General features: G+C 72.8%; 54 protein-coding genes and 1 tRNA gene (2 of these 55 running past the window's edge). 30 read left to right on the forward strand and 25 right to left on the reverse strand.

Going from position 1 to position 56,147, the window contains the following annotated elements:
• Positions 1-896, reverse strand: partial view of a phytoene/squalene synthase family protein gene (locus tag SGUI_RS09140; protein ID WP_066639087.1) — the 5' portion only. Its footprint begins 28 nt before the window's first position; 896 of the gene's 924 nt are visible here — the first part of the coding sequence; it begins with the start codon at positions 894-896; its stop codon lies off the left edge, out of view.
• Positions 897-941: 45 nt separating this feature from the next.
• Here SGUI_RS09140 and SGUI_RS09145 point away from each other — a divergent pair, with 45 nt between their 5' ends.
• Positions 942-2,081 (forward strand): lycopene cyclase family protein, encoded by a 1,140-nt coding sequence (locus tag SGUI_RS09145; protein WP_066639088.1) that lies wholly within the window; start codon positions 942-944, stop codon positions 2,079-2,081.
• Between the two features lie 28 nt (positions 2,082-2,109).
• On the opposite strand, the gene crtI is transcribed toward SGUI_RS09145, so the two are convergent.
• Positions 2,110-3,588, reverse strand: coding sequence for a phytoene desaturase family protein (gene crtI, locus SGUI_RS09150; protein WP_066639089.1), 1,479 nt, complete (start codon positions 3,586-3,588; stop codon positions 2,110-2,112).
• Positions 3,585-5,237, reverse strand: a complete 1,653-nt coding sequence (gene idi, locus SGUI_RS09155; RefSeq protein WP_066639090.1) for an isopentenyl-diphosphate Delta-isomerase — start codon at positions 5,235-5,237, stop codon at positions 3,585-3,587. The genes crtI and idi overlap by 4 nt, the downstream gene beginning before the upstream one ends.
• Before the next feature lie 157 nt (positions 5,238-5,394).
• Here idi and SGUI_RS09160 point away from each other — a divergent pair, with 157 nt between their 5' ends.
• The gene (locus SGUI_RS09160) at positions 5,395-6,390 is read left to right on the forward strand and encodes an intradiol ring-cleavage dioxygenase (RefSeq protein ID WP_066643131.1); all 996 of its coding nucleotides are present in this window, start codon (positions 5,395-5,397) and stop codon (positions 6,388-6,390) included.
• 3 nt (positions 6,391-6,393) lie between these two features.
• Here the strand turns inward: SGUI_RS09160 and SGUI_RS09165 are convergent, their stop codons facing one another.
• The 4 genes from SGUI_RS09165 to SGUI_RS09180 all read right to left on the reverse strand — a co-directional run bounded on the left by SGUI_RS09165 (position 6,394) and on the right by SGUI_RS09180 (position 11,427).
• On the reverse strand, positions 6,394-7,755 hold the full coding sequence (locus tag SGUI_RS09165; RefSeq protein ID WP_237141314.1) for an extracellular catalytic domain type 1 short-chain-length polyhydroxyalkanoate depolymerase: 1,362 nt from the start codon (positions 7,753-7,755) through the stop codon (positions 6,394-6,396).
• 119 nt (positions 7,756-7,874) lie between these two features.
• A complete protein-coding gene (locus tag SGUI_RS09170) occupies positions 7,875-8,990 on the reverse strand; it encodes a bifunctional 2-methylcitrate synthase/citrate synthase (RefSeq protein ID WP_066639093.1) in 1,116 nt (371 codons plus the stop codon).
• A gap of 14 nt (positions 8,991-9,004) precedes the next feature.
• Complete coding sequence (gene prpB / locus SGUI_RS09175) at positions 9,005-9,925, reverse strand: methylisocitrate lyase (protein WP_066639095.1); 921 nt, start codon at positions 9,923-9,925, stop codon at positions 9,005-9,007.
• Entirely contained in the window at positions 9,922-11,427 is a 1,506-nt protein-coding gene (locus SGUI_RS09180; protein WP_066639097.1) for an MmgE/PrpD family protein, read from the reverse strand. Before SGUI_RS09180 ends, prpB begins: the two co-directional genes overlap by 4 nt.
• Before the next feature lie 248 nt (positions 11,428-11,675).
• On the opposite strand from SGUI_RS09180, the gene SGUI_RS09185 reads away from it, so the two are divergent.
• Both SGUI_RS09185 and SGUI_RS09190 read left to right on the forward strand, forming a co-directional pair.
• Positions 11,676-13,526 carry a Na+/H+ antiporter gene (locus tag SGUI_RS09185; protein WP_066639098.1) on the forward strand — a complete coding sequence of 617 codons (1,851 nt, stop codon included), beginning with the start codon at positions 11,676-11,678 and terminating at the stop codon, positions 13,524-13,526.
• Positions 13,527-13,541: 15 nt separating this feature from the next.
• The gene (locus SGUI_RS09190; protein ID WP_066639102.1) at positions 13,542-15,209 is read left to right on the forward strand and encodes an NAD(P)/FAD-dependent oxidoreductase; all 1,668 of its coding nucleotides are present in this window, start codon (positions 13,542-13,544) and stop codon (positions 15,207-15,209) included.
• Positions 15,210-15,236: 27 nt separating this feature from the next.
• Here the strand turns inward: SGUI_RS09190 and SGUI_RS09195 are convergent, their stop codons facing one another.
• Positions 15,237-16,157 carry an exodeoxyribonuclease III gene (locus SGUI_RS09195; protein ID WP_066639105.1) on the reverse strand — a complete coding sequence of 307 codons (921 nt, stop codon included), beginning with the start codon at positions 16,155-16,157 and terminating at the stop codon, positions 15,237-15,239.
• A 130-nt stretch (positions 16,158-16,287) separates the two neighbouring features.
• Between SGUI_RS09195 and SGUI_RS09200 the strand changes: the two genes are divergently transcribed.
• A complete protein-coding gene (locus SGUI_RS09200; RefSeq protein WP_066639112.1) occupies positions 16,288-16,725 on the forward strand; it encodes a hypothetical protein in 438 nt (145 codons plus the stop codon).
• Between the two features lie 95 nt (positions 16,726-16,820).
• On the opposite strand, the gene SGUI_RS09205 is transcribed toward SGUI_RS09200, so the two are convergent.
• Both SGUI_RS09205 and SGUI_RS09210 read right to left on the reverse strand, forming a co-directional pair.
• Positions 16,821-18,107 carry a serine hydrolase domain-containing protein gene (locus SGUI_RS09205; protein WP_066639115.1) on the reverse strand — a complete coding sequence of 429 codons (1,287 nt, stop codon included), beginning with the start codon at positions 18,105-18,107 and terminating at the stop codon, positions 16,821-16,823.
• A 111-nt stretch (positions 18,108-18,218) separates the two neighbouring features.
• Positions 18,219-20,576, reverse strand: coding sequence for an excinuclease ABC subunit UvrA (locus tag SGUI_RS09210; RefSeq protein ID WP_066639118.1), 2,358 nt, complete (start codon positions 20,574-20,576; stop codon positions 18,219-18,221).
• Positions 20,577-20,666: 90 nt separating this feature from the next.
• Here SGUI_RS09210 and SGUI_RS09215 point away from each other — a divergent pair, with 90 nt between their 5' ends.
• Both SGUI_RS09215 and SGUI_RS09220 read left to right on the forward strand, forming a co-directional pair.
• A complete protein-coding gene (locus tag SGUI_RS09215; protein ID WP_066639119.1) occupies positions 20,667-21,692 on the forward strand; it encodes an endonuclease/exonuclease/phosphatase family protein in 1,026 nt (341 codons plus the stop codon).
• A 52-nt stretch (positions 21,693-21,744) separates the two neighbouring features.
• Positions 21,745-22,542: a hypothetical protein gene (locus SGUI_RS09220; protein WP_066639120.1), complete on the forward strand. Its 798-nt coding sequence runs from the start codon at positions 21,745-21,747 to the stop codon at positions 22,540-22,542.
• On the opposite strand, the gene SGUI_RS09225 is transcribed toward SGUI_RS09220, so the two are convergent.
• Positions 22,527-22,808 (reverse strand): DUF1540 domain-containing protein, encoded by a 282-nt coding sequence (locus tag SGUI_RS09225; RefSeq protein WP_066639122.1) that lies wholly within the window; start codon positions 22,806-22,808, stop codon positions 22,527-22,529. The genes SGUI_RS09220 and SGUI_RS09225 overlap by 16 nt on opposite strands.
• Before the next feature lie 243 nt (positions 22,809-23,051).
• On the opposite strand from SGUI_RS09225, the gene SGUI_RS09230 reads away from it, so the two are divergent.
• On the forward strand, positions 23,052-23,777 hold the full coding sequence (locus tag SGUI_RS09230) for a hypothetical protein (protein WP_066639130.1): 726 nt from the start codon (positions 23,052-23,054) through the stop codon (positions 23,775-23,777).
• On the opposite strand, the gene SGUI_RS09235 is transcribed toward SGUI_RS09230, so the two are convergent.
• The 7 genes from SGUI_RS09235 to SGUI_RS09265 all read right to left on the reverse strand — a co-directional run bounded on the left by SGUI_RS09235 (position 23,763) and on the right by SGUI_RS09265 (position 28,443).
• Entirely contained in the window at positions 23,763-24,146 is a 384-nt protein-coding gene (locus tag SGUI_RS09235) for a DUF2237 family protein (protein WP_066639132.1), read from the reverse strand. The genes SGUI_RS09230 and SGUI_RS09235 overlap by 15 nt on opposite strands.
• Before the next feature lie 25 nt (positions 24,147-24,171).
• Positions 24,172-25,206, reverse strand: coding sequence for an SGNH/GDSL hydrolase family protein (locus tag SGUI_RS09240; RefSeq protein WP_066639134.1), 1,035 nt, complete (start codon positions 25,204-25,206; stop codon positions 24,172-24,174).
• A 27-nt stretch (positions 25,207-25,233) separates the two neighbouring features.
• A complete protein-coding gene (locus SGUI_RS09245) occupies positions 25,234-25,800 on the reverse strand; it encodes a protein-L-isoaspartate O-methyltransferase family protein (protein WP_083190595.1) in 567 nt (188 codons plus the stop codon).
• Positions 25,797-26,153 (reverse strand): hypothetical protein, encoded by a 357-nt coding sequence (locus SGUI_RS09250; RefSeq protein ID WP_066639136.1) that lies wholly within the window; start codon positions 26,151-26,153, stop codon positions 25,797-25,799. Before SGUI_RS09250 ends, SGUI_RS09245 begins: the two co-directional genes overlap by 4 nt.
• A gap of 114 nt (positions 26,154-26,267) precedes the next feature.
• Positions 26,268-26,891 carry a calcium-binding protein gene (locus tag SGUI_RS09255; protein ID WP_066639138.1) on the reverse strand — a complete coding sequence of 208 codons (624 nt, stop codon included), beginning with the start codon at positions 26,889-26,891 and terminating at the stop codon, positions 26,268-26,270.
• Positions 26,888-28,207, reverse strand: coding sequence for a glycosyltransferase family 2 protein (locus SGUI_RS09260; protein WP_157621793.1), 1,320 nt, complete (start codon positions 28,205-28,207; stop codon positions 26,888-26,890). Before SGUI_RS09260 ends, SGUI_RS09255 begins: the two co-directional genes overlap by 4 nt.
• Positions 28,201-28,443, reverse strand: coding sequence for a hypothetical protein (locus SGUI_RS09265; RefSeq protein WP_066639139.1), 243 nt, complete (start codon positions 28,441-28,443; stop codon positions 28,201-28,203). Before SGUI_RS09265 ends, SGUI_RS09260 begins: the two co-directional genes overlap by 7 nt.
• Before the next feature lie 191 nt (positions 28,444-28,634).
• On the opposite strand from SGUI_RS09265, the gene SGUI_RS09270 reads away from it, so the two are divergent.
• Positions 28,635-28,961: an ArsR/SmtB family transcription factor gene (locus SGUI_RS09270; protein ID WP_066639142.1), complete on the forward strand. Its 327-nt coding sequence runs from the start codon at positions 28,635-28,637 to the stop codon at positions 28,959-28,961.
• 1 nt (position 28,962) lies between these two features.
• On the forward strand, positions 28,963-29,451 hold the full coding sequence (locus SGUI_RS09275; RefSeq protein WP_066639144.1) for an SRPBCC family protein: 489 nt from the start codon (positions 28,963-28,965) through the stop codon (positions 29,449-29,451).
• Positions 29,452-29,473: 22 nt separating this feature from the next.
• On the opposite strand, the gene SGUI_RS09280 is transcribed toward SGUI_RS09275, so the two are convergent.
• The 3 genes from SGUI_RS09280 to SGUI_RS09290 all read right to left on the reverse strand — a co-directional run bounded on the left by SGUI_RS09280 (position 29,474) and on the right by SGUI_RS09290 (position 32,603).
• Positions 29,474-30,199, reverse strand: coding sequence for an HAD-IA family hydrolase (locus SGUI_RS09280; protein WP_202816569.1), 726 nt, complete (start codon positions 30,197-30,199; stop codon positions 29,474-29,476).
• A complete protein-coding gene (locus SGUI_RS09285; protein ID WP_066639146.1) occupies positions 30,196-31,620 on the reverse strand; it encodes a sodium:solute symporter family protein in 1,425 nt (474 codons plus the stop codon). The genes SGUI_RS09280 and SGUI_RS09285 overlap by 4 nt, the downstream gene beginning before the upstream one ends.
• Before the next feature lie 101 nt (positions 31,621-31,721).
• A complete protein-coding gene (locus SGUI_RS09290) occupies positions 31,722-32,603 on the reverse strand; it encodes a MurR/RpiR family transcriptional regulator (RefSeq protein ID WP_066639149.1) in 882 nt (293 codons plus the stop codon).
• 77 nt (positions 32,604-32,680) lie between these two features.
• On the opposite strand from SGUI_RS09290, the gene SGUI_RS09295 reads away from it, so the two are divergent.
• The 7 genes from SGUI_RS09295 to SGUI_RS09325 are packed head-to-tail and all read left to right on the forward strand — an operon-like array spanning position 32,681 to position 38,706.
• Positions 32,681-33,907 (forward strand): metal-dependent hydrolase family protein, encoded by a 1,227-nt coding sequence (locus SGUI_RS09295; protein WP_066643143.1) that lies wholly within the window; start codon positions 32,681-32,683, stop codon positions 33,905-33,907.
• A 49-nt stretch (positions 33,908-33,956) separates the two neighbouring features.
• Positions 33,957-34,256 (forward strand): GNAT family N-acetyltransferase, encoded by a 300-nt coding sequence (locus tag SGUI_RS09300; RefSeq protein WP_066639151.1) that lies wholly within the window; start codon positions 33,957-33,959, stop codon positions 34,254-34,256.
• A 50-nt stretch (positions 34,257-34,306) separates the two neighbouring features.
• Positions 34,307-34,621 (forward strand): hypothetical protein, encoded by a 315-nt coding sequence (locus SGUI_RS09305; RefSeq protein WP_066639154.1) that lies wholly within the window; start codon positions 34,307-34,309, stop codon positions 34,619-34,621.
• Between the two features lie 7 nt (positions 34,622-34,628).
• Positions 34,629-36,596 (forward strand): hypothetical protein, encoded by a 1,968-nt coding sequence (locus SGUI_RS09310; protein ID WP_066639157.1) that lies wholly within the window; start codon positions 34,629-34,631, stop codon positions 36,594-36,596.
• A 13-nt stretch (positions 36,597-36,609) separates the two neighbouring features.
• Complete coding sequence (locus SGUI_RS09315) at positions 36,610-37,128, forward strand: hypothetical protein (RefSeq protein ID WP_066639164.1); 519 nt, start codon at positions 36,610-36,612, stop codon at positions 37,126-37,128.
• Between the two features lie 10 nt (positions 37,129-37,138).
• On the forward strand, positions 37,139-37,675 hold the full coding sequence (locus tag SGUI_RS09320; RefSeq protein WP_066639167.1) for a hypothetical protein: 537 nt from the start codon (positions 37,139-37,141) through the stop codon (positions 37,673-37,675).
• Positions 37,676-37,713: 38 nt separating this feature from the next.
• A complete protein-coding gene (locus SGUI_RS09325; RefSeq protein ID WP_066639170.1) occupies positions 37,714-38,706 on the forward strand; it encodes an aldo/keto reductase in 993 nt (330 codons plus the stop codon).
• Between the two features lie 255 nt (positions 38,707-38,961).
• On the opposite strand, the gene SGUI_RS09330 is transcribed toward SGUI_RS09325, so the two are convergent.
• Positions 38,962-39,045 (reverse strand) — tRNA-Leu (locus tag SGUI_RS09330).
• 162 nt (positions 39,046-39,207) lie between these two features.
• Here SGUI_RS09330 and SGUI_RS09335 point away from each other — a divergent pair.
• Genes SGUI_RS09335 through pknB form a run of 6 tightly spaced genes read left to right on the forward strand, consistent with a single transcriptional unit; the run spans position 39,208 to position 46,927 of the window.
• On the forward strand, positions 39,208-40,062 hold the full coding sequence (locus SGUI_RS09335; protein ID WP_066639174.1) for an FhaA domain-containing protein: 855 nt from the start codon (positions 39,208-39,210) through the stop codon (positions 40,060-40,062).
• Positions 40,062-40,529, forward strand: a complete 468-nt coding sequence (locus tag SGUI_RS09340) for an FHA domain-containing protein FhaB/FipA (RefSeq protein WP_066639176.1) — start codon at positions 40,062-40,064, stop codon at positions 40,527-40,529. Before SGUI_RS09335 ends, SGUI_RS09340 begins: the two co-directional genes overlap by 1 nt.
• Positions 40,530-40,531: 2 nt before the next feature.
• Complete coding sequence (locus SGUI_RS09345; RefSeq protein WP_066639179.1) at positions 40,532-42,016, forward strand: PP2C family protein-serine/threonine phosphatase; 1,485 nt, start codon at positions 40,532-40,534, stop codon at positions 42,014-42,016.
• On the forward strand, positions 42,007-43,404 hold the full coding sequence (locus tag SGUI_RS09350; RefSeq protein ID WP_066643146.1) for an FtsW/RodA/SpoVE family cell cycle protein: 1,398 nt from the start codon (positions 42,007-42,009) through the stop codon (positions 43,402-43,404). The genes SGUI_RS09345 and SGUI_RS09350 overlap by 10 nt, the downstream gene beginning before the upstream one ends.
• Positions 43,401-44,858: a peptidoglycan D,D-transpeptidase FtsI family protein gene (locus SGUI_RS09355; protein ID WP_066639187.1), complete on the forward strand. Its 1,458-nt coding sequence runs from the start codon at positions 43,401-43,403 to the stop codon at positions 44,856-44,858. The genes SGUI_RS09350 and SGUI_RS09355 overlap by 4 nt, the downstream gene beginning before the upstream one ends.
• Entirely contained in the window at positions 44,855-46,927 is a 2,073-nt protein-coding gene (pknB, locus tag SGUI_RS09360; protein WP_083190597.1) for a Stk1 family PASTA domain-containing Ser/Thr kinase, read from the forward strand. The genes SGUI_RS09355 and pknB overlap by 4 nt, the downstream gene beginning before the upstream one ends.
• Positions 46,928-46,963: 36 nt before the next feature.
• Here the strand turns inward: pknB and SGUI_RS09365 are convergent, their stop codons facing one another.
• Complete coding sequence (locus tag SGUI_RS09365) at positions 46,964-47,707, reverse strand: DUF881 domain-containing protein (protein WP_066639190.1); 744 nt, start codon at positions 47,705-47,707, stop codon at positions 46,964-46,966.
• Between the two features lie 57 nt (positions 47,708-47,764).
• Between SGUI_RS09365 and SGUI_RS09370 the strand changes: the two genes are divergently transcribed.
• Positions 47,765-48,028, forward strand: a complete 264-nt coding sequence (locus tag SGUI_RS09370; RefSeq protein ID WP_066639193.1) for a cell division protein CrgA — start codon at positions 47,765-47,767, stop codon at positions 48,026-48,028.
• A 66-nt stretch (positions 48,029-48,094) separates the two neighbouring features.
• On the opposite strand, the gene SGUI_RS09375 is transcribed toward SGUI_RS09370, so the two are convergent.
• Entirely contained in the window at positions 48,095-48,763 is a 669-nt protein-coding gene (locus SGUI_RS09375) for a rhomboid family intramembrane serine protease (protein WP_237141315.1), read from the reverse strand.
• Here SGUI_RS09375 and SGUI_RS18040 point away from each other — a divergent pair.
• Entirely contained in the window at positions 48,756-48,920 is a 165-nt protein-coding gene (locus SGUI_RS18040) for a hypothetical protein (protein ID WP_237141316.1), read from the forward strand. The genes SGUI_RS09375 and SGUI_RS18040 overlap by 8 nt on opposite strands.
• A 111-nt stretch (positions 48,921-49,031) precedes the next feature.
• On the opposite strand, the gene SGUI_RS09380 is transcribed toward SGUI_RS18040, so the two are convergent.
• Positions 49,032-49,550, reverse strand: coding sequence for a peptidylprolyl isomerase (locus SGUI_RS09380; protein WP_066639195.1), 519 nt, complete (start codon positions 49,548-49,550; stop codon positions 49,032-49,034).
• 123 nt (positions 49,551-49,673) lie between these two features.
• Between SGUI_RS09380 and SGUI_RS09385 the strand changes: the two genes are divergently transcribed.
• The 5 genes from SGUI_RS09385 to SGUI_RS09405 all read left to right on the forward strand — a co-directional run.
• Positions 49,674-51,119: a hypothetical protein gene (locus SGUI_RS09385; RefSeq protein ID WP_066639197.1), complete on the forward strand. Its 1,446-nt coding sequence runs from the start codon at positions 49,674-49,676 to the stop codon at positions 51,117-51,119.
• A 170-nt stretch (positions 51,120-51,289) separates the two neighbouring features.
• Entirely contained in the window at positions 51,290-53,542 is a 2,253-nt protein-coding gene (locus SGUI_RS17820) for an acyltransferase family protein (RefSeq protein WP_083190599.1), read from the forward strand.
• A 52-nt stretch (positions 53,543-53,594) separates the two neighbouring features.
• Positions 53,595-54,812, forward strand: coding sequence for an ATP-grasp domain-containing protein (locus tag SGUI_RS09395; RefSeq protein WP_066639201.1), 1,218 nt, complete (start codon positions 53,595-53,597; stop codon positions 54,810-54,812).
• Positions 54,802-55,878, forward strand: a complete 1,077-nt coding sequence (locus SGUI_RS09400; protein WP_066639203.1) for a type 1 glutamine amidotransferase family protein — start codon at positions 54,802-54,804, stop codon at positions 55,876-55,878. The genes SGUI_RS09395 and SGUI_RS09400 overlap by 11 nt, the downstream gene beginning before the upstream one ends.
• Positions 55,875-56,147 carry the start of an alpha/beta hydrolase-fold protein gene (locus SGUI_RS09405; protein WP_066639205.1) on the forward strand. 918 nt of this gene lie beyond the right edge of the window, so the window shows 273 of its 1,191 coding nt (coding positions 1-273); its start codon is at positions 55,875-55,877; its stop codon lies beyond the right edge, outside the window. Before SGUI_RS09400 ends, SGUI_RS09405 begins: the two co-directional genes overlap by 4 nt.

Consider the following 56,147-nt stretch of genomic DNA (forward strand, 5'->3'; position numbering starts at 1 on the left):
CGCAGCGGCCCGCGCGCCAGCACATCCGCCACGATCGCCACCTTGGTATGCCGGCGCACCCGGCGGCGGGCGGTGAAGACGTCGTAGTCGGCCGCCTCGATCCGGTTCAGGATGAGCGAGTACATGCGCAGCGCCGTGGCCACGCACCGGGCGCCGGGCGGTGGCAGCATGGCCACCCCGCGCGAGGCGTCGGCGTAGAGCGCCCGGTTGCGCGCGACCTGCTCGGCCATCATCGCCCGCCACTGCGGGGTCACCCGCCGCTCGTGCGGGTCGGCGCCGTGCCGGTCCAGGTCCTCCTGGGGGAGGTAGACCCGGCCCCGGTCGAGGTCCTCGCCCACGTCGCGCAGGAAGTTGGTGAGCTGGAAGGCCAGCCCGAGGGAGCGCGCAGGGTCCTTCGCCGCCGGTGTGCTCGGCTCGAGGACCGGCAGCATCATCTCGCCGATGACCGCGGCCGAGCCCTCCATGTATCCGCCGCGCAGCTCCTCCCACGTCGCCCACGTCTCCCGGGTCAGGTCGAGCTCCATGGCGCGGAAGAAGCGGTCGAAGCACTCGGGGTCGGTGCCCCGGCGGCGCAGGCTGTCGACCACGGCGGCCATGACCGGGTCCGACGAGCCGCCCTGCTCCAGCGCCCGGGTGAACAGCTCCTCGAACCCGCGCAGCCGCACCCCCGGGTCCGGGTCGGCGGGCACCGGGACCTGCACCGTCTCCGGCTCGTCGACGATGTCGTCGGCCAGGCGGCACAGGGCATACACGGCGTAGACGTCGACCCGCTGCTCCGGCGGCAGCAGACGGGCGCCCCAGTAGTAGGTCGTGCCGTGGCGCCGGGTCAGCGCCTCGCACTCCGCGTAGCCCTGCGCGAGCAGCGGGTCAGCAGCCGTCGTGCCCCGTCGCGCCATGGCGGAAGCCTAGCCTGCGGCTAGGGTCGGGGCGGAGGTGAAGCGGTGCACGACGTGGCGATCGTCGGCCTGGGGCCGGCCGGGCGCGCGCTGGCGTCGCGCTGCGTGGCGACGGGGCTCGACGTGCTCGCCCTGGACCCCCGACCCGAGGCGGTCTGGCGGCCGACCTACGGCGTCTGGGAGGACGAGCTGACCGACCTCCCGCCGGAGGTCGTGCGCCACCGCGTCGCGCAGCCCGAGCTGTGGTCCCGGCACCGGCACCGGCTGCACCGGGCCTACGTCGTCCTGGACAACGCCGCGCTGCAGCGCGCCCTGCCCCTGGACGGGGTGGAGGTCGAGCGCGCGCGGCTCGACGACGGTGAGGTCGCCGCGCTGGGTGCCCGGGCGCGGGTCGTGGTCGACGCCCGCGGGGCCCGTCCCTCCGGCGCCGCCCCGGACGACCCGGCCGCCGCGCAGACCGCCTACGGCATCGTCGTCGACGCCGCGGTGGCCGCGCCCGCGCTCGGCGGGGCCGAGGGACTCCTCATGGACTGGCGCACCGACTGGTCGGCCGACCCAGACCCGACCGGGGCCCCGACCTTCCTCTACGCCATCCCGCTCGGCGAGGGCCGGGTCCTGCTCGAGGAGACCTGCCTGGCCGCCGCCCCCGGTATGCCCGTGGACCAGCTCCGCGACCGGCTGCACCGCCGGCTGCGCGCCCGGGGCGTCGCCGGGTCCGACCTCGACGACGTCGAGGGGCGCGAGGTGGTGCGGATCCCGATGCGCGGCCGGGACGCCCCTGCACCGGAGGGCGCCCTGGCCCTCGGCGTGGCAGGGCGGGGTGGGCACCTGGTCACCGGCTACTCGGTGGCGCACTCCCTGTCCCGGGGCCGCTCGCTGGCCGAGCAGCTCGCACGGGGTGACGTGCCCCTCAAGGTGGACTCGGTCGGTGGGTCCGACCTGGTGCGCGAGCTCGGGCTGCGGGCCCTGCTGCGGCTGGACACGGGTGGGACGCTGGAGCTCTTCGAGGCCTTCGGGCAGCTGGAGCCGCAGCAGCAGCGCGCCTTCATGTCGCGCGACAGCGACGCCCTCGCGCTCGTGGGCGCGATGTGGCAGATGTTCGCCCGGATGCCGGCCCGGGGGCGGGCCGAGCTGGTGCGGGCGACGCTGGGTGCCCCGTGGCAGGGACTGCGGCTCGGGCGCTGACCCGTCCCCGGACCCACCGCCGACGGCGTCAGCCGACGAGCTGGCGCACCCGCTCGGCGGCGAGCCGGCCGGAGGGCAGCACCATCGGCACCCCGACCCCCGGCACCGTGCCGGAGCCGGCGAAGACGAGCCCGGGCACGCGGCGGTCGACGTTGCCCGGGCGGAAGGGCCCGGTCTGGGGGAAGGTGTGGGCCAGCGCGAAGGGCGTGCCGGCGGCCATCCCCTGGGCCTGCCAGTCGTTCGGCGTGACGAGCTGCTCGGTGACGACGTCGGTGGGGTAGCCCGCAGCGTCGAGGAAGGTCAGGAGCCGCTCGCGCATCGGCCCGCGCTGCGCCTCCCAGTCCACCCGCCCCACCTCGAGGTTGGGCACCGGCTCCAGGACGTAGAGCGTGCTGTGCCCCTCGGGCGCGGCCTCCTCGTCGTCCAGCGAGTGGACGGTCACGAGCCGGGAGGGGTCGCCCATGAGGGTGCCCTTCTTCAGCAGGTCCTCGAAGGCCCCGGCCCACTCGTGCCCGAAGTGGATGTTGTGGTGCACCTTGCCCTCCGGGACCCCCTTGACGCCCAGGTGCCAGACGACGCAGGAGGGCGAGTAGCGCCCCCCGAGCAGGCCGCTCACGGCCCGCGGCGGTCGCACGTCGGGCAGCCACCAGCGGTAGGCGGTGGGCAGGTCCACCGTGGCCACGACCGCGTCGGCGGCGACGTGCTCGCCGTCGTCGGTGGCGACACCCCGCACCCGGCCGGAGAAGTCGCGCAGCAGGTCGGTCACCGAGGTGCCGTAGCGGAACTGCGCCCCGGCGTCGGCGGCCGCGCCCGCGAGCGCCTCCGGGACCGCACGCATACCCCCGCGCGGGAAGAAGACCCCCTCGATGGAGTCCATGTAGGTGATGACGGCGTAGATGGCGAGGGCGTCGTCCGGGGCGAGCCCGGCATACATCGCCTGGAAGGAGAAGAGCCGGTGCAGCCGCTCGTCGGTGAAGCGGCGCCGGATCATCGGCCCGAGCCGCCCGAAGCCGCCCATCCCCAGCAGCTGCGCCGCGGCGCGGGGCCGCGCGAGCAGGTCGGTGGGCCGGTCGAAGTTGCGGTCGATGAAGTGCGGCATCTCGGCGAGGTAGAGCCGCCGCAGCCAGCCCACGAACTCGTCGAAGGCGGCGGCGTCCACGCTGCCGCACTCGCGGTGGATCTCCTCGCGCATCGCCGCGTGCCCGTGGCGCACGTCGAGCGTGGAGCCGTCGGCGAAGAAGCCGCGGTATGCCGGGTCCAGCAGCTGCAGGTCGAGCCGCTGCGCGAGGCTGGACCCCGCGGCCCGCAGCGGCCGGTCGATGAGGTCCGGCATCGTCAGCACGGTCGGCCCGGTGTCGAAGGTGAAGCCGTCCTGGGTCAGCCTGCCGGCGCGGCCGCCCGGGACCTGCTCGCGCTCGACGACGGTGACCCGGTGCCCGTCCCCGACGAGGTGGCAGGCCGCGGCGAGGCCGGCGAGGCCGGCGCCCACGACGACGACGTGGCTCATGCGTCCCGCCAGGCGATCGCCCGCGCCTCGTCCCGGAGGCCGGCGATGCCCTCCTCGGTGAGCACCTCGGCCCGCAGCGCCGCCTCGGCGGCGTCGACCTCCTCGCGGATACGGCGCTCGAGGTCCTCCCGGACCCCGGCCGCCTCCAGCGCCTCCTGGAGCACGCCGACGTCCTCCGGGCGGGCCTGCGGCGTGCCGACCCGGGCCATCGCGACGGCGGCCGGGCCGGTCAGCCGCTCGGCGCCGAGCACCCAGATGAGGGTGGTCTTGCCCTCGCGCAGGTCGTCGCCGCTGGGCTTGCCGGTGCGCTCCGGCTCGCCCCAGACCCCGAGGATGTCGTCGCGCCAGGCGAAGGCGCGCCCGAGGTGGGCGCCGTAGCGGGCGAGCGCCTCGCGCTGCTCGCCGTCGGCGATCGCGGCCAGCGAGCCCAGCTGCAGCGGCCGCTCGATCGTGTAGGCCCCCGACTTCAGGGCGGCCACCGCCTCGGCGTGCGCGAGGTCGCGCCGCCCGGCGGCCGAGCCGGTGAGGTCGCCCCGCTGGCCGGCGATGAGCTCGAGGTTGAGCTCGTACCAGTAGTCGCGCATCGTGCTCGGCAGCGGGTTGACCAGGCGGTCGGCGAGCGAGTGCGCCAGGTCACCCAGCAGGATCGCGATGTTCTCGCCGAAGCGCTCGGCGCGTCCCTGGCCGCCGCCCTCCCGGTGCCGGCGGGCCGCGACGACGTGCGCGGCGGGCGCACCCCGACGGGTGGACGACTGGTCCATGACGTCGTCGTGGATGAGCGCGAAGGCGTGCAACATCTCCAGGGCCGCGGCGACGCGCACGAGGTCGTCGTGGCACTGCGAGCCGATCCGTCCCCCGGCGGCGACGAAGCCCCAGTGCCCCATGCGCGGTCGGAGCCGCTTGCCGCCGTTGGTCAGCACCGTCCGCAGCCAGCTGGGCAGGTCGCCCGGCTCGTCGGCGATGAGGTCGACCGGTCCGCTCGGGGCGAGGGTCGACCACATCTGGTCGGTCCACGAGCACTCGGCCCCGATGAGCGACTCGACCCGGTCCAGCGTGGCCCGGGGCTCGGCACCACCCACCGCAGGCTCGGACGAGGGCTCCGGCCGCAGCGGGAGCCGCAGCCGCTCGGACTCCAGCAGCGTGACCTGCTCGACGGCCCAGGGGCTGTAGACACCCGGGACGGAGCGGACACCGGCGACGAGGTCGTCCCAGGGCACCCAGAGGTGCTCGGCCACCTCGGCCGGGTCGGGCGACAGCTCGCCGCTCACCCGACCGGCGAAGACGGGGCACACCTCGTTCTCGACGATCCCGCTCGCGTCGGTCGCGCGGTAGGCGAAGGTGGGCAGCGCCAGCTGCAGGTCGGTGACGTCGACGCCCAGCTCCTCCTGCAGCCGCCGGCGCACCGCGGCGCCGTCCGGCTCGTCCGGTCGGGGGTGGCCGCAGCAGGCGTTGGTCCACACGCCCGGCCAGGTCCGCTTGGACAGCGCCCGCCGGGTGAGCAGCACCCGACCCTGGTCGTCGAAGAGGTAGAGCGAGAAGGCGCGGTGCCGGGGCGTCGAGGTCGTGTGCACATCTGGCCGGGGGGCCGTGCCGACCGGGTGCCCGTCGTCGTCCACGAGCACGACCAGGTCCTGGACCACGTCGGTCATCTGAGCTCCCTTGCGGTCGGTGAATCCCAGAGGACAAGCGTAGGTCGCATGTCACCCGGGCGCGCGTCGCGGGTCCACAGCAGGCTCACAGGTCGAGCATGGGTGGGTGCTACGAGACGTCCCTAGCGTGGACGCCACCCACACCGAGGAGAGCGCCGTGACACCCAGGACCCAGCCACGCACCTACGAGGGGCGCGCCCTGCCGCGCCCCGACGACGACCTCGAGGACCAGGGCCTGGCCTTCGACGTCGGCACGCTGCTCAGCCGCCGCCGCGCGCTGGGCCTGCTCGGGCTCGGTGCGGCCGGCACGCTGGCCGCCTGCGCCCCGGCCAGCAGCGGCTCGACCGCGGCCTCCTCGAGCACGACCTCGGCGGCGGCGACCACCGCGGACGACGCGGCCGCGACCAGCAGCGCCGACCTCACCGAGATCCCCGACGAGACCGCGGGCCCCTACCCCGGCGACGGCTCCAACGGCGCCGACGTGCTGGAGCAGAGCGGGGTGGTCCGCTCGGACCTGACCAGCAGCTTCGGTGACTCCGCCGGGGGCACGGCCACGGGCATACCCATGACGCTGGAGCTGACCCTGCTCGACATCGCGGCCGGCGGTGGACCGATGACCGGTGCCGCGGTCTACGTCTGGCACTGCACCGACAGCGGGCTCTACTCGATGTACTCCTCCGGCGTCGAGGACGAGAACTTCCTGCGCGGTGTCCAGGTCAGCGACGGCGACGGGCTGGTGCGCTTCACGAGCATCGTGCCCGGCTGTTACGCCGGCCGGTGGCCGCACATCCACTTCGAGGTCTACCCGGACGAGGCGAGCATCACCGACTCGACCAACGCCGTCAGCACCTCGCAGGTCGCGCTGCCGCAGGGCATGTCGGAGACGGTCTACGCCACCAGCGGTTACGAAGGGTCCAGCGCCAACCTCGGCCGGCTCACGCTCGCCACCGACAACGTCTTCGGCGACGACGGCGCGGTGCACCAGCTCGCGACCGTCTCGGGCGACACGACCGCGGGGTATGTCGTGCGCCTCACCGTGCCCATCGACACGACCACCGCGCCCCAGTCCGGCGGGGCCGGCGGCGGTGGGCAGGGCGGACCCGGCGGTCAGGGAGTCCCGGGCGGGCAGGGCGGGCCTCCCCCGGGAGGCTGAGGGCTACGGGCAGGCGGTCACCACGTCGTAGACGTCGTCGGAGGTCTCGACCAGGGTGGTCACCGTGGCGTCCCCCTGGCCGAGGTAGTCGTTGCTGCCGACCGCGTAGAAGGGGTTGTAGGGGTCGACGCCGTAGCTCACGGCACGTCCCGCGCTCTCGTGCTCGGCGTTGGTGGCGCTGCCGCACCACGGGCCCTCCGGGTCGGTGGGCTCGGGGTCCGTGGGTTCCGGGTCGGACGGCTCCGGATCGGTCGGCTCCGGGTCCGTGGGCTCCGGGTCCGTGGGCTCGGGGTCGGTCGGTCCGGTCCCGGCCTCGACCCGGCGGTTGTGCTCGAAGAAGAAGTCGGTGAGGTAGGCCGGGTAGTCGATGCTGCTCGTCGAGATGTAGGCGCCGCCCGGCCCCTCGCCCGCCGGCCAGTTGTGCCCCAGCCCGGTGTTCTGGACCACGGAGACCCGGGGCCCGTCGCCGTCGGAGTAGATCGTCGCGCTCCCGGCCGTGCTGCTTCCCGGGACCCCTTCCAGGCTCTGCGTGGACACCGTCGAGGCGCCGTAGATGCCTGCCATGATCTGGCCGTTGAGCGTGTTGTAGCCCGGTGCCACCGTGGCGTCGTTGCTCCCGTAGACCACCGAGGTGAGCTGCGTGCCGAAGGCGTCGGCCCCCGACCCGGCGAAGCCGGTGCAGGTGTTCGTCCCGGCCGCCTTGCTCGTGGCGACGCTCGAGATCTGGCCGGAGGTGGTGCCGACCGTCGGCCCGGCGTTGATGCCGATGCCCGCGAAGACGTCGGGGGCCAGGCAGCCCATGACCATGGTCTCCCCACCGCCCGAGGACAGCCCGGACAGGTAGACCTGGTCCGGGTCCAGCCCGAGCGCCTCGCGGTCGGTGAGCTCGTCGACCAGGCCGAGGAGGTTGTCGTCGTGCCGCGCCGGGTTGGTCCGCGAGTGGTTGCCGTCGTAGTAGTCCCAGCAGCCGAAGATCACCCCGCCGTTCGGGGCGTCGGGCAGCGCGACGACCATGCCGTAGTCGTCCGCGGTCTGCTGCCAGTTGGCGCCGGTGCGCAGCGTGGACGCCGTCTGCGCGCAGCCGTGCAGGCTGACCATGAGCGCCCGGCCGGAGGAGAGCGCCGGCGCGCTCTGCGGCACGTAGAGCTGCACGGACATGCCGGCGATCGTCTCCGTCGACCACCCCTCGGCGTCCGACCCGCCGCCACCGCCGCCCCCGCCCTCGCAGCCGGGCAGGGTGTCGAAGGGCGGGTCGCAGGGCAGCGCCTCCGCCGCGGGCAGGGCGCTCACGACCGGGACCGCGAGGGCGAGGGACAGGACGCCGCCGAGGGCGAGCGCGGGCATACCGGAACGTGGTCTCCGCATGAACGAACCTCCAGGTCGGGTCGACGACGGTGTCGACGCGGGTCTGCTCCGACCCGCCCGTCGACCTTAACCTGAAAGGTGATTCATGTCTCGGCGACGCCCGTGGCCGCCCCGGTGGTTCAGCGCTGCGGCAGCTCCCGCTTCTCCGCGCCGACGTACTCGCTCAGCGGGCGGATGAGGGCGTTGGCACCCTGCTGCTCCCGGATGTGCGCCGTCCACCCGGTGATCCGGGCCATGACGAACAGCGGCGTGAACATCGGGATGTCGAAGCCCATGAGGTGGTAGGTCGGACCGGCCGGGTAGTCGAGGTTGGGGTGGATGTTCTTGCGCTCGAGCATGGCGTCCTTGAGCCGGTCGTAGGTCGCCAGCAGGTCGGCGTGGTCGTCGCCCGCGAAGGTGCGCAGCGCGGCGTCCATCGTCGGCACCCGCGAGTCACCGGTCTTGTAGACCCGGTGGCCGAAGCCCATGATCTTGCGCTTCTCCGCCAGCGCGGTGTCCAGCCACGCCTCGGCGTTGTCGGCGTCGCCGACCTCGCTGAGCATGTGCATGACCGCCTCGTTGGCGCCACCGTGCAGCGGGCCCTTGAGCGCCCCGATCGCCGCGGTGACGGCGCTGTAGACGTCGGAGAGGGTCGAGGTGACCACGCGGGCGGTGAAGGTCGAGGCGTTGAAGGAGTGCTCGGCATACAACGTCATCGACGTCTCGAAGGCCGTGACCGTGGCCTCGTCGGGGGCCTCCCCGAAGGTCATGGCCAGGAAGTTCTCCGAGTAGCCCAGCGCCGGGTCCGGCGCGATCGGCTCCTGGCCGCGGCGGCGGCGCTGCTCGATCGCGACGATCGTCGGGAGCTGGGCGAAGAGCGAGACGGAGACCGCGAGCGTGTCCTCCGGGTCGTCGGACTCCGAGCGCGGGTCGTTGGCCCCGAGCCAGCTCACGGCGGTGCGCACCGAGTCCATGGGGTGGCAGTCCTCGGGCAGCCCGCGCAGGACCTCGACCAGCTCGTCCGGGACGGCGCGCAGCCCGCGCTCGGTCTCGGTGAAGGTGGCGAGCTCGTCCTGCGTCGGCAGCTCACCGTGCCACAGCAGCCAGGCGACCTCCTCGAAGGAGCACTGCGCGGCGAGGTCCTGGACCGGGTAGCCGCGGTAGATGAGGGTGCTGGTCTCGGCGTCGACCTTGGAGACGGAGGTCTCGTCGACGACGACGCCGGCGAGCCCGCGGTGGATGGTGGTGTCGGACATGGTGGATCCCTTCCTCAGTGGTCGCCGGGGACGGCGAAGTCGAAGATGTCGGCGTCGAAGCTGCTGTAGTCGGCATACCGCAGCACCTCGTAGAGACGGGCGCGGGTCTGCATCTGCGGGACGAGCTCGGCCTGCGTGCCCTCCTGCGCGATCGTGGCGAGCGAGGCCTCGATGGCGCCCATCGCCAGGCGCTGCAGGGTGACCGGGTAGATCACCATGGACACGCCGGCGTCCGCGAGCTGGGCGGTCGTGAACAGCTCGCTCTGCCCGAACTCGGTCATGTTGGCGAGGATGGGCACGTCGAGCGCCGTGGCGAAGGCCTCGAACTCGGAGAGGTCCTTGAGCGCCTCGGGGAAGATGACGTCCGCCCCCGCGTCGGCGTAGGCCTTCGCCCGCTCCAGCGCCGCGTCGAAGCCCTCGACGGCGCGGGCGTCGGTGCGGGCGCAGAGGACGAACTCGGGGTCGGTGCGCGCCACGACCGCGGCCCGCACCCGGCGCAGCATCTCCTCGGTGGAGACGACCTGCTTGCCGTCGAGGTGGCCGCAGCGCTTGGGGTTGACCTGGTCCTCCAGGTGGGCCCCGGCCAGCCCGGCGCGCTCCAGGCCGGTGACGGTCCGCGCGACGTTGCTCGGCTCGCCGAAACCGGTGTCCGCGTCGATGAACGCGGGGAGCGAGGTCATACCCGCGATCTCCTGGCCGCGCCCGATGACCTCGCTGGCCGTCGTCAGCCCGATGTCGGGCAGCCCGCGCTCGGCCGCGAGGACCGAGCCGGAGATGTAGACGCCCTCGAAGCCGGCCTGCTCGATGAGGGGCACGGACAGCGGCGTGAACGCACCGACATACCGCTGGATCCGCCCGGACGCGAGCCCGGCGCGGAACGCCTGACGGCGCCGGGTCGGCGCGAGGACGCCGTCGCTCGCCTCGGCCGCGCTCACCGGAAGATCCCCTGCGGGCCGACCTCGAGGGTGAGGGCGTCGGCGACGACGTTGAGCTCGTGCAGCCGTCCGGCCGGGAGGTCGGCCAGGCCGGAGACGACCTCGAGGAAGCGGTCCTGCTCGGCCGGGCTCGCGACGCCCTCGGCGAGGGTGCGGAACTTGGTGACGTACTGCTCCCGCGCGAAGGGCCGGGCCCCGGCCGGGTGCGCGTCCGCGACCGCGAGCTCATCCGCGACCACCGTGCCGTCCTGGAGCGTGATCTCGACCCGGCCGCCGAAGGCCGGCTCGGTCGCGTGGTAGGCCTCGGTCCAGCGTGGGTCCTCCACGGTGCTGATCTTGTGCCACAGCTCGACGGTCGAGGGGCGGCCCGCGCGCTCGGGGGTGTAGGAGTCGACGTGGTGCCAGTCGCCGTCCTCGAGCGCCACCGCGAAGATGTACATGATCGAGTGGTCCAGGGTCTCGCGGGAGGCCTTGGGGTCCATCTTCTGGGGGTCGTTGGCCCCGGTGCCGATGACGTAGTGCGTGTGGTGGCTGGTCTGGATGAGGACCGACTCGACCTGCGACAGGTCCGGCACCTGCTCGCGCAGCCGCACCGCGAGGTCGATGAGCGCCTGGCTCTGGTACTCGGCGGAGTACTCCTTGGTGTAGGTCCGCAGGATCGCCCGCTTGGGCTCGCCCGGGCCGGGCAGCGGCACCTGGTAGTGCGCGTCCTTGCCGTCCAGCATCCAGGCGATGACGCCGTCCTCGCCCTCGTAGATCGGCGCCGGCGCACCCTCACCCCGCACCGCCCGGTCGAAGGCCTCGATCGCGGCCTTGCCGGCGTAGGCCGGGGCATACGCCTTCCAGCTGGAGATCTCGCCCTTGCGCGACTGCCGGGTCGCGGTCGTCGTGTGCAGCGCCTGGCCGATCGCCTGGTAGGTCACCTCGGTCGGCGCCCCGAGCAGGGTCCCGAGCCCGGCCGCGGCGGACGGGCCGAGGTGGGCAACGTGGTCGATCTTGTGCGCGTGCAAGCTGATCGCGCGGACCAGGTCGACCTGGATCTCGTATCCGGTCGCGAGCGCCCGCAGCAGGCTCGCACCGTCGGCGCCGACGTGCTGGGCGACCGCCAGGATCGGCGGGATGTTGTCACCGGGATGGGAGTACTCCGCGGCGAGGAAGGTGTCGTGGTAGTCCAGCTCGCGGACCGCGGTGCCGTTGGCCCAGGCCGCCCACTCCGGGGAGACCCGCGCCTCCGGGTCCCCGAAGATCGCCGCACCCTGCGCGCCGTCGGCAGGGGTGTGCCGGTGGGCGAGCGCCTGGTCGCGCGCCACGACCGCGGGGCGCCGGTTGACCGAGGCGAGCGCGACCGAGGCGTTGTCGATGACCCGGTTGATCACCATGTCGGCGACCTCGGCCTCGACGGCGACCGGGTCGGCGGCGACCTCCGCGATCTTCCAGGCGAGCTGGTCCTCCCGGGCCAGCTCGTCGGCGCTGGGGTGGACGCGCACGTCGTGCGTGATCATCACTTCTCCTCGGTGAGCGGAACGGTCGTGCCGCGCACGCCGGGGGCCGGCGTGGGCTCGCACGGTCGGGGTGAGCTGGCCCCAGGCTAGCCATGCCGCGAAAGTGCCGTAGCGTCAAGCCCGGGGTGAGGGCTCTCCCCGGCCCCCTCTGCCCGAATTCGACCTCTGGTTCCGTCGCCCTGGCGAGCAGACGAGTAGTCGAATTCGGGCGAGGGGGGCCGGATCGGGCGAGGGGGGAGAATGGGCCCGTGGACATCGCCCTCGTGCTGGTGCTGCTCGCCCTCGTCGTCATCGTCGGCGAGTCGATCTCCGAGCGCCTCGGCGCCCCGGCCCCGCTGCTGCTCACCGTCCTGGGCATCGCCCTGTCCTTCGTGCCCGGCGTGCCGGAGATCCACCTGGAGCCGGAGATCGTGCTCATCGGGCTGCTGCCGCCGCTGCTGTGGACCGCGTCGCTGTCGACCTCCCTGGTGGACCTCAAGGCCAACATCCGGCCGATCATGCTGCTCTCGGTCGCCGCCGTGCTCGTCACCGCGCTCGCCGTCGCCGTCGTGGTCCGCGCCCTGCTGCCCGACATCGGTTGGCCGATGGCGCTGGCGATCGGCGCGGTCGTCGCGCCGCCCGACGCCGTGGCGGCGACCGCGGTGGGCCGGCGGATCGGCCTCCCGCGGCGGGTGGTCTCGGTCCTCGAGGGCGAGTCGCTGCTCAACGACGCCACCGCCCTCGTGGCCCTGCGCACCTCGATCTCCGCGCTGGCCGGCGGGGTCAGCGCGCCCGGCGTCGCCGGCGACTTCCTGCTCGCCGCCGGGGGCGGCGTGCTCGTGGGGCTCGTGGTCTACAAGGTCGTGGCGTGGGTGCGGAAGCGGCTGCGGGACCCGCTGCTGGACACGGCGGTCTCCTTCGTCACGCCCTTCGTCGCCTACCTGCTGGCCGAGACGATCTCCGCCTCCGGGGTGATCAGCGTGGTCGTCGCCGGCCTGCTGCTCAGCCACCGCTCCTCCACCCTGCAGACCGCTCAGGGGCGGATCGTGGAGACCACGACCTGGCGCACCATCTCCTTCCTGCTGGAGAACGTCGTCTTCCTGCTCATCGGGCTCCAGGCGCGCTGGATCGTCGAGGACCTGTCCGGCACCGACCTGTCGCTCGCGACCATCGTGGGGGTACCGCTGCTCGTGCTGCTCACGGTCGTCGTGGTGCGCATGGCGTGGGTGCACCTCACCCGGCCGCTGCTCGGGAGCCGGCTCGGCGACCGGCGCCGGCCGGCGGGTGCCGCCGAGACCACCCTCATCGGCTGGGCCGGTATGCGCGGCGTCGTCACCCTCGCGGCGGCGCTCGTCCTCCCCGAGGACGCGCCCTACCGCGACCTGCTGCTCCTCGTCGCCCTCACCGTGGTGGCGGGCACTCTGCTCGTCCAGGGGCTCACGCTCCCGGCCCTGACGCGCGCCCTCCGCGTGAGCCCGCCCGACCCGGCCGACGACGCCCTGGCCCGCGCCACCCTGCTGCAGCAGGCCGCGACCGCAGGGCTGGAACGGCTGGAGGAGCTCGAGACGCCGGACAACGCCGACGCCGCGCGGACGATCCGGCAACGGCTGGACCAGCGGACCTTCGCCGCCTGGGAGCAGCTGTCGACGACCGAGGGACGGCAGTCGCCGTCCGACGCCTACGCCGAGCTGCGCCGCGCGATGATCGTCACCGAGCGGGAGCGCATCCTGCACATCCGCGCCAAGGGCAAGGTCCCCTCGCCCGTGGTCCGGCAGGTGCTCGGCATGCTCGACCTCGAGGAGTCCATGATCGACTCCTCCGCGAGCGCCCGGGAGGACATCAGGGCCACCGGCAGCGACGCCCACCTGCAGTGCCCAGAGCTGCGGGCCTACCCCGTCGGACCGGCGCCGGAGGACCCCCGCTGCGAGATCTGCGAGCAGGAGGGCCGCGAGGTCGTCGCGCTGCGGCAGTGCCTCGAGTGCGGCAACGTGGCCTGCTGCGACAGCTCGACCGGGCAGCACGCCACCGCCCACTTCCACGAGACCGGGCACCCGGTCATCCGGTCGGCGGAGCCGGGCGAGAGCTGGCGCTGGTGCTACGTGCACCACCTCGCCACCTGACTAGGCTGGCGCGCGGTGACCCACACGCCGGCCGTCGTCGTGCTCTCCGGCACGCACCTGGACACCCTGCTGCCGCAGTTCGCGCGCTACAGCGGGGAGTATGCCGTCATCCCCACCAGCACCCCGCTCGCCGCGAAGCAGCTCATCTCCACCATGGTCGCCGACGGCATACCGATCGCGCTGCTCGTCGTCGACCACCCGATCGCGGGGGTGGAGACCGAGCACGTGCTCGCCGCGCTGCGCCAGCTGGTGCCGACCGCGCGCCGGATGGCCGTCTCGCACTGGGACCACTTCCGGCAGGGCGCCGCGGAGATGCGCACGCCCGTCGCCACCGGCGCCATCGACGCCTTCATGCTCATGCCGCGCGGGAAGCGGGACGAGGAGTTCCACGTCGCCGTCGGCGAGCTGCTCAACGACTGGAACGCCACCGTCGCCACCCCGGAGGTGGAGACGATCCAGATCATCACCCCGGAGAAGGACGCGCTCACCCGCGAGCTGCTGGATTACCTCGGCCGGGTCGGCATGCCGACGGGGGTGCACACGCCGGACAGCGAGACCGGCGAGCGGGTGCTGGCGCGGCTGGGCGAGGACGAGCCGCGGTGGCCGGTCGTCGCCACCCACGACGGGCAGGTCGCGGCGGTCCGGTCGGTCCGTGACGTCGCCACCCGGCTCTACGGCCGCCCGGACGAGATCGAGCTCGACCAGGTCGCGGACGTCGCCGTCGTCGGTGCCGGCCCGGCGGGGCTGGCCGCCGCGGTCTACGCCTCGAGCGAGGGACTGCGCACGGTGGTGCTCGAGTCCGAGGCCATCGGGGGCCAGGCCGGGACGAGCTCGATGATCCGCAACTACCTCGGCTTCCCGCGCGGCATCTCGGGTATGCGCCTGGCCCAGCGGGCGCGCCTGCAGGCGATCCGCTTCGGCACGCAGTTCTACACGGGGTGGCCGGCCGTCGAGCTCGTCCCGGGGCGGGACGGCGAGCCGCACCGGGTGGTCACCGAGGGCGGCGACGTGCGGGCGCGCACCGTCGTCATCGCGACCGGCGTGGAGTACCGCCGCCTCGGCATCGAGCCGCTCGAGGAGCTGGTCGGCCGGGGCGTGCACTATGGGGCGGCGATGGCGGCCTCACGGGAGATGGACGGCCGGGACGTCGTCGTCGTGGGCGGGGGCAACTCTGCGGGGCAGGCCGCGGTGCACCTGGCCAGGTTCGCCCGGTCGGTGGCCGTCGTGGTGCGGCGCGACGACCTCTCCTCGACGATGTCGGCATACCTCATCAAGGAGCTGGACGCGAACCCCCGGATCACCGTCTACGGCCGGGCGCAGGTGGTCGACGGCGGGGGCGAGGACCGGCTGGAGTGGCTCGAGTTCGAGCACCGGGACAAGGAGCACCGCACGAGGCTGGAGGTGGGCGGGCTGTTCCTGCTCATCGGCGCCGACCCGCACTGCGACTGGCTGCCGGCGGAGCTGGCGCGGGACGAGCGGGGCTTCGTGCTCACCGGGCGGCAGGTGCCGCAGGAGCGGTGGGACGACGAGCTGCCGCCCGCGCCGCTGGCAACCAGCGTGCCGGGCGTCTTCGCCGCCGGGGACATCCGTGCCGGGAGCATGAAGCGCGTGGCCTCGGCGACCGGAGAGGGCGCGTCCGTGGTGTCCCTCGTGCACGGCTACCTCGACGACCGGCGCCGCTGAAGGACCCGGCTGCGGGCAGGATTGTGCTCAGCCCAGGTCGTAGTCGACGACCACCGGGGCGTGGTCGCTGAGCCGCACCCCGCGGTGGTCCCGGTCCACCTCGGCGCGCACCGCGGAGCGGGCCAGCCGCGGGGTCGCGAGGTGGTGGTCGATCCGCCAGCCCGCGTCGCGGGCATACGCCTGCCCCAGCCAGGACCACCAGGTGTAGGGACCCTCGGTGTCCGGGTGGAGCCGTCGCACGACGTCGACGAGGGTGCGCGGGCAGAGCTGGGCGTCGAACCAGGCGCGCTCCTGCGGCAGGAAGCCCTCGGACTGCTGGTTGCGCCGCCAGGCGGCGACGTCGAGCCGGGTGTGCGCCAGGTTGAGGTCGCCGGTGAGCAGGAACTCCCGGCCGCGGGCGCGCGCGGTCCGCCTGGCGCGGGAGAGCTGCCGGGCGAAGGCGTCGAGGAAGTGCATCTTGCGGGCATACTTCCTGCCGCCGTCCGGGGCCTCGCGCATCCGGTCCGGACGTTGCAGCTCCGCCGGGAGCCCGCCCTTGGGCAGGTACAGGCTGGCCACCGTCAGGGGAGCGTCGGCCAGGTCCACCTCGAGGTAGCGGCCCTCACGGGCATACCGGGAGAGGCCACGGGCGAGGGTGCCGGGGTCGTCGGGGGCGTCGAGGCGGGTATGCCCCTCCCCCGGCGCGCGCAGCAGCACGTCCGCCCCCCAGGTGCGCACCCCGGCGGGGCGCTCGCGGGTGAGGACAGCGACGCCGTTGCGCCCGGCGAGCGAGCCCGGGTCGTAGGCGAGGTGGTAGCCCCCGAAGGCGTCCTCGGGCAGGTCGTCGACGCGGCAGCGGACCTCCTGCAGCGTCACGACGTCGCAGCCCCTCTGCGCCGTCCAGTCGCCGAAGCCGCGACGCAACGCGGCCCGGATCCCGTTGATGTTGACCGAGGCGACGCGCAGCACCCCGCGATGCTACGGACCGGCCGCACGGTCTGCGTCCACCGGCCGCACGGTATGCGCCCACCGGCCGCACGGTATGCGCCCACCGGCCGCACGGTTTGCGCGCGCCGGGCGCGTGGCGCACCGTAGACCCATGAGCGAGCACCCCTACGAGGACGAGAGCGGCATCCGCGACTACAGCCCGGAGCAGGAGGCGGAGGCCGAGGTCAACCTGGACGAGCCGGACGCCACCGCGGACGTCGCCTGGAGCCCGCCGGAGCGGCGGCCGGTGAGCTCGGAGTTCGCCGACGACGACGCTGCCGAGGAGACCATCGACCAGCGGATCTCCCAGGAGGTCCCGGAGGAGGGCACCTCCTACGGGCGCCCGGAGATCGGTGGCGAGGACACCGCCCAGGATCCGGAGACCGAGCTCCTCGGCGGTGACGACCCCGACGCGATCCCGGCCGACGAGGACGTGCTCGGGGCACCTGCCGAGGTCCCGACCACGCGCCCGGAGGACTCTGCGGGTGAACCGGCCGAGGAGGCCGCGCTGCAGGTGCGCGAGGGCGACTGGGACGACGAGCGTCCCTGAGCCCCGCATATCGTGCGGCCGGTCGACGCATACCGCGCGGCCGGTCCCCGCAAACCGCGCGGCCGGTCGACGCAAATCGTGCGGCCGGTCCGTCCTCAGCAGGTGGCGAGGAGCATCGGCACGAGCGCGTCGTTGATGTCGTAGAGCGCGTCCTGGTCCAGCGTCAGGTCGCGACCGGTCACCCCGAGCGCCACCTGGCGTGAGCCGTCGCGCGAGGCAAAGGTCAGGCTGAGGCTGCCGAAGGTCGCGCCGTCGTGACCGTAGAGGTACTCGCCCGGCCGGCACGGGTCGGGCAGGGCGTACATGCCCAGCCCGTAGCCCATCGGGTTCTCCGAGGACGGGGTGATCATCTGCTCCACGCTCGCCGACGAGACCAGGTCACCGCCCAGCAGCGACGTGGTGAGGTCGGAGAGGTCCTCGACCGTCGCGACCGCCGCCCCGCTGTGCGAGAAGACGTCGGGGTCGAAGCCCTCCAGCCCGACCCAGCCGAGCTCGTCGACGAACATCGCCTCGTGCAGCGCGGCACCCTGCAGCCCCGGCTCGTCCGGATAGCGGCTCTGCCCCATCCCCGCCGGGCGCCGGATCCGCTCGGTGACCAACGTCCCCACGTCGGTCCCGGTGGCCTCCTCCAGCAGCATGCCGAGGGCGACGTAGCCGGCGTTGGAGTAGCTGTAGGCCTCGCCCGGCTGGGTCGCCCACGGCACCGCGTTGACGGCGTCGATGTGCTCCTGGTCGGCGTAGTCGCGGCTGATCGCGCTCACGAAGTCGTCCCAGTCCTCCGGGTCCTCGACGTAGGGCGTGATGAGCTCGTAGGTGCCCAGCGGCATACCCGAGGTGTGGCTGAGCAGGTGCCGGACGGTGACGTCCGGGTGGTCCGGGAACAGCCCGGGGATGACGTCGTCGACCGGGGTGTCGAGGGTCCAGGTCCCGGCCTCGACCTCCTGCATCACCAGGGTGGCGATCATCGTCTTGGTGTTGCTGGCGACCCGCAGCGGGCTGCGGTCGAGCGCCGGCGCGGCCCCGTCGAGGCCCCGTTCACCCGCGGACCCGGTCCAGCGCAGCGTCGGGGTCTCCACCCGTGCGGTGACCCCGATGGCGCCGTCGGCGACGAGGGTGTCGATGCCCGACTCGAGCGCGGGCCGCGGGCTCCACGGGACCCGCGCGGTGCCGGGGAGGTCACCGGTCGTCGAGCGCCGCATCTCGGCGGCCTGCGCCTGCGCCGTGGCGGCCGCCTCACGGACGTCCTGCCGCAGCTCCTCGTCACGCTCCGCCGCCGTGGCGAGCTCGTCGACGTCCGCACCCGGGGCGGGTGCGGCGGTGGCCGCGACGGGTATGCCCGCCAGCGCGACGGTGAGGGCGATGGTCGTGGTGCGTCGGTGCATGGTGGACCCCTCCAGGAATCGATGTGTCGAACCGATGCCTGCCACCCTGCCGTCATCCGACGCGGCGCGCCTCCACCCGGAGCAGGACATCGCTCCGCCGGGAGGATGAGATCACGCCCCCGCGCCCACCCACTCGCGCAGGTGCTCCGCGGTGAGCGTGGCGCCGTGCGCGACCATCTCGGCGGGGGTTCCTTCGAAGACGACCTCTCCCCCGTCGTGCCCGGCACCCGGCCCGATGTCGACGACGCGGTCGGCGTTCGCGACGACGGCGAGGTTGTGCTCGATGACGACGAGGCTGTGCCCCTGCTCGACCAGGGTGTGCAGCATGGTCACCAGCCGCTCGGTGTCCGCCAGGTGCAGCCCGGCGGTCGGCTCGTCCAGGACGATCGTCGTGCCCCGGCCGCCGAGCTGGGAGGCGAGCTTGAGCCGCTGCCGCTCCCCGCCGGAGAGCGTGGTGAGGGGCTGCCCGAGCCGTAGGTAGCCCAGCCCGACGTCGACCAGCCGCGCGAGGATGCCCTGCGCCTTCCCGGAGGTGAAGACCTCCGCCGCCTGCGCGACGGAGAGGTCGAAGACCTCGGCGATGTTCAGGCCGTGCAGGGTGTGCTCGAGCACGTCCTCCCGGAAGCGACGTCCCCCGCAGGTCTCGCACCGCGACGGCCCGCCGACGAGCATCCCCTGCTCGGGATAGATGACGCCCTGGCCGTTGCACGAGGGGCAGGCGCCCTCGGAGTTGGGGGAGAAGAGCGCGGCCTTGACGCCGTTCTCCTTCGCGAAGGCCGTCCGGATCGGGTCGAGCAGCCCGGAGTAGGTCGCCGGGTTGGAGCGGCGCGAGCCACGGATCGCGGACTGGTCGACCACCAGCACGTCCTCGCGCCCGCCCAGCGAGCCGTGCACCAGCGAGCTCTTGCCCGACCCCGCGACGCCGGTGACGGCGACGAGCACCCCGGTCGGGAGGTCCACGTCCACGTCCTTGAGGTTGTGCGTCGAGGCACCGCGGATCTGCAGCACCCCGGTGGGCTCACGAAGGTCCTCGCGCACCGGCATACGGTGGTCGAGGTAGTGGCCGGTCGTCGTGCCCGAGGCGCGCAGCCCCGCCACGTCGCCCTCATAGGTCACCGTGCCGCCGTCGTTGCCGGCGCCCGGGCCGATGTCGATGACGTGGTCGGCGGCCTCGATGACCTCCGGCTTGTGCTCCACGACGAGGATCGTGTTGCCCTTGTCGCGCAGCGACTCCAGCAGCGCGATCATGCGGCGGACGTCGTGCGGGTGCAGGCCCACCGTCGGCTCGTCGAAGACGTAGGTCACGTCGGTGAGGGCGCTGCCGAGCTGGCGGATCATCTTGACCCGCTGCGCCTCGCCGCCGGAGAGGGTTCCGGCCTCCCGGTCGAGCGAGAGGTAGCCCAGCCCGATCTCGGTGAACGAGTCGAGCATGGCCGCCAGGTTGCTCACCAGGGGCGCGACCGAGGTGTCCGGTATGCCGCGCACCCACTCGGCCAGGTCGCTCACCTGCATCGCGGTGCACTCGGAGATGGTCGTGCCCGCCACCGTCGCGGTGCGGGCGGCCTCGTTGAGCCGGGTGCCACCGCACTCCCGGCACGGGCCGGTCGTCGCGACCCGCTCCTTGAACTCGATCATGTGCTTCTGCCTCGGCTCCTTGTCGCCGAAGAGGGTGCGCCGGATGCGCACGACCAGGCCCTCGTAGGTGAGGTTGATGCCGGCGAACTTCACCTTGGTCGGCTCCTGGTGCATCAGCCAGTGCCACTCGCGCGCGGAGTAGTCGCCGAGCTTCTTGTCCATGTCCAGCTTGCCGTCGGCGGCGGCGCCCTCGTCGCCGTACATCTTCCAGCCCCAGGTGCCCACGCCGTACCCGGGCACGAGGATCGCCCCCTCGTTGAGCGAGAGGGACCGGTCGACGACGACGTCCTCGTCGATCGCCGCCTGGTGGCCCAGCCCCTCGCAGGCCGGGCACATGCCGCCGATGAACTCGAAGGTCGCGACCTCGCCGTGCGGCGCCTTGCCGTCCTTGTCCACGACCACCCGACCGCTGCCGCTGGCCGAGGCCTGGTTGAAGGAGAAGGCCGAGCTCGGCCCGACGTGCGGCTCGGAGAGCCGGCTGAAGAGGATCCGGAGCAGGGCATACGTGTCGGTGGCGGTGCCCACGGTGGAGCGCGCGTTGGCACCGAGCCGCTCCTGGTCGACGACGATGGCCGCGGACAGCCCGTCCAGCTCCTCGACCTCGGGTCGGCTCGTGACCGGCATGAACGACTGGAGGAAGGCGGAGTAGGTCTCGTTGATGAGCCGCTGGCTCTCGGCCGCGACCGTCCCGAAGACCAGGCTCGACTTGCCCGAGCCGGAGACCCCGGAGAAGACCGTCATCCGCCGCTTGGGGATGTCGACGTCGACGTCCCGGAGGTTGTTGACCCGGGCGCCGCGCACCCGGATGACGTCGTGGCTGTCGGCAGGGTGCATGGGCTGATCGTGCCACGCCCGTATCCAGGCGGCCCCGACATCGCTCTGAGAGGGTAAGCGCAGGCATACCCGAGGAGGCAGGAGAGCCCGATGAACGTCGACGAGCTGTCCGTCGCGACCTTCAACCTCTACAACCTCAACCTGCCGGGTGGCCCGATGTACCAGGACACCGACGGCTGGAGCAGCGAGGAGTATGCCGCCAAGGTCGCCTGGTCGGCGCGCATGCTGCGCGAGTTGGCGCCGGACGTGCTGGGCGTGCAGGAGCTGTGGCACGCCGACGCCCTCGCCGAGGTGGTCACCCAGGCGGGGATGGACGAGGACTACGAGCTGCTGGCCTCACCTGCCACCGGCGACCGGATCGTGTGCGCCGCCCTGGTCCGGCGTGACCTGCTCGTGCCTGGATCGGCGCGCTGGATCGAGGACTTCCCCGAGGACCTGCGCCTGACGTCCTCCGGCGAGGACCCGCAGACCCCGGAGATCGAGGTCGGCATCCGCGGCTTCTCCCGACCGGTGCTGCGCTTCGAGATCGCCCCGCGGGAGGACGAGCCGGTGATCGCCGTCTACGTCTGCCACCTCAAGTCCAAGGCACCCACCCAGATCTGGCGGGAGGGGTGGTACAACGCCGAGCGCGAGCGCTACAAGCCGCACACCACGGCGATCGGGGCCGCGCTGTCGACGATCCGGCGGACCGCCGAGGCGGCCGCGCTCCGGGTCCTGCTCACCGCTGAGACCAAGGGCACGGTCACGCCGGCGATCGTGCTCGGCGACGTCAACGACGGCCAGCACTCCAACACCCTCAACATCCTCACCGAGCAGCCCCGCTACCTCGTCGGTGAGTCACGCGGCGGCGGGGACATCGCGCTCTACACGGCGCAGACGCTGCAGCAGTACCGGGACACCCGGGACGTCTACTACACCCACGTCTACCAGGACCTGCGCGAGTCGCTGGACCACGTCCTCGTCTCCGAGCAGTTCTACGACCACTCCTACCGCCGGCGTTGGCTCTTCGACGGTCTCGTCATCGACAACGACCACCTCAACACCGAGGACCACCGGGCCGACGGGACCGCCGACCACGGCGTCGTCACGGTGCGTTTTCGGCACGATCCCGCCTGAGAGGTATGCGTGCTCTTGCCTGGTGCTAAAGGAGTGAGGTTATCCTTACCTCATGACGAGCACCCCGCCGGTCGTCGGCGCCCAGCCGGACCTCCGCGCCGCCTCGACCCGCTCGACCGCGGCCCGGCTCCTGGACGGCAGCGGCCGCGCCGGACTCGTGGCCTACCGCGAGCACGCCGGACGCTCGCACCAGGTCCTCGCGCACGGCCTCACCCCGGCCGACGTCCTCGCCGTGGCGCTGCCCGCCGGATGCCTGCCGCAGGGCGGCACCTGTCACGAGGTGCGCCTGCGGATCGACCAGCACGGTGCCGACCCCCGGCTGCGGGTCTCGACCGCCAGCGTGCACGCCCTCGCGCACCTGCGCCTCGTGGAGAGCGATGAGCTGGCCGACCTCGTGTCCCTGGACCTGCTGCCCACCGAGGTCCGCTGGGCCGCCGAGGCGGGTGCCCGGGTGGCGCTGCTCGCGCTGGACCGAGTCCTCCTGCACGACCAGGGCGGCGTCACCGCAATCTCCTTCGACGAGCTGGTGGGCTCGACGCGTTTCCCACCGCGGGCAGAGGAGTGGCGCTGCCGCGAGGTGGTGCAGGCCATGGAGTCAGCCCCCCGGCTCGTCACCCAGGTCTGCGAGGGCGGCCGCGACGGCGTCGTCGGCCAGGGTCACCCCACGCCGGAGTCGGTGCGGCCCTTCACCGGGCAGACGGTGCTGGCCGACGTCGACGGCACCGGATGCACCTGGCTGCGCATCGAGACCGAGCGCACGCGCACGGTCTTCGTGCCCTTCGCCGAGCCGGTCGGCAGCCTCGAGGAGCTCGAGGCCGCCGTCGCCGACCTCGGTCAGCTCGCGGTGTAGCTCAGGCAGTTGGCGGTGTCGCCGCCGACCGTGATGGCCTCGGCGGTGCACATGAGGTCCTTGTTGTGCGCGCACTCGAGGCGCTGGCAGGCACCCACGTGCCCCTCGGCGACGGGGAGCCCGCCGCGGACGTCCAGCTCGACGAAGGTGCCGCACGACGCGCCGTTGGAGTCACCGGCGATGGTGACGGCCTCGGCGCTGCACCCGCCCTTGTTGTAGGCGCAGGTGGTGGCGGCACAGGAGGTGATGGCGGTCATCGTGGCCATGATCTTCGGTCCTTTCCTCATCGGTCGCGAAGGTGCTCCGACAGAAGAACGGTAGGCCTGTCCCGACACCCCCCACAAGGACATCGTGCCTGATCAGAGTATGGGCAACGGTCCCTTCCCCGTAATCCGCACACCCGGCGCAGGTGCTGCTTCACGCATTCGGAACAGCCTTCCTGACGCATTGCGCACCGTCGTCGGTGAGGGCCTGCTCAGCCGGTCGTGCCGAGCAGGCAAGATGGAGGCATGAGCTACGACATCACCCTCTGCCCGCGTGACTCCGGGCAGAGCTGGGCCGATGCCCTCGCCGCCGCGGACGCCGAGGACAACGACCGGGAGTCCGACGAGCAGGCCCTGGCCGAGGGGGTGGAGACCTTCCGCCGGATCGAGGCCCGGCTGCGCGAGGTGCTCACCGGCGAGCTGGAGACCTGGGTCGCGGAGGAGACCGGGGGCGACGTCTACGGCGAGCTCACCGCCGCGGAGACCGGCATCCAGGTCGAGCTCTTCGACCGCTCCGCCGCGGTGAGCGTCGGTGAGACGGGTGAGGGTATGCCCGAGGGCGCCGCCCCCGATCGTGCGGCCGTGCTGGAGCAGGCGCGGCGGGCCGTGGGGATCGTCGCCGCCGAGACCGGTTACCAGCCCTTCGACCACCGCACGGACGACGCCTTCGACGGCACCTTCCGTGAGGTCACGACCGGCGAGGAGCCCGCCGACCCCGAGGCCGCGGGCGGGGCCACCGGCACCCGACCCGGGCTCGCGGAGATGACCCGGCGGGACCCGGCCAGCCTGCGCCGGCGCGGTTGGGTCTACGTCGTGCTCGGGGCGGCCATCGTCCTCTTCGCCGGCAACCGGCTCGGCTCGGGCGAGAGCGGCGCCCTGACCATCCTGCTCCTCGTCATCGGGATCCTCGACCTGCTCGGCGGGGTCTTCCTCCTCGCCGTCAGCCGCCGGGAGCGCTCAGACCAGGCCTGAGAGGTCGTCGGGGACGTCGACGGCATACCGCCGGAGCAGCTCCAGGGGCACCAGCTCCAGGACCTGCTCGTGCGTCGCCGCGAGCACCACCGGGGCCGCCCGGCCCTCCTCATGGGCCTGGAGCCAGCGCAGCGCCACCACGCACCAGCGGTCGCCCGGCGTGAGTCCCGGGAAGCCCCAGCTCGGCCGGGGCGTGAGCAGGTCGTTGCCGACGGAGTACTGGTGGGCGAGGAAATCCTCGGTCAGGACTGCACAGATCCCGTGCACGCCGGTGTCCTGGGGGGTCACCTCGCAGCACCCGGACCGGGTGAACCCGGTGACGGGGTCGGTGCCGCACTCGACCAGCTCGGTGCCGAGGACGTTGCGCATGCCCCCAGCATTCCACGCCGGGAGCTCAGTCGTCGGTGACCTTCGCGTCGAGCGCCTGGAGATCGACGAGCCCGGCCCGCACGACCTGCTCGTCGCTGCTGCGCAGCTTCGCCACCGCGCGCCGCACCTCACCGGGCCGCAGGCCCGCCTCCTTCGCCTGCCGCAGGTTGGCCTTGCTGTCCAGCCGCAGGTCGAGCACCGCGTCGGCCTGGGCCCGCAGGTCCGGCACCGGTGAGGCCTGCGTCGTCGCCGTCCTGCTCACCGGCATCGGCGAGCCGACGAGGGAGGGGGCGATCGCCGCGGCATACCCCTGGTTGCCGGCGCGGTTGGGGTGGAAGGACTCGTCGATGGGGAGGGAGAGGTTGTTGACCCAGGGCTGCCGGTCGCAGACGGCGTGCCCGGCGAAGTCGTCGCGCACCTCCACGAAGGTGAAGCCGGAGGCCGCGGACCGGTCCGCGATGAGCTGGTCGAGCTCGGCGGTGCCGTCGTTGAGCCGGGTCATCTCCGCCCGGGAGAAGAAGGTCAGCAGGCTGCAGTCGCGCCCGTTGAAGAGGTAGGGGTAGCCGGCGATCGCGACGGCGGCGTTGGGGGCGCGATCCGCGATCTCGCCGTAGACCTCGTCCAGGCGCCCCGGGAGCTCGGTGCGGAGCACGGCCAGGGAGTCGTCGATCTCCCCGTCGCAGTCGCTCAGCCAGCCCGGGAGCGCGCACGCGGTGATCACGTCGGCGAACCCGACGTCGTTGCCGCCGATGGTCATCGAGACGTGACCGGTCCCGGCGCCGAGCGTCCCGAGCTGGTCGGCGAGGACGTCAGCGGTCTGCGCGCCGGAGCAGGCCTGGTAGTCGAGGTCCAGGCCCTTCGCCCGAGCGATGAGCTCGGGGTAGCCGCGCGGGGAGCGGTAGCAGGAGTCGGTGCGCAAGTAGGTGCCGGTCCCGGCGGAGAAGCTGTCGCCCAGGGCGACGTAGCTGGTGCTGGAGGCGGAGGACGGGGCGATGGCGAGCGTGCCGCCGACAGCGAGGGCGGCGCCGGCGGCCAGGAGGGTGCGTGTCGTCGTTGACATGGCCACATCGTAGGGCGGTGGCGGTCCTCAGCGCAGGGGGACGAAGCGATACCACCCCGGCTCCTGGTCGCGACGGACCTCCTCCCCTGCACGCTCGGCGACCATGAGGCGGCCGCGCCAGGGCAGCACCATCCGACCGGCGTCGGCCAGCTGGTCCTCCAGGGCCGCGGGCCACTGCTGCGCCATCGCCGAGACGAGGATCCGGTCGAAGGGCCCGTCCTCGGCGCGCCCCAGGACCCCCGGTGGCACGGCCAGGACGCTGGCGTGGTCGAGGCCGTCCCGCCGCAGGCGCGCCTCCGCGGCCTCCGCCAGCTCGGTCTCCAGCTCGACCCCGACGACCCGGCCCGCCGGACCCACCACGTGCGCGAGCAGGGCGGTGGTCCAGCCCGAGCCCGCCCCCACGTCGAGCACCCGGTGGCCGGGCCCGGCGTGCAGGGCGCGCAGCATGGTGGCGACGGTGCTGGGCTGGGAGCAGGTCGCGCCGTGACCGATCGAGATCGGCACGTCGTCGGCCGCCCGGCCCCGCGCGCCCTCCGGGAGGTAGTCGGCCCGCGGCGCCGCACGCATCGCTGCGGCGACCGGGTCGGTCCTCACTCGATCCCGGCCCTGCGGTCCAGGTCCTGCAGCAGCTCGTGGGCGGCCAGCTCGACCTGCTTGTGCCGCCACTGCCCGGCACGGAAGACGCAGGCGATGAGCGCCGACCGGTGCACGCGGCGGAAGTCGCCGGCGACGAAGGCATACCTCCCCTTCGTCTCCTCGGTGGCCCCCTCGGTGAGCCCGATGTGCCACCCGGCGTAGTCCTCCCACGAGTGCCGCTCGAGGTAGGCGTTCTCCGCCTCGGCGTCCGGCTGGACCTCGCCCCACTCGCTGTCCAGGACGTACTGCCGGGCCTCGATGAGTCCGCGCACGCGCGCCACGCCGGCTGCGTTGACGGTGTACCTCGCCATGGCTGACAGCGTGCACCCCTCGCGCCCGCGGCGCGAGCGGGAGGTCTCGGCGGCCCGGACCGATCGGGTCGTCTGCCTTTTTCTTGGTCAGGAACTAGAGAACGGTAGAAGCCGTCATCGAGTCGTCTGCAGACCCTCGAAGCGCACCCGGGCGTCCTCGGTGTAGAGGCCGACGGAGCCCTCGGTGTAGGGGCGCTCGGAGTCGGTGACCTCGACCAACGGCTCCCCGTCGACGGAGACGGCCATGACCCCGTCGGTCTGCGCGACCTCGACCCGGTAGTCCGGACCGATGGGGAACCGGGGCTCGGTGCCGCTGGCGAGGAAGCGCTGGTTGCCGCGGTAGGCCGGGTCCTGCTTGCTGACCTCCCAGCCGTTCGGCTTGAGCACGACGGCGTAGAAGTGCTCCGGGTCCTCGTAGTTCCACAGCACCCAGGCCACCTCCCACGGGTTGGGCTCCCCCTGGCGGAGCTGCTCCTCGGTCCGGGCCGTGATCGCGAGATCGGTCCCGGCCGGGTATGCCTGCGTCGTCACCACGAGGCCGCCGTGCGTGACGTCGGCGGAGGCGGCGCTGCGCGGCTCGAGCACCACCGCCCCGTCGTCCGGCCGCACCGATCCGTGCCCGTCGAAGACCACGCGCCAGCCCTCGTGCTCGCTGCCCTCGGCCCAGGTCTGTCCCGCGGCGCAGCCGGCGAGGAGGACGACGGAGGTCGCCGCGAGCAGTCCCCGACGCCTCGTCACCGGGCGGGCAGGCCGAGCGGCTCGGCCGGTGCGGGCTCCTCCTCGACCGTGCGCAGACGCTCGGTCTTGGCCCACCCGGTCCGACCGCGCAGGGTGCGCCCCACGGCCCGCCAGCCCGCGGCATACCAGAGCATGGAGTAGGCGACGTAGACGTGCGCCAGGGCGAAGGCCGTGAGGACGGGCAGGTCCGGCTCGCGCCGACGGTAGAGCAGGGTGAGCACGAGCGTCGGGCCGACGGCGAAGGCGTAGGACGTGACCCACCACCAGCTCGGCTCGAGCTCGCCGGTGTAGACGTCGGTCACGAGGTCGAGGACCCAGGCGGTGAAGGCGACGCTGAAGAGCGAGGCCACCAGCAGCAGGAACGGGCTGGTCAGGTGGTAGTAGAGGTCGATGCGGGCCGAGCCCTTGAGCGAGTCCAGCACGCGCGGCACGAGGCCCCAGGCCTGCAGGTGGCCCTGGAACCACCGGGTCCGCTGCCGCACCCAGCGGCCCAGGTCGACCAGGCCCTGCTGGTGCACGGCGGCGTCGCTGGAGAAGTCGAGGCGCCAGCCCGCGGTCAGCAGCCGGACGCCGAGGTCCAGGTCCTCGGACAACGAGCGGGTCCAGGGTGCGCTGCCCAGGCTCATGAGCGCCGACAGGCGGACGAACTGTCCGTTGCCGCCCAGCCCGACGCTGCCCAGGTGGCGCCGCCCCCGCTGGAAGACGTCGGTGTAGAGCACGAACTCCATGTCCTGCATGCGGGCCAGCAGGTCCGAGCGGCGGTTGTTGATCCGGACACCGATCTGCACCCCGCCCAGCACCGGGTCCACGAACTTGGGCAGGACCGCGTGCAGGCTCTGCTCCTCCAGCCGACCGTCGGCGTCGACGACGCAGACGATCGTGCCGTCGGGGTCGAAGTGGCGGCCCAGGCCGCCGGAGAGCAGGTGGGCGACGGCGGCGTTGAGCGCCTCCCCCTTGCCGAGACGCGCCTCCGGGGCGAAGCGCTGGAGGAGGTGCACGCGCGGGTCGTCGAAGGACCGGGCCACCGCGGCGGTGGCGTCCTGCGAGCCGTCGTCGACGACGAGCACGCTCATCCGGGGGTGCGGCAGCGCCAGCAGCCGCTCGATCCCGCCGCCCAGCACGAGCTCCTCGTCGAGGCACGGGACGAGGAAGACCACGTCGTAGCCCGGGTCCTGTGTCAGGTCGATCTGCGGCTCGACGGTGTGCTGCGGGGTCCGGCGCGACAGGACCAGCATCCGGACCAGGTAGGCCACGCTGAGGAGCACCAGCGCGACGGCCAGCGTCGCGACGGGGTCCACCTGCGACGAGGTCAGCACGGCGAGGCCGCCTGCGAGAGCGTCGGCACGGAGCCGGTAACGGCGACCGGGGTCACCTCGGAGGTCCCGTCCCCGGGCTGCGCGGCGGGGGCGTGCCGGGGGCGCAGGACCAGGGCGACGGCGGAGGTCAGCAGGTACCCCAGGTAGAGCACGGCTGCGGTGAGCAGTGCGAGGTGGCCGGTGGTGTCCAGGACCACGTCGAACGCGGAGAGGGCAGGGCGCAGCAGATCAGGCATCAGACAGTCCTTCGTCACGGTGAGGGGTCGATCCGCGTTCCTGGCTTCCCACCTGCGGAGATCCCGATGTGACTCCAGAGTAACAACGCGCCTTCGCGAAAGGAAGTTGAGAAGTCAACTATTTTCCCCTGTTAGATGTGTCCTTGGTCACACCGAATTGACGTACAACCAATCAGTTGTATATTGATCCCATGGACCGAACCGGCGAGGACCGCGCTGACGCGATGTTCCACGCGCTCGCCGACCGGACGCGCCGCGACATCCTGCGGCGGGTGCTGGCCGGCGAGCACTCCGTGTCGGCCCTGGCGGAGAGCTACGACATGAGCTTCGCCGCCGTCCAGAAGCATGTCGCCGTGCTGGAGCGCGCCGGCCTGCTCACCAAGCGCCGCAGCGGCCGGCAGCAGCTGGCCAGCGGCGACGTGGAGGCCGTGCGCTCGGTCTCCTCCATGCTCGACGAGCTCGAGCACATCTGGCGCGGTCGGATCGACCGCATCGACACCTTCCTCGAGGAGCACTGACATGGCCGTCATCGACGTCACCACCGACACCGACGCCCGCACCATCACGATCATCGCGGAGTTCGCCGCTCCCGTGGAGCGGGTGTGGGAGCTGTATGCCGACCCCCGCCAGCTGGAGCAGGTCTTCGGCCCGCCCGGCTACCCGGCCACCTTCGTCGAGCACGAGCTGCGGCCGGGCAGCACGTCGCGGTACTACATGACCGGCCCCGAGGGGAACCGCTTCGGCGGCCTGTGGGAGATCCGCGAGGTCGAGGGGCCGCGCGGCTTCTCCTTCGACGACCGCTTCGCCGATGCGCAGACCTGGGAGGCTGCGGACGGGTTGCCGGTCTCGCGAAGCACCTACGGCTTCGAGGCGACGGAGGCGGGCACGCGCGCGACCTACGTCTCGGTCTACGACTCCGCCGAGGGGTTGCAGCAGGTCCTCGACATGGGGGTCGAGGAGGGCGCCACGGAGTCGATCAACCAGATCGACGGCTTCCTCGCCGCCTGATCGCGGCGCTCAGCGGGTGCCCTCAGATGCGCTCGTCCGCCTCCACCGACTGCGCGAAGGCGGCCATCGAGGGGTACTCGGCCAGGTAGGTCCACGACCCCTCGGGCTCGGGCGTCGCCCCCCAGCCCGGGTGGGCGTGCCGCCGGTTGATCCACACCGAGTCCAGGTCGTGGGCCGCTGCGGGCACGTGGTCGTGGAAGAGGCTCTGCGCAACGTGCAGGTGCTCCTCGGTGGGGATGTCCAGATCCTCGAGGACCTTGCCCAGGGCGTGGAAGTGCGGGTCGGCCGGTTTGTATGCGCCGACGTCCTCCGCCGTGACGACCGCGGTGGTCCTGGCCCGGAGCTGGCGGTTGCTCGCCGCGAAGCCGGCACGGTGCACGTTGGACAGGATGATGAGGTCGAAGTGCTCGGCCAGGCTGGCCATCGCCGTCCGCGAGTCCGCGAAGGCCGGCCAGTCGGGCACCGAGCCGCCGAGCCGCTGCGCCCAGTCGTCGCTGACCGGACGTCCCAACGCGCGCCCGGTGCACCGGAAGGCCTCGGCGAGCACCTCCGGGTAGGGGTCGCGCGGCCGCTCGCGCATCACCCGGGCCTCGTGCACGGCATACGTGCGCAGCAGGCTCTCGTCGTCCAGCTCGAGACGCTGCTCGGCGGCCCAGGGGGCCAGGACCGTGGCGAGCCCGACCTCCCAGTCGATGAGGGTGCCGTAGACGTCGAAGCTGAGGGACCGGTAGTCCTGAAGCCGCATCATGCGGGCTCCCCCTTCCGCACGGGTTCACCCACCGGCCGGTCCCGGCCTCCCGGCGTGAGCAGGCTGACCACGACCAGCGTGACGAGCGTGGCCGGCAGCGAGACCAGCACCGAGTGCACGTCGCCCGGGCGGTCCAGCTGCTCCCAGGTGATCGTCAGCACGACCGCCACGGTCATGGAGGCCAGGGCACCCCACCTCGTGGCGCGCGACCAGTAGAAGATCGCGAGCACCGGCGGCGCGATCGCCACGCCGTAGACGGTGTAGGAGTAGAGCTGCAGCTCGAGCACGGTCGGGAAAAAGCGTCCGAGCACGTAGGCGACGAGGGCGAGGCCCAGCACCGCGAGGCGGTGGACCCGCAGCCGCGACCGGTCGTTCAGCTGCACCCCCATCATCCGCTGCACCGCGTCGTAGACGACGTTGCCGGCGCCGGAGAGCAGGAAGGAGGAGCCCGTCGTGATGATGAAGGCCAGCGCCCCGCCCAGGAGCAGGCCACCCACGACGACGGGCAGGAAGCCCTCGCCGGCGAGCGACAGGATCGCGGTGTCCGGCTCGATGTCCGGCAGGAGCAGCACCGCGGCCGACCCCAGCAGCGCGACCGGCACCGTGACGAGGAAGCTGGAGAGGAAGAAGCCCACGGTGGACTCGCGCGCCTCCTCCTCGGACCGGGCGGCGCCGAGCCGCTGGTACATGTTCTGGTCGGCCAGGATGAGCAGGAACAGCGGCAGGAAGTAGCCCAGCAGGGCCAGCGGGGGCAGCCCGCCGGACAGGGTCGTGTGGGTCGCCGGCAGGCCCTCCCAGTAGGCGCTCCAGCCGCCGATGTCCCTCCCGAGGATCAGCGGGAGCGCGATGAACAGGCTGGCCACGATGACGAGGGCCGAGATGAAGTCGCTCCACGCCACCGACTTCAGGCCGCCGCCGACCGCGAGGAAGGTGATGATGAAGGCGACGAGGATGGCCCCGCCCTCGGGTGACATGGGGGTGATGACGCTGATGATGTAGCCGCCACCGGTGAACTGGTAGGCCGTGATGCCGGTGTAGGCGAGCACCGTGATGAGCGCGGCCAGGATGCGGACGGTGATGCCGTAGCGGCTCTCCAGCAGCTCGGGCACGGTATGCGCGCTCGCGCGCCGCACCCGCTTGGCCACGAAGTAGAGCACGACGATGCCGACCGGGGTGCCCGCCATGAAGAAGATCGAGGCCAACGGGCCGTAGCTGTAGGCGAAGCTCGCCCCGCCGATGATGGTGCCCGAGCCGACCCAGGTGGCGAGCAGCGTCCCGATCATCACCGGCTTGGGCAGGCTCCGCCCGGCGAAGAGGAAGTCGTCCCCCGTCGCGGTCTGCCGCCGGCGGCTGAACCAGGCGCCGATGCCCACGAGGAGGGCGAGGTAGAGCACCAGGATCGTCACGTGGACGGGCTGCATCAGGGAGGCCTCCGGGCAGGGGTGTGGGGGCGTTTGGTGCGGTCGGTGCGGGCGGGGGCGTGAGCGTCAATCCAAGCGTGAGTCAGCCCACATTGCAACACTCATTGCACATCAGGTGGTAGCGCTTCCAGCTCGTCGGGGAAGACCCGGAAGGTGCGCCAGGTCTCCTCCGCCGCGTCGGCGGCGCGTGCGGCGGCAGGACGGTCCGCCTCGATGAGCGCCGCCACGAGCGCCTGCGCGATGACGACGGAGGGCACCAGCGAGGGGAACATGCTGGCACCCTCGCTCGGGACGAGGACGAACTCGTCCGCGAGCGCGGCGATCCCCAGCCGTGCGGAGTCGCCGATGACGACCAGCCGGATCCCCCGACCGGCCGCCATGCGCGCCACCTGCACCAGGTCCCGGGGGGTGCGCCACAGGTGGAGGACGACGAGCGCGTCCCCCGGCCGCAGGAGCGAGAAGGCGTTGAGCAGCACGGTCCCGCCACCCCGCTCCAGGCGGACGTCGTGACCGATGAGCTGCGCGCCGTGGGCCAGCACCAGCCCCGGAGCGGCGAAGCTGCCCGAGCCGACCACGAGGGTGACCCGGGCGTCCGTGAGGATCCGGGCCACGCGGGAGAGCTGGTCCTCGTCCAGCAGGCCGGCCAGGTCCTGGAGGTTGTGCAGGTCCTGCCGGACGGCCGCGACGCCGACCCCCTCGGCCCCGTCGTGCTCGGCCAGCACCTCGGTGGCGGACAGCCGTGAGAGGTAGCGCGAGCGGACCTCGGCCCGCAGCTGGGGCCATCCCGGGTAGCCGAGCTGCTGCGCCGCCCGGACCACGGTGGCGGCATTCACCCCGGCCAGCTCGCCCGCCTGCGCGGCGGAGGCGTAGGACAGTCGCCGGGCGTGCTGCTCGAGGGACCGCAGCACCTCCAGCACGCCGCGGCCCGGCTGGTGCCCGTCCAGCCGGGAGGCCACCCACGTGGGCAGCGGTGCGTCGCTCATCGGACCAGTCTGCAACATCTCGTGCGGCCGTGTGGGAAGGTGGGGCGACGGATCGCCGGGGCGAGGAGAGGGTGACGGTGGACGACACGATCACGGTGCTGCGCGGTGGGACGGTCTGCGACGTCGAGACCGCCGAGGCGCGTCGGGCCGACATCGCCCTCGAGGACGGGTCGATCCGCGAGATCGGCCGGCAGCTGCGTGCCCCCGAGGGCGCCACCGAGATCGACGCCTCGGGGACCTTCGTCATCCCCGGGCTCATCGACGCCCACGTCCACGTGACCGCCGGCACCGCCGACCTCGCCGCGCAGGCGGAGTACTCGCCCTACTACGTCGCTGCCCAGACGCAGGGGATCCTGCACGGCATGCTGTCCCGCGGGTTCACCTCCGTGCGGGACGTCGGCGGCGCGGACCACGGCATCGCGGCAGCGGTGGGCGAGGGCCTGTGGGCCGGGCCCCGGGTGTTCTTCGGGGGCAAGGCCCTGTCCCCCAGCAGCGGCCACGCAGACCTCCGCAGCGCGGGGCGCCAGGTGCTGGACAACCACGTCTGCTGCCCCAACATCGGCACGGTCGCCGACGGCGTGGACGCGGTGCGGCGTGCCTGCCGCGAGCAGCTGCGCACCGGCGCGGACCACCTCAAGCTCATGCTCTCCGGCGGGGTCGCCTCCCCGACCGACCGGGTCGACTCGCTGCAGTTCTCGGCCGACGAGATCGAGGCGGCCGTGGAGGAGGCGGCCAACGCCAACCGCTACGTCACCGGCCACGCCTACACGGCCCGGGCGGTCAACCGCGGGCTGGAGCTCGGCCTGCGCAGCATCGAGCACGGCAACCTCATCGACGCCTCCAGCGTCGAGCTCTTCCTCGAGCACGACGCCTTCCTGGTGCCGACCCTGGTCACCTACGAGTACCTCCACTCCGAGGGCGCCGAGGCGGGCCTGCCGCCGGCCAGCCAGGCCAAGGTGGGCGACGTGCTGGAGGCGGGCCTCCATGCCCTGGACCTCGCGAGCCGCGGCGGGGTGAAGATCGCGCTGGGCACCGACCTCCTCGGCGCGATGCACCGGCACCAGAGCCAGGAGTTCCGGATCCGCGCCCAGGTCCAGTCGGCACCCGACATCCTGCGGTCGGCGACGCTGGTCGGGGCCGAGCTCGTGGAGCAGACCGGGACGCTCGGCATACTCGCCGAGGGTGCGGCGGCCGACCTCGTGCTCCTGCGGGCGGACCCCCTGGAGGACGCGCACGTGCTCGCGACCCCCGAGCAGCACGTCCGGATGGTCGTGCAGCGCGGCCGGGTCGTGCACGAGGGGTGACCCCGGCCGACCGGTGGACGGGCACCCCCGAGACGCGAGAGGCTGGGGCATGGGCGACGTCCAGGTGACCAGGAACGACGAGCAGACGCGCTACGAGGCGCGCGTCGACGGCGAGCTGGCCGGGTTCGCCGAGTACCAGCTGACCGACATCCTCGTCGTCTTCACGCATACCGAGGTCGAGGGGGCGCACGAGGGCCAGGGGGTCGGGAGCGCCCTGGCGAGGTATGCCCTCGACGACGTCCGCGAGCAGGGCACGCGACGGGTGCTCGCGATCTGCCCCTTCATCAAGGGCTGGATCGACCGGCACCCCGACTACGCGCCCCTGCTCTACGCGGGCACGCAGGGCTGAGCCGCTGCTAACCTCCCGCAGGGGACCACCACAGCACCACAGGAGGGGCGATGGCCGGGGACGACGACGTCGTCATGGTGCACAACACCTACAAGGACGCGCTCGAGAGCGCGCGCTCCTCCAGCGTCGGACCGGCCGCCCGGCTCGAGGACGCGCTGTCCGCCGCCCGGCGGGCGATGGACGCCGGCGCGTGGCAGGGCCCGATGGGCGAGGACTTCTCCGGCGAGCTCGACACCTACCGCCGCAGGCTCAACGAGGCCGGTCCCGATGCCCTCGACGCCTTCGACGACGCCATCGCGAGGCAGCCCGAGCGGGTGCCCTCGACGGCGTGGCAGGTGCGCTGGCAGCGCATGAGCTGGCGGTAGGCCCGGCATGGCTCTCGTCAGCATCGACATCGGGGCGATGGAGGACCTCGTCTCCGACATCACCTCCGCCCGGGACGACCTGCCCTCCGACGTCAGCACGGTCAGGGGTCGGCTGGAGCACGTCATGCTCGGCACGGACCCGGTGTCGCAGGTCGACTTCGGCTCCGCGGTCTGGACCTGGATGGACGACCGCATCCGCGACCTCAACCGCCGGCTGAGCCTCGCGCGCCTCATCGCTGGGAGCACGCCGGGGGTGCCCGGCGTCGGGGTCGTCGAGATCGACGAGAGCTACGTCAGCGACCTGTCGCAGGCGGAGGTCGACGCCCTGGCCGACGAGGTCGAGGTCCTCATGACGCGCGAGGAGTTCGCCGATCCGGAGGACATCGACCCCCGGCTGCTGGAGATCCTCGCCGACCACGCGCACGACCCCTACTTCGCCGCGGCCGTGGCCAACCGGGTGTCGCCCTCGACGCTGGACCAGTACCTCCTCGACATCAACTCCTACCGCGAGTACCGCGCGCTCACGGAGGAGGACAAGACCGACTTCGACGCCCGCTACGACACCCTGCTCAACGGGCTGGGGATGACCTTCGGTCTCGCGTCCCAGGGTGAGGGCGAGCTCGAGGTCCCGGGGATGGCGGAGGCGTGGGCCGATCACATCGAGGAGGTCCCGCCGATGCTGGGCACCGCCCAGCGGCTCAGCCTCGTCATCTCACGCGGCACCTTCAGCACCGAGCTGCTGACGACCGTCCACGACCGGATGGTCGACCTCGAGGGGGACGACGGCGCGGGGTACTGGGCGACCCCCTCGTTCATCTTCGACCCGGACCCGAGCAAGAGCCCCGCCACCAACCTGCTCATGGACCCGTTCGGCGCGCTCTACCAGGGCATGGGCAACAACCCGGAGGCTCTGCACCAGGTCTTCGCCGAGGGCGAGACCATCACCGTCGAGACCGACGACGGCCCGGTCGAGGTCAACGCGCGCCTGTGGGAGACGCTGCGCTACCGCGGGATGGACGAGTATGCGATCAGCCAGTTCATGACCGGGCTCCAGTCCGGTCTGACCGCGCCGCCCGTCGAGGGCGGGGAGGCGTGGCAGCCCGGGCTGGTCGAGGACCTCGACGGCACCATCGGCGCGATCGAGCGCGAGATGCGCATCGCGGAGGAGAACAAGCCGCCGTGGTGGTCCGCGGCGGGGCACATCGTCCTCGACGTGCTGGGGATGGTCCCCCTCTTCGGTGAGCCGGCCGACGCGCTCAACGGCCTGTGGTACACCGCGGAGGGCAACTACGTCGACGCCGGGCTGTCCTTCGCCGGTGTCGTCCCGGTCGTGGGCTGGTTCGCCGTCGGGGGCAAGTGGGTCAAGCGTGCGCTGACCCTCGAGGAGCTCGCGACCGCCGAGAGGCTCGTCGACAGCGGGCTCGACGCCTCCCGGCTGCTGCCCGGCGGGCGCCTGGCCGACTCCGCGGACGATCTGGCGGACGCGGCGAACTTCACCACCGACGCCTTCCTCACCCCGGCCGAGCTGCGCCGTTTCAACGATCGTCCCTGGCTGCAGAACATGGTGGCCGGCAACCGCTTCGACACCTACATGGCGCCGAACTACACCCACAACCAGATCTACCTCGACGCGCCCGGCGGCTCGGGCTACGTGCGGCTGGACAGCTATGTCCCCGGTGAGGAGATCATCTCGCGCAAGCTCACCCAGCTCGGGGACGTGCAGCCGACCACGGCGTTCAGCTACATCGACGAGCTGGTCAACAAGTACCCCGTCAACGCGAATATCGCCGACGTCCCCAGCACCCATGCCTCGGGGCTCGCCGGCCAGACCCTGGACGGCCAGCTCGTGCTGCAGGTCCCGCCGCAGGCGGGTGGCACGATCCCGGAGGAGGTCGCGCAGCACGCCTTCGAGAACAACGTCCATATCATCGACATCAACGGGTTCGACTACACCGCGCACCTCTACAACCCCTGAACGAGAGAGAGCGATGACCTACCGCTACGGACGTGACTGGCACCCGGTCCTGCGCAAGCCGATCCAGGAGATCACCGAGAAGAAGGCACGGCAGCGGTGGGCCTCCGGCCCGCAGTTCTCGGTGAGCCAGGTGGACGACGAGGGGAGCGTGCCGGCATACACCCTGGTCGTGATGCCCGAGGGCAGTTTCGTCCGGAGCGAGCGCTACGACGAGCACGGTTCGGTGGTGTCCGCCTACCACTTCGACCTCATCGAGGGCTCCGAGGACCAGCTCTTCCTGCACCAGGTCACCGAGTACGTCTACCCCGACAGGCAGACCGGCTATCTGGCGATGAACGCCGCGAAGGCCCACACCACCTTCAACTTCCGCCCCAACGGCTGGGCCCGCGCGCGCTTCGTCGTGGACGGACAGCCCGAGGCCCGCGTCGAGGAGTACACCGGGGTGGACGTCTCGGCTCACTGGGTCGAGCGTCCCGCGTTCGGTGACTGGGACCGGTTGGGCGCGGACCGCGCGCCGGAGCCGCCCGGCTGAGAGGCACCTCGTGACCTACCGATACGGCCGTGACTGGCACCCGGTCCTGCGCAAGCCGATCCAGGAGATCACCGAGAAGAAGGCTCGGACCCGCTTCACCGACGGACCGTCGTTCTCGGTGAGCAAGGTCGCTGACGGGTCCGGTGGCCACGTGCCGGACTACACGTTGAAGATCAACCCGGACGGTATGTACGTCGGGACCGTGTTCTACGACGGCTACGGCTCGGAGGTGGAGAAGTACCACTTCGACGAGGCGGTCGATCGTCCTGGTGAGCTGTTCCTCCGGGAGGTCGTGGTGACGGTCTATCCCGACGGTCAGGACAGGTGGCTCTCCCTTCGCGACTCCAGGGCGCACAGGTCCTTCCTCTTCCAGCCCGACGGCTGGGCGCGTTCCTACCTCGCCGTCAAGGGCGAGCTGGCGGCCAAGGTCGAGGAGTTCACCGGCGTCGACGTCTCGGCCCACTGGGTGCCGATGATCACCTTCGGTGACTGGGACCGCTTCGGCGAGCACCGCGAGACGTCGGCGCGTCCCTGGTACCAGCAGTGACTCCCACGGGGCGCCGCGCCGTCGCTAGCGTGGCGAGCATGGACACACGCCAGCTCGGATCACGCGGCCCCACCGTCTCTGCCCTCGGCCTCGGCTGCATGGGCATCAGCCAGAGCTTCGGCCCCTCCCCTGACCGCGAGAGCAACATCGCGTTCCTCCGCCAGGCCGTCGACTGCGGCGTCACCTTCTTCGACACCGCGGAGGTCTACGGGCCCTTCGACAACGAGGACGTCGTGGGCGAGGCGCTGCAGCCCTCGCGCGACCAGGTCGTCATCGCCACGAAGTTCGGGTTCGCCTTCGACGACGACGGCAGGCAGACCGGTGTCTCGAGCCGACCGGAGGACATCCACCGCGCCGTCGAGGGCTCGCTCCGACGGCTCCGGACCGACGTGATCGACCTGCTCTACCAGCACCGGGTCGACCCGGACGTCCCCATCGAGGACGTGGCTGGCACCGTCAAGGAGCTCATCGAGGCGGGCAAGGTCAAGCACTTCGGCCTGTCCGAGGCCGGTCCGACCACCATCCTCCGGGCCCACGAGGTGCAGCCGGTGACCGCGCTGCAGAGCGAGTACTCCCTCTTCTGGCGCGAGCCGGAGAGGTCGGTGCTGCCCACCCTGGACGAGCTCGGCATCGGCTTCGTCCCCTTCAGCCCCCTCGGCCGTGGCCTGCTCACCGGCGCCGTCACCCGGGAGTCGACCTTCGGCGACGGTGACATCCGGGCCAACCTGCCGCGGTTCACCGGGGAGGCCCTCGCGGTCAATCTCGACCTCGTGGACCGGGTGAGGGACGTGGCCGACCGTCTCGACGCCACGCCCGGCCAGGTGGCGCTCGCGTGGCTGCTCGCCCAGCGCGACTGGATCGTCCCCATCCCCGGCACCCGCCGGATCTCGCGGCTCGAGGAGAACCTCGGAGCTACAGGTCTCCGGCTCGACGCCGCGGTCGTCGACGAGCTCACCCGGGCCTCCGACCAGGTCGCCGTCGTCGGGGACCGCTACCCCGAGGCCATGCAGGCCCTCATCGACCGCACCTGACCATCCGGGCGCCGGGTTCGTCCAGCCGGCCCCTCGCCGGAATTCGACCTCTGGAAACGTCGCCATGGCGAGCAAACCAACAGTCGAATTCCGGCGGGGCGGGCTGGTGCCAAATTTCGACATCTCGTTTGTCCGCCATGGCGAGCAAACCCACAGTCGAATTCCGGCGCGACGAAGCAGGTCTGGATCCGTTTGCACGAGAAAACCCCCGGACCGAGGGTCCGGGGGTTTCGCGTCCTGCGATGAGGACGAGCGTGCGCGAGGGGGGAGTTGAACCCCCACGCCCTTGCGGGCACACGGACCTGAACCGTGCGCGTCTGCCTATTCCGCCACTCGCGCGAGTGCCCAGCAAGGCTAGCACTGCGCCCACCTGCGCCCCTAATCCGACGGAGGACCTCCGACGGCTCCCGGGCCCCGGGCCAGCCTCCAGGGTCCTCCCACCCGTGGCGGCTACCATCGAGGGCGCCAGCCATGAACCGTGCCACCAGTCAGGAGAGGGCCGTGGGTGTCTTCGACAAGCTCGAGCGAGGGCTCGAGCGCGCCGTGAAGCAACCCTTCGCCAAGGTCTTCAAGGCCGAGGTCCAGCCGGTCGAGATCGCCTCCGCCATGCGCGGCGCCATGGACGACCGCGCCGCGGTCCTCGGCCCGGGCCGCACGATGGTCCCCAACGTCTTCACCGTCGAGCTGGCCGAGAGCGACTACGAGCGGCTCTCCTCCTACTCCCACGCCCTCACCGACGAGCTCGTCGCCGCCGCGGAGGACCACGCCGACGCGCAGCGGTATGTAGCGCCCGGCCCGTTCGAGGTCCGGCTCGTCTCCGGCGAGGAGCTGGAGACCGGCATCTTCCGGGTGCGCCCGGCCGCCAAGGACGGCCGGCGCGGCTCCGGCGAGCGCGGCGCGGCCCGCGAGTTCGCCGAGGCCCAGCAGGCCCAGGACAGCCGCCGGGAGGAGCAGGCGCGCGAGCAGGCCGAGCGCCAGCGCTCCCAGCAGGACGAGCGTGCCGAGGCCTCCTACGAGGAGGCGGCGTACCGCCGCCCGACCCAGCCCGCGCGCTCCCGTCGCCGCACCGGACCCTCGCTGCAGATCGACGGGCGGCAGATCCCGCTGACCGCCGCCGTGACGACCCTCGGCCGGGACGAGGAGTGCACGATCGTCGTCGACGACCCGGGCGCCTCACGCAAGCACGCCGAGATCCGGATCGGCCACGACGGCCCGCACCAGCAGGTCATCCTGCGCGACCTCGGCTCGACCAACGGCACCTACCTCAACGGCGAGCAGGTCGGCAGCGAGCAGCTGCGCACCGGCGACCGCATCACCCTCGGACGCACCCACATCACGGTCCAGCTGGAGGGTTGATGGGTGAGCTGACCCTCAACCTGCTCCGGCTGGGCGTGGTGGTGCTCCTGTGGGCGTTCGTCGTGGCCGTCGTCGGCGCCCTGCGCGGCGACCTCTACGGCACCCGCGTCCTCACCCGCAACGCCGGGCCGACCCGCAAGCCGGAGTCCCGCTCGGAGCGCAAGCAGCGCCGCAACAACCCCACGCACCTCGTCGTCACCGAGGGACGCCTGCGCGGCACGTCAGTGCCGCTGCACGAGGCCGGCGTCCTCGTCGGCCGCAACCCCGAGTGCTCGCTGGTCCTCACCGACGACTACGCCTCGGGCCGGCACCTGCGGATCTACCCCGGCTCCGACGCCTGGTACGCCGACGACCTCCGCTCCACCAACGGCACCGAGGTCAACGGGGCCCGGATCGGCACCGGGGCCAGGCTCGACCCGGGTGCCCAGATCCGGATCGGCCAGACCGTCCTCGAGCTGCGCCGCTGACCATGGCCCTCGCCCTGCGCTACGCCGCGCGCACCAACATCGGCCTCGGCAGCAAGGCCCGCAACGAGGACTCCGCGTATGCCGGGCCCGAGCTGCTCGTCCTCTGCGACGGGATGGGCGGGCACGCCGCGGGCGACGTCGCCTCCTCCCTCGTCGTCGGCGAGCTGGTGCACCTCGACGGCGAGTCGCACGGCGCGGACGACGCCCTGGACATCCTCGAGCAGGCGCTGGGCGAGGCCAACAACCGGCTGGCCGACGTCATGGAGGTCTACCCCGACTCCGACGGCATGGGCACGACCTGCATCGCGATGCTCCGGGTCGACACCAAGCTGGCGGTCGCCAACATCGGCGACTCCCGGGCATACCTCCTGCGCGGCGGGCGGCTCACCCAGATCACCACCGACCACTCCTTCGTCCAGAAGCTGCTGGACGAGGGGCGGATCAGCCAGGAGGAGGCGCAGCACCACCCGCAGCGGTCCCTCGTCACCCGCGTCTTCACCGGCCGCCCCGAGGACCACCCGGACCTGTCCCTGCGCGAGCTGCGCGACGGGGACCGGGTGCTCATCTGCAGCGACGGGCTCACCGACTACGTCTCCACCGAGGTCGTCACCGAGATCCTCGCCGAGCCGGACCGCACCCCCGGCCAGGTCGCGGACGCCCTGGTCCACACCGCGCTGCGCGCCTCGACCCGGGACAACGTCACCGTCGTCGTCGCCGACGCGGTCTCCCCCGGCGAGGGCACGAGCAAGCCCCAGGTCGTGGGCGCCGCCAGCGAGCGCCGCGGCAACCGCCCGCTCAGCCACCTCAGCCCCGCGGAGAAGGCCGCCGCCCTCACCCGGGAGGCCTCCGGGGTCTCCACCGTGGACGAGGCACCGCTGCTCGCGGAGGAGCAGAGCCGGCCGTGGGTCCGGGCGCTGCGCCTGGCCGGCATCACCGTCGCCGTGCTCGCGGTCCTCGTCGCCGGCGGCTGGGCGGGCTGGACCTGGAGCCAGCAGCAGTACTACGTGGGGGAGCAGGACGGCATGGTCACGATCTACCGCGGCATCTCCCAGGACCTCGGGCCGATCAGCCTGTCCACCGCGGAGCAGCAGACCGACCTCCCGGTCGAGGAGCTGCCCTACTACTACCAGCGCCGGGTGCAGGGCACCCTGTCCGCGGACGGCCAGGACGGCGCGGAGCGGATCGTGGAGGACCTGCGGGCCCTCGTCGCGGCGCCCTGCGTGCCGACCGTGCTCCTGCCGGACGGCTCGACCACGACCCAGATCCCGGACGACATGGAGACCGTGACGGCCGACAGCCTCGCCGAGGCGCAGCGGTCCGCGAGCGAGCAGGACCCGGGTCCGGCGCGCGCCCTGCTGCAGGACTCGCTCGAGCTGGGCGGCAGCACCCTGGGCGGCACGGACGCCACACGCCCCGGCACCGAACCCACCGGTGCCGAGGATGCCGCCCCGACCGCGACCGTCGTGTGGCCGGAGGGATGCCCGTGAGCACCACGACCCCCACCCCGTCGACCGTCACCAGCCTCAAGGTGCGCAGCGGACGCACCATCGAGCTCCTGCTGCTCGTGCTGGCCGTCGGCGTCGTCACCCTCTCCTACCTCACCGTCAACCTCACGGCGCAGGGCGCGCTCCCCACCGACGTCTGGTGGCACGTGGGCATCTTCGCGGCGCTCGCGCTCGGGCTGCACGTGGTCCTGCGCGCCCGGGCCCGGTATGCCGACCCCCTCCTCCTGCCGCTCGCGACGCTGCTCAACGGGCTGGGTCTGGTGATGATCCACAGGATCGACCTCGTCGAGACCGCCGGGGGCACCGACGGGGTGGCGAGCCGGCAGCTGCTGTGGACCGGGCTGGCGATGGCCATCGCGGCCGCCGTGCTCGTCCTGCTGCCCGACCACCGGGTGCTGCGGCGCTACACCTACATCGCGATGGCGCTCGGCTTCGTGCTGCTCCTCATGCCGATGCTCCCGGTCATCGGCGAGACGGTGAACGGCTCGCGCCTGTGGATCCGGATCGGGCCGTTCAGCTTCCAGCCGGGCGAGCTGGCCAAGATCGCCGTCGCCGTCTTCTTCGCCGGCTACCTCGTCTCCACCCGCGACGCCCTCTCGCTCGTCGGTCGCCGCGTCCTCGGGCTGCAGTTCCCCCGGGCCCGCGACCTCGGGCCGATCCTGGTCATCTGGATCCTCTCGGTCCTCATCCTCGTGCTGCAGCGCGACCTCGGCTCCTCGCTGCTCTTCTTCGGCCTCTTCGTCGCGATGCTCTACGTCGCGACCGAGCGCACGAGCTGGATCGTCATCGGGCTGTCGCTCTTCCTCGCCGGCTGCGTCCTCGCCTGGCGGCTCTTCGACCACGTGCAGGCGCGCGTCACGCTCTGGCTCGACCCCTTCGCCCCGGACCAGTCCGACCAGGTCGCCAAGGGGCTCATGGGCCTGGCCCACGGCGGCATCTTCGGGGCCGGGCTGGGCGGCGGCTTCCCCTACATCACCTACTACGCCAACAGCGACTACATCGTGGCCAGCTTCGGCGAGGAGCTCGGCATGATCGGGCTGTTCGCCCTGCTGCTGCTCTACGCCCTGCTCGTGGAGCGCGGCCTGCGCACCGCGATCGGCTCCCGGGACGGCTTCGGCAAGCTGCTGGCGGTCGGGCTCTCCTTCACGGTCGCGCTCCAGGTCTTCGTCATCGTCGGCGGCATCACCCGGGTCATCCCGCTCACCGGCCTCACCACGCCGTTCCTCTCGGCGGGCGGCTCCTCGCTGCTCGCCAACTGGATCATCGTCGCGCTGCTGCTGCGGATCAGCGACCACGCCCGCCGCCCCATCTCCGAGCGCCGCCAGGACCCGAGCATCGACGCCGCCGAGCGGGAGGGAGCAAGCGCATGAACACCCCCATCCGACGGCTCGCCCTGGTCGTCTTCGCCATGTTCACCGCGCTGCTGGTGTCCACGACGTGGATCCAGTTCGTCCAGGCGGAGGACCTGCGCGAGACCCCGGGCAACCGCCGCACCCTCATCGACAACTACAGCCGGGACCGCGGCGCGATCCTCGTCGACGGCACCCCCATCGCGAGCTCGCAGCCGACCGACGACGAGCTGGAGTGGCTGCGGCAGTACGACCAGGCGCAGCGGTATGCCCACGTCACCGGCTACTACTCCTTCACCTACGGCGCGGGGCTGGGGCTGGAGCGGGCCGAGGACGCGGTCCTCGCCGGGACCGACGACAGCCTCTTCTACCAGCGGCTCGCCGACGTCGTCACCGGCACGCCGGTCTCCGGCGCGAGCCTCGAGCTGACCATCGATCCCGAGGTGCAGGCGGCCGCCACGGAGGCCCTGGGCGACCGGCGGGGTGCCGCGGTCGCGCTGAACCCCCAGACCGGGGAGATCCTGGCCATGGTGAGCAAGCCCAGCTTCGACCCCAACGCCCTGTCCAGCCATCAGCTCGCGGCGGTGGACGAGGCCTACGCCGCGCTCACCGACGACCCCGCCGAGCCGCTGGTCAACCGCGCCATCGGTGGCGACCTCTACCCGCCCGGGTCGACCTTCAAGCTGGTCCTCGCCGCCGCGGCGCTGGAGTCCGGTGAGTACACCCCGGACACCGAGCTCGAGGGCGGGCTGACGTATACCCTCCCCGGCACCGAGACCGAGCTGCCCAACTTCGGCGGCGCGGCCTGCGACCCCGAGGGGCGCCCGACGCTGGCCGAGTCGGTGCAGGTCTCGTGCAACACCTCCTTCGCCTGGCTCGCCGGGGAGCTCGGCGCCGACGCGGTCCGCGAGCAGGCCGAGGCCTTCGGCTTCGGGCAGCCGCTGGAAGTGCCGATGAGCGTGACGCCCTCGATCTACCCCGACGAGCTGGACGACGCCCAGCTCGCGCTGACCGGCATCGGGCAGTTCGAGGTCCGGGAGACCCCGCTCCAGGTGGCGATGATCTCGGCCGCCATCGCCAACGGCGGGGTGACGATGACGCCCTACCTCGTCGAGGAGGTGCGCGGCTCCGACCTCGAGGTCATCGAGCGGGCCGAGCCCCGGACCCGCTCGCGCGCGGTGTCGCAGGAGTCCGCGGAGCAGCTCACCGAGATGATGACCTCGGTGGTGGAGCGCGGCTCGGGCCAGGCGGCGGCGCTGCCCGACGTGGAGGTGGCCGGCAAGACCGGCACCGCCGAGTTCGGCGAGAACGGTGCCGCGCACGCGTGGTTCACCGGCTTCGCGCCCGCCGACGACCCGCAGATCGCGGTCGCGGTCATCGTGGAGTCGGCGACGGACAACTGGGTGGGCGAGACCGGTGGCCAGGTCGCGGCGCCGGTGGCGCGCGCCATGCTGGAGGCGGGAGTGGAGCGATGACCGACGACCCCACGCAGGCCACCCCGCCGCCCGAGAGGCAGCCCCGGGTGCTGGGCGGTCGCTACGAGCTCGGCGAGCTCATCGGCCGCGGCGGCATGGCCGACGTGCACGTGGGTCACGACCTGCGGCTGGGTCGCCCGGTCGCGATCAAGGTCCTGCGCACCGACCTCGCCCGCGACTCCTCCTTCCTCTCCCGCTTCCGCCGCGAGGCGCAGTCGGCGGCCGGGCTCTCGCACCCCTCGATCGTGGGCGTCTTCGACTCCGGCGAGGAGTCGGTCACCGAGTCCGGCGGGGCCACGGTGCAGGTGCCCTACATCGTCATGGAGCTCGTCGAGGGCCGCACGCTGCGCGAGCTGCTCAACGAGCACGGCACCCTCGAGCCCGACGAGGCGGCGCGGATCACCGGCCTCGTCCTCTCGGCGCTGGAGTATGCCCACGAGCGCGGCCTGGTGCACCGCGACATCAAGCCCGCCAACGTCATGGTGACCGCGGCCGGTGCGGTCAAGGTCATGGACTTCGGCATCGCCCGCGCCATCGCCGACACCGCGGCGACGATGACCCAGACGCAGGCCGTCATGGGCACGGCCCGCTACCTCTCGCCGGAGCAGGCCCAGGGGCTGGACGTCGACGGGCGCTCCGACCTCTACTCCGTCGGGTGCCTCCTCTACGAGCTCCTCGTCGGGCGCACACCCTTCCAGGGCGACCCGGTGTCGCTGGTCTACCAGCACCTCGGTGAGGCACCCAAGGCCCCCTCGACCCACGGCTCCGGGCTGCCCGCGGCCCTGGACGCGATCGCGCTGCACGCCCTGGAGAAGAAGCCGGAGGACCGCTACCAGGACGCGGGCGCCTTCCGCGCCGACCTCAACGCCGCCCGCGCCGACGAGCCGGTCTCCGCGGAGGCGCAGTCGACCTACGACCGCGTGCTCGGCCTGGGCGCCGCTGCCGGGGCAGGGGCCGCCGTGGCGTCCGCCCGGCCCTCCGCCGCCGCGACCCAGGCGGTCCCGGTGGGAGGCGGGCGCGAGCCGCAGGCATACCCGGGGGAGCCGACCGGGATCTTCGCCGCCGCCGGCGCGGACGACTCCTTCGAGCGCACCGACGAGATGCCGGTGCGCGAACGACGGCACCCCGGCGCCGCCCTGCTGCTGGGGGCGCTGGCGACCGTCGCGCTGGCCGGTGTCGCCTGGGTCCTCTTCCAGGTGATGGGGCCGAACGGTGACGACGGGCCGGAGATGCTCGTCGTGCCCAGCACCGTGGGCAGCACCGAGGCGCAGGCGCGGACCACGCTCACCGCGGCCGGCTTCACCGTCGCCGACGACGTCCGGCAGCGCAACAGCGACGAGGACCCCGGCGTCGTCGTCGAGCAGGACCCCCCGGGCGGTGAGCTGGAGCGCGGCGGCGAGGTGACGCTCACGGTCTCGGCCGGCCCGGAGGCGCAGACCATCCCGCGGCTGCAGGGGCTGGAGGAGCAGGCGGCCCGCGACCTGCTCGAGCGGGAGGGCTTCACCAACGTGCGCGGCGAGTCCGAGCAGTCCGACGACCCGGACTGGGAGGAGGGGCAGGTCGTCTCCAGCGACCCCGAGGAGGGAGAGGAGATCGACCCGGGCGACGAGATCGTCCTGACCATCTCCAGCGGTGACGTCGAGGTCCCCGACGTCGTGGGCCGGGACCAGAACGAGGCCGTGCTGCTCCTGGACGCGCAGACCCTGGAGTGGGAGATCGAGACGCGGCGCACCGCCGACGCGGATCCCGGCACCGTGCTCGAGCAGTCGGAGGAGCCCGGCGACACGGTCGCCCAGGGCAGCACCGTCGACCTCGTCGTGGCGGCCGAGCCGGTGCAGACCGAGACCGCGACCGAGGTCATCACCGAGACGATCACGCCGACCCCGACGTCCGAGCCCACGCAGGAGCCGACGGAGACCGACGAGCCCACCGAGAGCGACGAGCCGACGGAGACCGAGGAGCCCACCGAGAGCGAGGACCCGACGATCGGACCGGTCCCGACCGACCCCGAGCCGACCGACCCCGGTCCGCCGGAGGACCCGCCGGCCGACGGGGACGAGGGCGACTAGCGCCGGCGACCCTCGGCGACCGCGCCGGGGTCTGCGTCAGGGCCGGACGACGCTCGCGTGCTGCGGGCGGACGGCGCCGGCATAGGCCGGGAGCTCGGTCTCGCCGAGGTCCTCGACGTCGTAGCCCAGGCCCACGGCCTGCGCCCAGTCCCGGTAGGTCGACACCACCGGGTCCGCCGCCAGCGAGGACCGCAGCGCCTCCGGGTCCCCGATGGCGGTGACGGTGTAGGGCGGGGAGTAGACCCGGCCCTGCAGGTAGAGGGTGTTGCCGACGCACTGGACCGCGCTCGTCGAGACGATGCGCTGGTCCTGCACCATGATCGCCTCCGCACCGCCGGCCCACAGGGCGTTGACGACCCCTTGCAGGTCCTGCTGGTGCACGACGACGTCGTCGACCGAGTAGCCCTCGGGCAGCGTGTCGAGGCTGTAGCCCGCGTCGTCGAGGGTGACGCCCACCGCCGGCCCCTGCGCCGCCGCGGCGCCGACCCCGAGCGCCAGCTCGTCGGCACGGCGCGCGTCCAGCGACGCCACGCTCGAGGCCTGCTCGGCCCGCAGCTGCTCCACCTCGTCGGCCAGGTCGTCCGCCCGGCCGGTGAGGTCCTGCACCTGGGCGTCCCGCTCGGTGATGAGGTCGACGAGGTCGGCGGGCGCGCCACCCCCCTCCCGGGCCAGCGACGCGCTGGTGCCGAAGAGCATCCCGGCGGCCAGGCATACCGCCGTCACGCCGACGACCCGCCCACGGCGCGCCGTCGCGGTCCCCTCGCCCACGTCATCGGTCATCACGACCCAGGGTATCGGGCGTATATCCTGACCACTCCCACCACGAAGGAGACGGACGTGCCCGAGTCTCGCGGCCGAGAGGGTGCGCGCAAGCGCGCCGAACGCACCAGCCAGACCAGCCCCCAGACCCAGAGCCTGCCGGGCAACCCCTCGTGGTTCGTGCCGGTGATGTGCGCCCTCATGATCGTGGGCGTCCTGTGGGTGGCGATCTTCTACATCACCGGGGGCCAGTGGCCGGTCGGCTCGATCCGCTACTGGAACCTCGGGATCGGGATGGGCCTCATCATGATCGGCTTCGGCATGGCGACCCGCTGGCGCTAGTTGTCCACAGGTCATCCCCAGCGTGGGGATAACCACACCCGTGTGATTCGGGCTCCGGTATGCCGCTCAGGCCCAGCCGAAGGCGGCCGGCCCCATGACCTGCCACAGCCGGAGACCGGACAGCAGCAGGATGAGGACCAGGACCCCGGCGAGCGCGGGCCAGGCCAGCGCCCGCCGCCGCACCGCCTCCGGGGAGCGCCCGGTCGCGGAGGTGAGCACCAGCAGCCCGCCGACCGCGGCGCCGGTGATCGCGCCCCCGACGTGCGCCTGCCAGGCGATGCCACCGACGAAGAAGGGCAGCGCCAGGTTGATGCCGATCATGACGAGCAGGCTCGTCGGCACCGTGCCCTGCCGCAGGGCGAGCACGACGAAGAGGAAGAGCAGCCCGAAGATCGCGCCCGAGGCGCCGACCACGGGCACCCGCCACCCCGGGTCCGGGCTCGCGAGCAGGAGCACCCCCGCCGACCCGCCCACGGCGCACAGCAGGTAGGTCGCCGCGAACTTCGCCCGGCCCAGCGCCTGCTCCAGCACCGGCCCGAAGGCGAAGAGGATGTACATGTTGAAGAGGATGTGGAGCAGGCTCTGCGGGGAGTGGACGAAGGCCGTGGTCAGCATCCGCCACGGCTCCACCCCGGCCCAGACGCCGACGAAGGCGAGCTCGCGGGTGACCAGGGGGTTGGCGAGCTGGCCGACATACACCAGGACGCACAGGCCGAGCAGGGTCCAGGTGACCACCGGCCGCCCGGACTGCGCCGGCGCGCCGAAGCGGGTGCGCGCCACGGGCTGGGTGCGCGACCCCTCCCGCACGCAGTCGACGCACTGCACGCCCACCGCGGCCGGCCGCTGGCAGTCCGGGCACGTCGGGCGCTCGCACCGCTGGCAGCGGATGTAGGAGGTGCGGTCCGGGTGACGCGGGCAGACCGGAGGCCCCCCGTGCTCGCTGCCGCGAGTGTCCTCCGGGGGCTGGGCTGCCGCGGGGCCGGTCACGGTGGCCTCGGGCCGGTCAGCCCTCGACGCTGACCCGCTCGATGACGACCGGCTCGACCGGCTTGTCGCCGGCCCCGGTCGGCACCGCGGCGATGGCGTCGACGACGTCGCGGGAGGACTGGTCGGCCACCTCGCCGAAGATCGTGTGCTTGCCCTGCAGCCAGGTGGTGGGCTCGACCGTGATGAAGAACTGCGAGCCGTTGGTGCCCTTGCCCATGCGCTTGCCGGCGTTGGCCATGGCGAGCATGTAGGGCTGGCTGAAGTTGTGGTCCGGGCTGATCTCGTCGTCGAAGGTGTAGCCGGGGCCACCGAAGCCCTCGCCGAGCGGGCAGCCGCCCTGGATCATGAAGCCCGGGATGATGCGGTGGAAGGCGAGCCCGTCGAAGAAGGGCTGCGGGTTGGTGCGCCCCGCGTCGTCGGAGTACTCCTTCTCGCCGGTCGCCAGGCCGGTGAAGTTGGCGACCGTCTTGGGTGCCGCGTGCTCGAACAGCTCGAGGGCGATGTCGCCGTGGTTGGTGTGCAGCGTGACGTTCATCCCTCCAGTTTCGCACGGTCGGTATGCCGCCCGCGTCGCTGCCCGCGCGGGCGGCGGGGTGAGTGGAGTTCGTCGGCAGGACAGTGCAGGATGGGACCAGACCCACAACAGGAGGGACAGCACGTGTTCTTCAAGACCGATGCCGAGCGGGCCGCCGCGCAGGCCAGCCAAGCCCGGCAGGACGCCACCGCGGCCGGCTCCAGCGCCGCCTCGGGCGCCCGCAACCTCGGTGCGGCCGTCCTGGCCACGCTGGCCGAGGTGACCGCCCCCAAGGACGACACCTCGGGCCGCCGGCACGCCCAGAAGGCCCGGGCCAAGGCGCTCAAGGCCGCCAGCAAGGACCGTGCCGCGGCGAGCAGGTCCGCGGGCGCCGCCCGCGACGCGGCGAGCAAGGCCCGCAAGCACGGCGGCAAGGCCCTGGACAAGCAGAGCGAGAAGGCCGGCGGCCGCGCTGCTGCGCTGAGCGGCATGGCCACGGAGCGCGCCTCCAAGCTCGCCGGCGAGGCCCGCAGCCAGGGGTCGCAGGCCGCCAAGACCCTGCGCAAGCAGTCGGAGTCCTGGCGCGAGCAGGGCGGCCACGCCGCCGACTCCCTGCGCAAGCAGTCGGAGTCGTGGCGCGAGCACGGTGCCGAGGCGCTGCGTGAGCACGGGGGTCACGCGGCCGAGTCCCTGCGCGACCACGGCTCCGAGCTTCTGCAGCGGGCGCGCGACACCGGCCCGCTGGGCGAGGCGGCCGCCGCCCGCGCCGGAGCCGGTGCGGCCGCGCTGGCCGGCCTCGCCGCGACCACCCGCGACCGTGCGATGGCCGGCGTCGACCACGGGATCGACGCCGCCGTGCCGCGGGCGCAGGAGGGCGTCGCCGGGCTGGCCCCGACCATCGACCACGTGCGCGACCTCATCAACGATGAGCTGCTCCCCAAGATCCAGGACATGCTGGGTGAGGTCCAGTCCGGCAAGGACCGGCTGTTCGCCCAGGAGGACGGCGTCGTGGCCAAGGTCACCGGAACCCCCAAGCCGCGCCGCCGCAAGGGCGGCAAGCTCATCGCGCTCGGCATCCTCGCGGCGGTCGGCGCCGGCGTCGCCTGGTGGCTCTCGCAGCAGCAGAACCCGGCCGCGGACCCGTGGGCCGGCAAGGACGGCCAGCGGGACCCGTGGGCCGGCAGCAGCACCCCGTCCGCGTCCACCTCCTCGGCGACCGCCGCGCCCGCGACGACCACCGGTGCGGCGGCGGCCACGGCTGGGTCCACCACCACCGAGAGGGAGACGACCACGAGCAACGACGCTCAGGACGACAGCACGGACAGCACCCAGGGCGAGCAGACCGGCTCGACGGAGGCCTCGGACGTCGAGGCGCCGTCCCTGGCCGACGACGGTTCGCCCCGCATGCTCGACACCGAGCAGATCGACGAGCTCGGCACCGACACGCCGAGCTCCGTGGAGGACCAGGGCGAGGGCGAGTCCCCGACCCAGGAGATCCAGGCCGCCCAGTCCCGCGGTTCGGAGGCCCTTCCGCACGCCTCCGACGACGCCGACGAGGACGGCGGCGACGAGGAGCCGACCCGGGCCTGATCCCACCCGCACCAGCGCACGAGGCGCCCACCGGCACGGTGGGCGCCTCGCGCGTTGTCTGGCGACCGCACGTTGTGCAGACACGCCGCCGTCCTCCCTGGTCAGGCCACCAGCCCGCCCTAGTCTGAGGACGGCGACGGTCGCACCGCGCCGGTGGCCGAGAGGAAGGTGTGCGTCAGGTGTCCGTGCCCGCCTCCTCCCCGCGCCCCGACGCCGACCTCGACCCCGGTGACAGCCCGCAGCCGGCGACCCACCCCTCGCCACGCGCGCTCCTGGATCCCGGGACACCTCCCTCCCGCGTCTCACTGCCCCCGGCACCGCCCACCTCGACGGACGACACCCTCCGCACCCCCGGCGCTCGACATCGACCGCGCCGCGGCGGCCGCGGGCCCCGCGGGGTCGACCCCAGGCCGGGTCAGATCCCCGGCCTGGACGGGCTGCGGGCCCTGGCCATCCTCGCGGTCCTGGCCTTCCACTTCGTCCCGGCCGCCCTCCCCGGCGGCTTCCTCGGGGTCGACGTCTTCTTCGTCGTCAGCGGCTTCCTCATCACGACGCTCCTGCTGCGCGAGATCGACTCCCGCGGGCGGGTCGACCTGCTGAACTTCTGGCGCCGGCGGGCGCGCCGGCTGGTGCCCCCGCTCCTCGCGGTCGTCGTCGTCAGCGTCGTGGCCGCCCGCCTCGTCGGTGGTGACCTGCTGGTCGGGATCGGGCGTCAGACCGTGGGTGCCCTGACCTTCACGAGCAACTGGCTGGAGATCGCGGCCGGCTCGAGCTACTTCCACAGCACCAGCCCCATCCTCTTCGTCAACTTCTGGAGCCTGGCGGTCGAGGAGCAGTTCTATCTGCTGTGGCCGCTCACCCTCGTCGTGGTGCTCGCCTTCGCCCCGGGGACCCGCGCCCGGGTCGCCACCGTGGCCGGGGTCGGGCTGGCCTCGACGCTGCTCATGGCCGTCCTGTTCACCTCCGGCGAGGACGCCACCCGCGTCTACTACGGCACCGACACCCACCTCGTCGGTCTCATGGGCGGCGCCGCCCTGGCCCTCGCCTGGGCCGACCCCACCCACCGCGCCGGGCTGCGCAGCCCGATCTGGCGACGGGTACGCGGTCCCGCCGTCCTGGCGGCGCTGCTCACCCTGGCCGCCCTCACGCGCTGGGGCAGCGAAGGATCCGCCCTGACCTTCCGGGGCGGGATCGCCCTCGCCTCGGTCGCCACCGTCGTGCTCATCGCCGGCCTGCTCGAGGCGCCCTCCCCGTGGCGGCGTGCCATGTCGCTGCCGCCGCTGGTCTGGCTGGGTCGCCGCTCCTACGGCATCTACCTGTGGCACTGGCCGGTGCTCGTCATCGCCGGTGCCCTCGTGCCGTATGCCGCCGGCACGGCACGCGGCGCCGCCGTGCTGCTCAGCGCGCTGGCCGTCACCCTCGTGCTCGCCGAGGTCTCGTGGCGGGCGCTCGAGACCCCGGTGCGCCGTCGCGGCATCCGCGCCAGCCTCGGGGACGTCGGCCGGTGGTTCACCTCCGGCTGGCACCGCAGCAGGCTGCCACGCATCGTCGCCGGGGGACTCACGCTCCTGCTCGTCGGCACGGTCGTGGCACTGGCCACCGCACCGGAGAAGTCCGCGACGCAGCGTCAGATCGAGGAGTCCCAGGCCCGCATCGACTCCGGCAGCGCCGGCTCCCCGCCCGCGCAGACCACCTCCGTCGGCCGGGACGCCACCGGTCTCGGCGTCGCGCTCGGTGGCGCTCCCGCCGAGGACGAGACGGAGCAGCGGGCGAGCGAGGACGCCGAGGAGGGCACCGGCGACAGCACCGACAGCAGCAGCGACGACGACGCCGCGCAGGACGCGGAGGACGAGGCGGAGCAGCAGGCGGCACCCTCCCCCGGCGAGGTGCAGGTCAACGGGTCCACCTTCCGCCCGGACGAGGAGGGTCTGCTCGTGCCCCCCGGCGACGAGCTCACCGCGATCGGCGACTCCCTCGTCGTCACCAGCGCCGACGGCCTGACCTACCGCTTCCCGGGCACCTCCTACCTCGCCGAGTCCAACCGGCAGTGGTCCGGGGCGACCGACCTCGTGGCCGCCGCCGTCGAGGCCGGCGAGGTCCGCGACAACGTCGTGCTCCACCTCGGCACCAACGCGGGCGTCGACGAGAAGGCGCTGCGCTCGGTGCTCGACACCTTCGGCCCGGACCGCAACGTCGTGGTCATGGACCTCTACGTCCAGGCGTCCTTCACCGAGAAGTCCAACGAGACGATCCGGTCGGTCGTCGCCGACTACCCCCACGCCGTCGTGGGGACGTGGAACGAGACGATCAGCCAGCAGCCGCAGGTGCTGCAGAGCGACCAGGTGCACCCCGACATCGACGGTATGCACGTCTACGCCGAGGTCGTCGCGCGCGCCTTCGACGAGCTGGCCCGCCGGGGCTGACCTCCCGACGTCACGTTCCCGCGGACCGCCGGGATGTGGCAGGCTCGGACCCGTGAACATCGTCCTCGTCGAGCCGCACTTCCCCAAGAACCAGCGGGAGTTCGCCCGGGCGCTGGCGGAGGCCGGGGCCAACGTCATCGGTATAGGTGAGACCCCCCTGGACTACCTGGACGACCAGCTGAAGTCCTGGATGGTGCACTACGAGCAGGTGGGCTCGGTCACCGACCGCCACGCGATGACCGAGACGGTGCGCCGGGTCCAGGGCATGGTGTGGGTGGACCGGCTGGAGTCGACCATCGAGTCCCACCAGCTCGTCGCCGCGCACGTCCGGGAGGATCTGGGCATACCGGGCACCTCGGTGCGCACCACCTGGCTGTGCCGCGACAAGCCGTCGATGAAGGAGGCGCTGCGCGAAGCCGGTGTCCCCACCGCCGCCTCGACCGGCGCGGACGACGCCGACCAGGTGCGCGACTTCGCCGCCCGCGTGGGCTATCCGATCATCCTCAAGCCTCGCGACGCCGCCGGCGCGGCGGACACGGTGCGGGTGGACGACGACACCGAGCTCGCCGCGGCGCTGGACCGGATGGGTCGCTACTCCTCCATCGCGGTCGAGGAGTTCATCGAGGGGCACGAGGGGTTCTACGACACCGTCTCCATCGACGGAAGGATCGCCGTCGACTTCGCCTCGCACTACTTCCCGGGCGTGCTCGAGGCGATGCGGACCCGCTGGATCTCGCCGCAGTTCGTGGCCACGAACCGGATCGACGGGGGTGGTCTCTACGCCGAGATCCGGGAGATGGGGCACCGGGTCAACGAGGCGCTCGGCATCGGCACCTCCGCCACGCACATGGAGTGGTTCCACGGGCCCAAGGGGCTGAAGTTCTCCGAGATCGGCTGCCGCCCGCCCGGGGTCGGCTGCTGGGACCTCTACTGCGCGGCCAACGACATGGACGTGTATGCCGCCTGGGCCCAGTCGATCGTGCACGGCGAGGTGCGTGAGCACGCGAGCCGCAGCCACAGCGCGGGCATCGTGTCGCTGCGCCCGGACCGGGACGGCGTCATCACCGGCTACAGCGGGCTGGAGGACATCGAGAACCGCTACGGCCGGTGGATCATCGACGCGCACGTCCCGGTCGCCGGCACCGGGACCCAGCCGGTCGAGGCCGGCTTCATGGCCAACGCGTGGATCCGGATGCGGCACCCGGACTTCGACGTGCTGCGGGGGATGCTCGACGACGTGGGGAGCACGGTGCACGTCCATGCCGGCTGAGGCCGACCTGCACGCCGCCGACCCCGGTCAGCCCTCCGGGCCCCGCATCACCCTGCTCGGCCCGCAGCGCCACCCGCAGCTGGACCAGGTCGCGTCCTCGCTCGGGCTGGAGGGCGCACGCGTCGCGACCATCACCGCGGGCTGGCGGGACCGGGAGCACGACGACTCCCTGCTCGTGGAGCAGCTCGGCGGCAGCTGCGTCAACCTCGGCCTGTGGCAGCGCATGCAGCAGATCTGGGCGGAGGACCCCGAGCTGGAGCAGGCCGACCGGGCCCGACGGGCGGTGCTCACCGAGCTGCAGGAGCTCTACGTCATCGGCCTGCAGCACGCCGTGGAGGCGCTCACCCGGATCCGCGGCCACGAGCCCCGCGACCCGCGGATCCACCGGATGGCCGTCGAGGACGTGCTCGGGGTCATGCGCGACCTGGACGAGCGGCACGTCCGCCGGGTCGCCGAGCTGCACCAGGAGTTCTACGCCCGGCACCTGCCCGAGCAGCGCGACGCGGTCGTGCACGGTCGCGCCGAGGTGGGCCGGCTGGTCGAGGGGTGCGACGCCGTGGTCATCACCGGCGGCCACGTGGGGGTGCTGCTCGGCACGCTGCACATGTTCAACCTCGCCCCGGTCCTGGCCGAGCCGGTCGCCGATCCCGACGACCCCAGCGGGCTCCATGCCCGCGTCCGCCGCCCGGTCATCGCCTGGGGTGCCGGGGCCATGGCCCTCACCGAGCGGGTGATGCTGTTCTACGACGACGCGGTCATCGCGCCCGGCGTCGCGGAGATGCTCATGGACGGCCTGGGCCTGACCCGTGGGCTGGTGGCCCTGCCCTCGGCGTCCGACCGGCTGGCGGTCGGCGACCCGCCGCGGATGCAGACCCTGGTCAGCCGGTGCCACCCCCGGCTCCCGCTGCCGCTGGACCCCGGCGACCGGGTCGACCTCACCCCCGCGGGTCGGGTCCCGGAGGCCGCGCGGGTCTTCGGTCCGCAGGGCAGCGCGGTCCGGTACCGGGCCGCCGGCGCCGGCGAGGCGTCCCCGGCCGACCCTCGTCCGGGTGAGGAGCGCTCGTGAGCCAGCCCCAGACATACCCGCCTCCGCCGCGCCACAAGGGCAAGCTGGCGATCAACGCGCTGCGCTCACGCAGGCTGGACGAGGCGGTCATCACCCGTTTCCTGGACGAGCACGAGGTGCCGGTCGTCGAGGGCCCCAAGTGCACCTTCCTCTACCGCGGCGAGGCCGACGCGGTCGCCGTCCGCCACCGCATCGTCAACCAGCCGCAGCACGTGCCGATGAAGCGCCTGGACGTGCCCGAGGGCGTGACGCCGCTGTGGTACGTCACG

It is taken from the genome of Serinicoccus hydrothermalis (assembly GCF_001685415.1).
Lineage (GTDB): Bacteria > Actinomycetota > Actinomycetes > Actinomycetales > Dermatophilaceae > Ornithinicoccus > Ornithinicoccus hydrothermalis.

Coding starts and splice junctions, on each gene's coding strand:
- crtI (WP_066639089.1), bottom strand. CDS start 3,588: ATGAGCCACGTCGTCGTCGTGGGCGCCGGCCTCGCCGGCCTCGCCGCG.
- idi (WP_066639090.1), bottom strand. CDS start 5,237: ATGACCGACGTGGTCCAGGACCTGGTCGTGCTCGTGGACGACGACGGG.
- SGUI_RS09165 (WP_237141314.1), bottom strand. CDS start 7,755: ATGCGGAGACCACGTTCCGGTATGCCCGCGCTCGCCCTCGGCGGCGTC.
- SGUI_RS09170 (WP_066639093.1), bottom strand. CDS start 8,990: ATGTCCGACACCACCATCCACCGCGGGCTCGCCGGCGTCGTCGTCGAC.
- SGUI_RS09180 (WP_066639097.1), bottom strand. CDS start 11,427: ATGATCACGCACGACGTGCGCGTCCACCCCAGCGCCGACGAGCTGGCC.
- SGUI_RS09200 (WP_066639112.1), top strand. CDS start 16,288: ATGAGCGAGCACCCCTACGAGGACGAGAGCGGCATCCGCGACTACAGC.
- SGUI_RS09205 (WP_066639115.1), bottom strand. CDS start 18,107: ATGCACCGACGCACCACGACCATCGCCCTCACCGTCGCGCTGGCGGGC.
- SGUI_RS09210 (WP_066639118.1), bottom strand. CDS start 20,576: ATGCACCCTGCCGACAGCCACGACGTCATCCGGGTGCGCGGCGCCCGG.
- SGUI_RS09215 (WP_066639119.1), top strand. CDS start 20,667: ATGAACGTCGACGAGCTGTCCGTCGCGACCTTCAACCTCTACAACCTC.
- SGUI_RS09220 (WP_066639120.1), top strand. CDS start 21,745: ATGACGAGCACCCCGCCGGTCGTCGGCGCCCAGCCGGACCTCCGCGCC.
- SGUI_RS09225 (WP_066639122.1), bottom strand. CDS start 22,808: ATGGCCACGATGACCGCCATCACCTCCTGTGCCGCCACCACCTGCGCC.
- SGUI_RS09230 (WP_066639130.1), top strand. CDS start 23,052: ATGAGCTACGACATCACCCTCTGCCCGCGTGACTCCGGGCAGAGCTGG.
- SGUI_RS09235 (WP_066639132.1), bottom strand. CDS start 24,146: ATGCGCAACGTCCTCGGCACCGAGCTGGTCGAGTGCGGCACCGACCCC.
- SGUI_RS09240 (WP_066639134.1), bottom strand. CDS start 25,206: ATGTCAACGACGACACGCACCCTCCTGGCCGCCGGCGCCGCCCTCGCT.
- SGUI_RS09250 (WP_066639136.1), bottom strand. CDS start 26,153: ATGGCGAGGTACACCGTCAACGCAGCCGGCGTGGCGCGCGTGCGCGGA.
- SGUI_RS09265 (WP_066639139.1), bottom strand. CDS start 28,443: ATGCCTGATCTGCTGCGCCCTGCCCTCTCCGCGTTCGACGTGGTCCTG.
- SGUI_RS09270 (WP_066639142.1), top strand. CDS start 28,635: ATGGACCGAACCGGCGAGGACCGCGCTGACGCGATGTTCCACGCGCTC.
- SGUI_RS09275 (WP_066639144.1), top strand. CDS start 28,963: ATGGCCGTCATCGACGTCACCACCGACACCGACGCCCGCACCATCACG.
- SGUI_RS09280 (WP_202816569.1), bottom strand. CDS start 30,199: ATGATGCGGCTTCAGGACTACCGGTCCCTCAGCTTCGACGTCTACGGC.
- SGUI_RS09285 (WP_066639146.1), bottom strand. CDS start 31,620: ATGCAGCCCGTCCACGTGACGATCCTGGTGCTCTACCTCGCCCTCCTC.
- SGUI_RS09290 (WP_066639149.1), bottom strand. CDS start 32,603: ATGAGCGACGCACCGCTGCCCACGTGGGTGGCCTCCCGGCTGGACGGG.
- SGUI_RS09300 (WP_066639151.1), top strand. CDS start 33,957: ATGGGCGACGTCCAGGTGACCAGGAACGACGAGCAGACGCGCTACGAG.
- SGUI_RS09305 (WP_066639154.1), top strand. CDS start 34,307: ATGGCCGGGGACGACGACGTCGTCATGGTGCACAACACCTACAAGGAC.
- SGUI_RS09310 (WP_066639157.1), top strand. CDS start 34,629: ATGGCTCTCGTCAGCATCGACATCGGGGCGATGGAGGACCTCGTCTCC.
- SGUI_RS09315 (WP_066639164.1), top strand. CDS start 36,610: ATGACCTACCGCTACGGACGTGACTGGCACCCGGTCCTGCGCAAGCCG.
- SGUI_RS09325 (WP_066639170.1), top strand. CDS start 37,714: ATGGACACACGCCAGCTCGGATCACGCGGCCCCACCGTCTCTGCCCTC.
- SGUI_RS09340 (WP_066639176.1), top strand. CDS start 40,062: ATGGGTGAGCTGACCCTCAACCTGCTCCGGCTGGGCGTGGTGGTGCTC.
- SGUI_RS09345 (WP_066639179.1), top strand. CDS start 40,532: ATGGCCCTCGCCCTGCGCTACGCCGCGCGCACCAACATCGGCCTCGGC.
- SGUI_RS09350 (WP_066643146.1), top strand. CDS start 42,007: ATGCCCGTGAGCACCACGACCCCCACCCCGTCGACCGTCACCAGCCTC.
- SGUI_RS09355 (WP_066639187.1), top strand. CDS start 43,401: ATGAACACCCCCATCCGACGGCTCGCCCTGGTCGTCTTCGCCATGTTC.
- pknB (WP_083190597.1), top strand. CDS start 44,855: ATGACCGACGACCCCACGCAGGCCACCCCGCCGCCCGAGAGGCAGCCC.
- SGUI_RS09365 (WP_066639190.1), bottom strand. CDS start 47,707: ATGACCGATGACGTGGGCGAGGGGACCGCGACGGCGCGCCGTGGGCGG.
- SGUI_RS09380 (WP_066639195.1), bottom strand. CDS start 49,550: ATGAACGTCACGCTGCACACCAACCACGGCGACATCGCCCTCGAGCTG.
- SGUI_RS09400 (WP_066639203.1), top strand. CDS start 54,802: ATGCCGGCTGAGGCCGACCTGCACGCCGCCGACCCCGGTCAGCCCTCC.